Annotated in this window: 51 protein-coding genes and 1 pseudogene (1 of these 52 running past the window's edge); 16 read left to right on the top strand and 36 right to left on the bottom strand. The window is 38.0% G+C overall.

All coding sequences use genetic code 11. The annotated features are described in order from the left end of the window. Positions 1-344 precede the first annotated feature (344 nt). The 3 genes from J8281_RS06735 to J8281_RS06725 form a co-directional block, all read right to left on the bottom strand. Positions 345-677, bottom strand: a complete 333-nt coding sequence (locus J8281_RS06735) for a response regulator transcription factor (protein WP_210196829.1) — start codon at positions 675-677, stop codon at positions 345-347. A 47-nt stretch (positions 678-724) separates the two neighbouring features. Continuing rightward, a complete protein-coding gene (locus tag J8281_RS06730) occupies positions 725-2,218 on the bottom strand; it encodes a DJ-1/PfpI family protein (protein ID WP_210196828.1) in 1,494 nt (497 codons plus the stop codon). Between the two features lie 94 nt (positions 2,219-2,312). Then, on the bottom strand, positions 2,313-2,684 hold the full coding sequence (locus J8281_RS06725; protein WP_210196827.1) for a hypothetical protein: 372 nt from the start codon (positions 2,682-2,684) through the stop codon (positions 2,313-2,315). A gap of 181 nt (positions 2,685-2,865) precedes the next feature. On the opposite strand from J8281_RS06725, the gene J8281_RS06720 reads away from it, so the two are divergent. Beyond that, entirely contained in the window at positions 2,866-3,159 is a 294-nt protein-coding gene (locus tag J8281_RS06720; protein WP_210196826.1) for a hypothetical protein, read from the top strand. 193 nt (positions 3,160-3,352) lie between these two features. Here J8281_RS06720 and J8281_RS06715 read toward each other — a convergent pair whose 3' ends face one another. Next, positions 3,353-3,841 carry an XdhC family protein gene (locus J8281_RS06715; protein ID WP_210196825.1) on the bottom strand — a complete coding sequence of 163 codons (489 nt, stop codon included), beginning with the start codon at positions 3,839-3,841 and terminating at the stop codon, positions 3,353-3,355. Positions 3,842-3,851: 10 nt separating this feature from the next. Between J8281_RS06715 and J8281_RS06710 the strand changes: the two genes are divergently transcribed. Beyond that, positions 3,852-4,082 carry a hypothetical protein gene (locus tag J8281_RS06710; protein WP_210196824.1) on the top strand — a complete coding sequence of 77 codons (231 nt, stop codon included), beginning with the start codon at positions 3,852-3,854 and terminating at the stop codon, positions 4,080-4,082. A 330-nt stretch (positions 4,083-4,412) separates the two neighbouring features. Here J8281_RS06710 and J8281_RS06705 read toward each other — a convergent pair whose 3' ends face one another. After that, positions 4,413-5,249, bottom strand: coding sequence for a DUF932 domain-containing protein (locus J8281_RS06705; protein WP_210196823.1), 837 nt, complete (start codon positions 5,247-5,249; stop codon positions 4,413-4,415). Positions 5,250-5,663: 414 nt separating this feature from the next. Between J8281_RS06705 and J8281_RS06700 the strand changes: the two genes are divergently transcribed. From J8281_RS06700 to J8281_RS06690, 3 genes are all read left to right on the top strand, one after another. Further along, positions 5,664-6,260, top strand: a complete 597-nt coding sequence (locus tag J8281_RS06700) for a Crp/Fnr family transcriptional regulator (protein ID WP_210196822.1) — start codon at positions 5,664-5,666, stop codon at positions 6,258-6,260. Between the two features lie 71 nt (positions 6,261-6,331). Next, the gene (locus J8281_RS06695) at positions 6,332-6,868 is read left to right on the top strand and encodes an SRPBCC domain-containing protein (RefSeq protein WP_210196821.1); all 537 of its coding nucleotides are present in this window, start codon (positions 6,332-6,334) and stop codon (positions 6,866-6,868) included. Continuing rightward, a complete protein-coding gene (locus J8281_RS06690) occupies positions 6,865-7,332 on the top strand; it encodes a YdeI/OmpD-associated family protein (RefSeq protein WP_210196820.1) in 468 nt (155 codons plus the stop codon). The genes J8281_RS06695 and J8281_RS06690 overlap by 4 nt, the downstream gene beginning before the upstream one ends. 96 nt (positions 7,333-7,428) lie before the next feature. On the opposite strand, the gene J8281_RS06685 is transcribed toward J8281_RS06690, so the two are convergent. Continuing rightward, entirely contained in the window at positions 7,429-9,213 is a 1,785-nt protein-coding gene (locus J8281_RS06685; RefSeq protein ID WP_210196819.1) for a ParB/RepB/Spo0J family partition protein, read from the bottom strand. Positions 9,214-9,880: 667 nt separating this feature from the next. On the opposite strand from J8281_RS06685, the gene J8281_RS06680 reads away from it, so the two are divergent. After that, positions 9,881-11,095: a site-specific integrase gene (locus J8281_RS06680; RefSeq protein WP_210196818.1), complete on the top strand. Its 1,215-nt coding sequence runs from the start codon at positions 9,881-9,883 to the stop codon at positions 11,093-11,095. Between the two features lie 48 nt (positions 11,096-11,143). On the opposite strand, the gene J8281_RS06675 is transcribed toward J8281_RS06680, so the two are convergent. From J8281_RS06675 to J8281_RS06575, 21 genes and pseudogenes are all read right to left on the bottom strand, one after another. Further along, positions 11,144-11,656: a nucleoside-triphosphatase gene (locus tag J8281_RS06675; protein ID WP_210196817.1), complete on the bottom strand. Its 513-nt coding sequence runs from the start codon at positions 11,654-11,656 to the stop codon at positions 11,144-11,146. Further along, the gene (locus J8281_RS06670) at positions 11,649-12,680 is read right to left on the bottom strand and encodes a hypothetical protein (RefSeq protein WP_210196816.1); all 1,032 of its coding nucleotides are present in this window, start codon (positions 12,678-12,680) and stop codon (positions 11,649-11,651) included. The genes J8281_RS06675 and J8281_RS06670 overlap by 8 nt, the downstream gene beginning before the upstream one ends. Next, positions 12,680-14,662 carry a TonB-dependent siderophore receptor gene (locus J8281_RS06665; protein WP_210196815.1) on the bottom strand — a complete coding sequence of 661 codons (1,983 nt, stop codon included), beginning with the start codon at positions 14,660-14,662 and terminating at the stop codon, positions 12,680-12,682. Before J8281_RS06665 ends, J8281_RS06670 begins: the two co-directional genes overlap by 1 nt. 18 nt (positions 14,663-14,680) lie before the next feature. Beyond that, the gene (locus J8281_RS06660; RefSeq protein WP_210196814.1) at positions 14,681-15,295 is read right to left on the bottom strand and encodes an NTP transferase domain-containing protein; all 615 of its coding nucleotides are present in this window, start codon (positions 15,293-15,295) and stop codon (positions 14,681-14,683) included. Further along, positions 15,288-16,511 (bottom strand): XdhC family protein, encoded by a 1,224-nt coding sequence (locus tag J8281_RS19635; protein ID WP_246849014.1) that lies wholly within the window; start codon positions 16,509-16,511, stop codon positions 15,288-15,290. Before J8281_RS19635 ends, J8281_RS06660 begins: the two co-directional genes overlap by 8 nt. Continuing rightward, a complete protein-coding gene (locus J8281_RS06650; protein WP_246849004.1) occupies positions 16,471-16,884 on the bottom strand; it encodes a (2Fe-2S)-binding protein in 414 nt (137 codons plus the stop codon). The genes J8281_RS19635 and J8281_RS06650 overlap by 41 nt, the downstream gene beginning before the upstream one ends. 12 nt (positions 16,885-16,896) lie before the next feature. Further along, a pseudogene (locus J8281_RS19950) lies at positions 16,897-16,983 on the bottom strand (twin-arginine translocation signal domain-containing protein); the annotation flags it as partial. 321 nt (positions 16,984-17,304) lie between these two features. Then, positions 17,305-18,039, bottom strand: a complete 735-nt coding sequence (locus J8281_RS19815; RefSeq protein WP_210196813.1) for an NAD(P)/FAD-dependent oxidoreductase — start codon at positions 18,037-18,039, stop codon at positions 17,305-17,307. Then, entirely contained in the window at positions 17,987-18,919 is a 933-nt protein-coding gene (locus tag J8281_RS19810) for a cyclic nucleotide-binding domain-containing protein (RefSeq protein WP_210196812.1), read from the bottom strand. The genes J8281_RS19815 and J8281_RS19810 overlap by 53 nt, the downstream gene beginning before the upstream one ends. Positions 18,920-19,211: 292 nt before the next feature. Continuing rightward, positions 19,212-19,841, bottom strand: a complete 630-nt coding sequence (locus tag J8281_RS06630; protein WP_210196811.1) for an NADPH-dependent F420 reductase — start codon at positions 19,839-19,841, stop codon at positions 19,212-19,214. A gap of 86 nt (positions 19,842-19,927) precedes the next feature. Next, entirely contained in the window at positions 19,928-20,605 is a 678-nt protein-coding gene (locus J8281_RS06625) for a hypothetical protein (protein WP_210196810.1), read from the bottom strand. Positions 20,606-20,670: 65 nt separating this feature from the next. Continuing rightward, the gene (locus tag J8281_RS06620; protein WP_210196809.1) at positions 20,671-21,399 is read right to left on the bottom strand and encodes a nuclear transport factor 2 family protein; all 729 of its coding nucleotides are present in this window, start codon (positions 21,397-21,399) and stop codon (positions 20,671-20,673) included. 75 nt (positions 21,400-21,474) lie between these two features. Further along, positions 21,475-22,260 (bottom strand): SDR family NAD(P)-dependent oxidoreductase, encoded by a 786-nt coding sequence (locus tag J8281_RS06615; RefSeq protein WP_210196808.1) that lies wholly within the window; start codon positions 22,258-22,260, stop codon positions 21,475-21,477. A 185-nt stretch (positions 22,261-22,445) separates the two neighbouring features. Further along, positions 22,446-22,904, bottom strand: a complete 459-nt coding sequence (locus J8281_RS06610) for a (2Fe-2S)-binding protein (protein ID WP_210196807.1) — start codon at positions 22,902-22,904, stop codon at positions 22,446-22,448. An 11-nt stretch (positions 22,905-22,915) separates the two neighbouring features. Continuing rightward, positions 22,916-25,153, bottom strand: coding sequence for a xanthine dehydrogenase family protein molybdopterin-binding subunit (locus tag J8281_RS06605; RefSeq protein ID WP_210196806.1), 2,238 nt, complete (start codon positions 25,151-25,153; stop codon positions 22,916-22,918). Between the two features lie 5 nt (positions 25,154-25,158). Further along, positions 25,159-25,839, bottom strand: coding sequence for a hypothetical protein (locus J8281_RS06600; protein WP_210196805.1), 681 nt, complete (start codon positions 25,837-25,839; stop codon positions 25,159-25,161). A gap of 4 nt (positions 25,840-25,843) precedes the next feature. Beyond that, complete coding sequence (locus tag J8281_RS06595) at positions 25,844-26,638, bottom strand: DUF481 domain-containing protein (RefSeq protein WP_210196804.1); 795 nt, start codon at positions 26,636-26,638, stop codon at positions 25,844-25,846. A gap of 28 nt (positions 26,639-26,666) precedes the next feature. After that, positions 26,667-27,911: an epoxide hydrolase family protein gene (locus tag J8281_RS06590; protein WP_210196803.1), complete on the bottom strand. Its 1,245-nt coding sequence runs from the start codon at positions 27,909-27,911 to the stop codon at positions 26,667-26,669. Between the two features lie 18 nt (positions 27,912-27,929). After that, positions 27,930-28,568, bottom strand: coding sequence for an NADPH-dependent F420 reductase (locus tag J8281_RS06585; RefSeq protein ID WP_210196802.1), 639 nt, complete (start codon positions 28,566-28,568; stop codon positions 27,930-27,932). A 10-nt stretch (positions 28,569-28,578) separates the two neighbouring features. After that, entirely contained in the window at positions 28,579-29,418 is an 840-nt protein-coding gene (locus J8281_RS06580) for a nuclear transport factor 2 family protein (RefSeq protein WP_210196801.1), read from the bottom strand. Positions 29,419-29,714: 296 nt separating this feature from the next. Further along, positions 29,715-30,701: a sigma-54-dependent Fis family transcriptional regulator gene (locus tag J8281_RS06575; RefSeq protein WP_210196800.1), complete on the bottom strand. Its 987-nt coding sequence runs from the start codon at positions 30,699-30,701 to the stop codon at positions 29,715-29,717. A gap of 275 nt (positions 30,702-30,976) precedes the next feature. On the opposite strand from J8281_RS06575, the gene J8281_RS06570 reads away from it, so the two are divergent. From J8281_RS06570 to J8281_RS06560, 3 genes are all read left to right on the top strand, one after another. Then, positions 30,977-31,939, top strand: a complete 963-nt coding sequence (locus J8281_RS06570) for an AraC family transcriptional regulator (RefSeq protein WP_210196799.1) — start codon at positions 30,977-30,979, stop codon at positions 31,937-31,939. Between the two features lie 182 nt (positions 31,940-32,121). Further along, positions 32,122-32,289 (top strand): hypothetical protein, encoded by a 168-nt coding sequence (locus J8281_RS06565; RefSeq protein WP_210196798.1) that lies wholly within the window; start codon positions 32,122-32,124, stop codon positions 32,287-32,289. Beyond that, positions 32,290-32,511 (top strand): hypothetical protein, encoded by a 222-nt coding sequence (locus J8281_RS06560; protein WP_210196797.1) that lies wholly within the window; start codon positions 32,290-32,292, stop codon positions 32,509-32,511. It begins immediately after the preceding gene. 286 nt (positions 32,512-32,797) lie between these two features. Here J8281_RS06560 and J8281_RS06555 read toward each other — a convergent pair whose 3' ends face one another. From J8281_RS06555 to J8281_RS06525, 7 genes are all read right to left on the bottom strand, one after another. Continuing rightward, positions 32,798-33,784, bottom strand: coding sequence for an MBL fold metallo-hydrolase (locus J8281_RS06555; protein ID WP_210196796.1), 987 nt, complete (start codon positions 33,782-33,784; stop codon positions 32,798-32,800). A 9-nt stretch (positions 33,785-33,793) separates the two neighbouring features. After that, entirely contained in the window at positions 33,794-34,171 is a 378-nt protein-coding gene (locus tag J8281_RS06550; protein ID WP_210196795.1) for a putative quinol monooxygenase, read from the bottom strand. A 143-nt stretch (positions 34,172-34,314) separates the two neighbouring features. After that, positions 34,315-35,127 carry a helix-turn-helix domain-containing protein gene (locus J8281_RS06545; protein WP_210196794.1) on the bottom strand — a complete coding sequence of 271 codons (813 nt, stop codon included), beginning with the start codon at positions 35,125-35,127 and terminating at the stop codon, positions 34,315-34,317. Positions 35,128-35,148: 21 nt separating this feature from the next. Further along, positions 35,149-37,866 carry a sigma 54-interacting transcriptional regulator gene (locus J8281_RS06540; RefSeq protein ID WP_210196793.1) on the bottom strand — a complete coding sequence of 906 codons (2,718 nt, stop codon included), beginning with the start codon at positions 37,864-37,866 and terminating at the stop codon, positions 35,149-35,151. A gap of 377 nt (positions 37,867-38,243) precedes the next feature. Beyond that, on the bottom strand, positions 38,244-38,507 hold the full coding sequence (locus J8281_RS06535; protein ID WP_210196792.1) for a glutaredoxin domain-containing protein: 264 nt from the start codon (positions 38,505-38,507) through the stop codon (positions 38,244-38,246). After that, complete coding sequence (locus tag J8281_RS06530; protein ID WP_210196791.1) at positions 38,488-39,690, bottom strand: cation:proton antiporter; 1,203 nt, start codon at positions 39,688-39,690, stop codon at positions 38,488-38,490. The genes J8281_RS06535 and J8281_RS06530 overlap by 20 nt, the downstream gene beginning before the upstream one ends. A gap of 62 nt (positions 39,691-39,752) precedes the next feature. Then, a complete protein-coding gene (locus J8281_RS06525; RefSeq protein ID WP_210196790.1) occupies positions 39,753-40,229 on the bottom strand; it encodes a Dps family protein in 477 nt (158 codons plus the stop codon). A gap of 466 nt (positions 40,230-40,695) precedes the next feature. Between J8281_RS06525 and J8281_RS06520 the strand changes: the two genes are divergently transcribed. Next, positions 40,696-41,271 (top strand): Crp/Fnr family transcriptional regulator, encoded by a 576-nt coding sequence (locus J8281_RS06520; protein WP_210196789.1) that lies wholly within the window; start codon positions 40,696-40,698, stop codon positions 41,269-41,271. 76 nt (positions 41,272-41,347) lie between these two features. Next, complete coding sequence (locus tag J8281_RS06515) at positions 41,348-42,049, top strand: hypothetical protein (RefSeq protein ID WP_210196788.1); 702 nt, start codon at positions 41,348-41,350, stop codon at positions 42,047-42,049. A 135-nt stretch (positions 42,050-42,184) separates the two neighbouring features. On the opposite strand, the gene J8281_RS06510 is transcribed toward J8281_RS06515, so the two are convergent. Next, positions 42,185-43,774, bottom strand: a complete 1,590-nt coding sequence (locus J8281_RS06510) for a LuxR C-terminal-related transcriptional regulator (RefSeq protein ID WP_210196787.1) — start codon at positions 43,772-43,774, stop codon at positions 42,185-42,187. Positions 43,775-44,078: 304 nt separating this feature from the next. Between J8281_RS06510 and J8281_RS06505 the strand changes: the two genes are divergently transcribed. The 5 genes from J8281_RS06505 (at position 44,079) to J8281_RS06485 (ending at position 51,493) form a co-directional block, all read left to right on the top strand. Further along, positions 44,079-45,113: a type IX secretion system membrane protein PorP/SprF gene (locus J8281_RS06505; RefSeq protein WP_210196786.1), complete on the top strand. Its 1,035-nt coding sequence runs from the start codon at positions 44,079-44,081 to the stop codon at positions 45,111-45,113. 11 nt (positions 45,114-45,124) lie between these two features. Further along, positions 45,125-48,466 (top strand): gliding motility-associated C-terminal domain-containing protein, encoded by a 3,342-nt coding sequence (locus tag J8281_RS06500; protein ID WP_210196785.1) that lies wholly within the window; start codon positions 45,125-45,127, stop codon positions 48,464-48,466. 546 nt (positions 48,467-49,012) lie between these two features. Then, positions 49,013-49,504 carry an asparaginase domain-containing protein gene (locus J8281_RS06495; RefSeq protein ID WP_210196784.1) on the top strand — a complete coding sequence of 164 codons (492 nt, stop codon included), beginning with the start codon at positions 49,013-49,015 and terminating at the stop codon, positions 49,502-49,504. Between the two features lie 174 nt (positions 49,505-49,678). Then, on the top strand, positions 49,679-50,428 hold the full coding sequence (locus J8281_RS06490) for a helix-turn-helix transcriptional regulator (protein ID WP_246849001.1): 750 nt from the start codon (positions 49,679-49,681) through the stop codon (positions 50,426-50,428). A gap of 240 nt (positions 50,429-50,668) precedes the next feature. Then, positions 50,669-51,493 (top strand): RteC domain-containing protein, encoded by an 825-nt coding sequence (locus tag J8281_RS06485; protein WP_210196782.1) that lies wholly within the window; start codon positions 50,669-50,671, stop codon positions 51,491-51,493. Positions 51,494-51,775: 282 nt separating this feature from the next. Here J8281_RS06485 and J8281_RS06480 read toward each other — a convergent pair whose 3' ends face one another. Beyond that, on the bottom strand, positions 51,776-52,552 hold the 3' portion of the coding sequence (locus J8281_RS06480; protein ID WP_246849000.1) for an alginate export family protein. 555 nt of this gene lie beyond the right edge of the window; 777 of the gene's 1,332 nt are visible here — the last part of the coding sequence; its start codon lies off the right edge, out of view; its stop codon occupies positions 51,776-51,778.

Raw genomic sequence — 52,552 nt, 5'->3', positions numbered from 1 at the left:
CAACCTTACTTGCAATCTTAATAATATATTTGATGAACGTTATTTTGTGGGCGGTCTTGATGCCGGACGTGTATTTCCTGGCATACCCAGAAATGTTTTATTAACCATAGGTTATTCTTTTTAAAGATCAGTAAGTAAAAACAGGCCAAATGACTTTAAAAAATAAGCGAAACTCTTTTTATCTCACTGCTTTTTATAATGAGGATTATAATTTTGATAGCATTTATTTATTTTTTGAATGAATTATTGGCACTAGATAGAGATCTTCAAAATTATAGAATGATAGATTGAATCTACCAAGGAAAAAAGAACTAAAAAGATCGTAGAACCCTTTGTGAAATTGTCTATTTTTTTGATACAAAGTCAACTAGTTCCTTCTTATTTTTTACGTCATACGACTTATAAATTTTATTTACGTGAGATTTTACAGTTGATATTTCAATATTTAACTCGTCTGCAATTTCCTTTTGTGATTTCTTCTGCAGGATTTGTTCGAGTACTTCTTTTTCTCTGTCCGACAACAAGCCAGTTGGTTTAGTAGTATCTTGATGCAAACTTTTTGCTTTGTTAAGCTCTATTTTGTACCAAATTGTTAGCGCTACTATTACTAAAACAGCAATGATGATTACAGCAATGATTAAGGTTAGCGGGTATATTTCTTCAACTTCTACTTCCATTTTATGTTGTAATGATTTTTTCTTGTAGTAACGGTTCGATATGGTCGTTAATTGCTTTTTGGGAGGTACAAAATACTTCCTTTAGGAATTACAACGGCATCCACGTGTCCCGATGTTCTTTTATCCTTCGTCATAAAATGTAGATGCGTTCGTTTACCAGAATGCGTAAGTTTTCCTACTCTTGCTTCATCTACCCAGAAGCCTATTATTTTTACGGGTTCGTTTTCCAACGTAAATTTTTGCTTTGCTTTTTGATGTTCCTTTTTGTTATGGGGTTTATTATCTGTTTTAAAAATTATATGGTACTCCATTGAAGGAACTGTTGTTTCGATCCTAAACGGATAGGCTTTTGAAACTTCCATTCCGTTTTCAATCAAAGAATTTTCGATATAACTTTCTATATCATTAAGACCGTTAAGTTGCTTAGTAGTTGCAATTTCATTCCAGTCTTTTTGATTTGCTTGTAATAAGAATATCGCTTCAGTACGGGTATCTTCTGAAACAGATGGCTTGCCACTAACCACAGTTGAGATTGAAATTGTATCATTGTAGACCGTAATCTCGCCTTGTAGTCCTTTCACAGGGCCAATGGCGTAGTTATACTTTCGCGAAAGCGTTGTGTCTAGTTTTAAAATACCGCTTAAATCATTACCGTTAATTATGGCTTGCCTATTCCCATAGCTTTTAACCTTGTTGTTTGGGATACTGTCTTGCTCGGCTTCCATTTCCTTAAAAACTGGGTCAGCCATTGAAGCATACATTGTTTGCATAAAATGTAAAACTTCTGGTTTGGTTTTTTCTACACTTCCACCTTCAATAGGTGGTTCTGGGTCGTATTCCATATCTAGCATTACAGCCTGTGTATAATCTTCACCTGTTAATTCGGTCATAATAGCCAAAGACATATCCGTACCGGCGGTAACGCCTGCAGATGTCCAGTATTTTCCATCTTGCGTATAACGTTCGCCTGTAAAAATAGCACCATTCTCAGCAAGGATTTCTTCTGCTCTAAACCAATTACCAGTAGCTTTTTTGCCGTTCAGCAACCCTGTTTTTCCTAAAATCCAACCGCCTGTACACACACTTGTAGTATATTGGGTTGTTTTGTCGATGTCTCGTATCCATTGCAATAATTCTTCATTATACACATTCTTGATCGTTTCTTTAAAACCACCAGGTATAACAAGAATATCTAAATTATTTACGTTATCAATCGTAGTATCGGGTACAAATTCTAAACCCATCACAGTTTTTACATTTCCGGGTTTTAGGGCTATAGTCATCACATTGGTCCCCATTATGTTTTTAAAAACATAGCGTGGGCCAAGGGCGTCGAGATCATTAACACCATCATAAACTAGTACACCAACTTTTTTTACATTGTGCTCTTTGATTTTTACGAGCTTCATTGCTTCGTCGTGGGTCATATTTTCTGTTTCAGGTGCAGAAACTTCGTTTATTGGGTTCACTTTTTCTTCATTTTTGGTTTGGCAAGTACTCAAACCTATGAGCGCAACCCATACTATTATCAATTGTTTCATTTATAATTTTTATTCAAGAAAATCCATATTAGTTAATACAATACCTCGGTAGCTCTATCTAATTAAAACTGCCTATTTAAATTAGTATGAAGTATCATGCGCATGGTGGGTGAAAGATTTCCCAATACTTTAAGTGAGAATAGTGACTTAAAATCAAAGGGAACGACTTCTTAGAGCGTAGAATACGCTTTGAATTGATTTCGATTTCACGAAAACTAAAGAATGCAAACTCAAATTTACTATGAATGAGTTGCGGCAGTTCCTGTTCCTGTTCTGACTGCTGTTCTTGCAATTGATGCATTAAGTAGCACTTACCATTACAACTTAATTTAGGCTTTTCTTTATTGACACAAAGTATCTCTTTGATATATTCATTATTTACTAAAAAGTCTACCCATACCGAAATGTTTACAGCAGTTTGAAGGTGTAATGTCATTAATAATAGTATGGTAATAAATCGTTGCAAATTAAAATTTTTACAAAGTTAAAAATGTTACATCGGTAAAACTAAAATTCAGTACAAAGGTTAGCGATTTTTTATAAGACAAATCAATTAAAATTAGTTGTTATGGTTACGCTCTGGGATAGTTCTTTCAGCACTTTCATTTGATTGAAATACAGTTATATGTGCATTTATTAAGAATAGAATGATTGAAGAATATAGTACATCAGTATGTAAAGAGAAGTGTACCGATAGATCTGTAAACAAGGCTAACTTATTCCGTAATGGATACGAAGACTTTTTTTGTTTGCTCATCGAAGATGTTTCTGCGTACGCAACCATTCCTGCGCCACCTTCAAAAGAAAAAGGTCACCCCATCATGTATGTAACTAATGGCACGTTTTATGTCGACCATGAAATATTGAAAGCTATTTATAATGAGAAACTGGCAATAAAGACTAAATTTTATTTGTTCAAAACAAGTGTTTCCCAACACTAGGATGTTTATGAACTGTCCCTATATTTGAATGGGTATTGTCAAGAATGGTAAATGGCACTTTGATCTGGAAGATAGTGATACTGTACTTTGTTTATATGGTTTACCAGAAGAACACAAATATCATGTATTAAATATCACGCCGTTACCCGATCAGTAGCTCCACAACTATATTATATTCTTTTATAATAAAGGTTTATTCATTGCTTAACACCGGAGTCTTTAAATTCTTAGTAATTGACATTCCTTTCTTTGAATTAAAAAATGCTTGAATCTCTGAAATAATGGATAGCGCAACCTCAGCGGGTAATTTGCCACCTATATCTAAACCTACTGGCCCAAATACGACCTCATCAAACCAAAGTGGTGGTTCCAAATTGAGCTCCAATAAATCGTTGATGAGACTGTTTCTCCGGTTAGCAGGACCCAAAAGCCCCACATCCCTTAAGTCTTTTAGTTTTATAAGCTGAACTAAAAATGCCAGATCCCGACTGTAACTATGACTCATTAGCAACACAGCTGCATTTTTATCAATCTGTATGGTTTGCAGTAATTGTGCTGGAATACAATTGATGACTCTGATACCTTCAAGAGCTAAACCGATGATAGGATTTTGTAGATGCGATACCATAGTTACATCATAACCTACCATCAATGCCATTTCAGCTAGTCGATAAGCGTCCATTTCAGCACATTTGGATAAAGAAGTCAATTTTATCAGTTTGAAACCTGATGATTTTGAGAAGCAGCTAATTTCCGCTTTTGGTAAATTGAGTGCCAAAGAGATTTCCAATTTGTATCGATACGTAGAAAGAGAAAACGAAAATTTGGTGAGTAAACCTTTTTCAAAAACACAAGAATTACTTAATGTTAAACCGTCAACAGTACAAGAATGGGTTAAATCTGTTACTTGGTCGGTTTCTTGAAATAATAGCTAGCTTGTTGTATCCGAAATAAATATGACCTTGTTCCTTTTTCTAACATGTTAGAAAGTAACTTTCTTAGTAAATTATAAAGTGGACTTAATTTCCAATTTCAGCTTAGGAGTGTAGTGTTACTTTTCAGTTTAGCGGGAAGAGTTAACTGAATGAAAAGCTAAAATTCGGGATGATGTCTAAGACCTTTGTAGTGAAGCTTTTTTCCTCGAATGTAGCTTTACACGAAATGTAGCGAAATGTGCTGAGCGGTATTAGGGACCGAAAGTTCCTATCGCAGCAAAAAATCCAGTTTAAGGTACTGGATAAACCCTTTTTAATCTATGCCAAGGCATAGACTTCATTGAACAGTTTTTTATCCAACCGTTCCTGTTGGCCAAAACTCTTTTTCAAGACATTGTGCAATACTGAATTAAAAGCGTTGTAGCCCAACCATAGGTTCGGTTCCTCATCGAGCAATAGGGCTTCGTAATTAAGGATTTCCAGAACTTCCCGGGACTTCTTTGATGGGTTACTGTTCTTATCGCTACATTCATAACGGAACAATTCTGTTCTGTCCAGAATAGCTTTCACGAACTCTTTGGTGTCGATGATTTTAAATTCCTTCATCTTGTCGAATTTCCTTGTGATAGTGTAGAACTCATTGTCCAAGAACTTGTCGAACAGATTGTTCAACCTCGGCATTATCAGGTCTGTATTGTTCTTACTGTGTTTGATGGAAAACTCAATTTCAGCTTGCGAAACGTGCAAGCCATTGGAACATACTTTTCTGTAAAACCCAAAGTGGCCTGAGGTCTTTTCACTACCGTCATACGAGTTCTTGAACCGTAGCATCGGTAATATCAAGTCCTTATTGTTCTTAACCGTAAACTGGCTTGTATCATCGATGATAAAGTCGGTTATGAACGACCTATCATTCTTGTTGATGGTTCGTTTATGGAAGTTCAGTTGTGCATCGGTCAGCATTTCTTCAGCCTTTTTGAAGAACAGTTGATTCGGAATATGGCCGTAGCTGTTCGAGACCACATTTACGATTTTGCCATTTGAGATTACGGCATTTTCAAGCCCTCGTCGGGATTCCATCTGAGTCAGACTTTTTAAGGATTTCATTTCTGATGGAACAAAGATTTCATCCTGTTGCAAATTTTGTAAATACATAGCTTTTGAATTTTAGATTAAATATTTTGTAATAACAGAGCGTAATATTCTGGATGCTTTTCTCTGTAATAAGCCAAGTGGCTTTCAGCGCTTTCGATGTCGTAATTTTCACGGCTCGATTGGTAGTGGTCTTCCACTTCTTGTAATGTGATTGTGGAATTACTGGATACTCGTTTCATTATGTTAAAATTTTAGTTAAACAATATTTGAGCATTCCCCAAACGGAAGCTAAAATCACAGCTCAAAAGGAAACGGAATAAATGAGAAGAGGAACGAGCGCAACGGCTTTATGCCGTAGTCTTTTGATGGGTGTATTTTACGGGTTTACCTTTGCGCCAACTATTGATTGATATATACTTTACTCTTGGACCCAACTTCACCTTCCAAATTGTTAATGAGCCAATTTTAACTATATTGAGCAACGAAACCACGCATTCCAAAAGCACTTTGAGCAAACTAAAAACAGAAATAAAAAGACTATCCAATGGCACAGATACTGAGGTAGAAGAGATTCTTGATGCCCTGACTTTGACCGTTCTTGACAAAGGCGATTTTATCTTGAAACAAGGGCACATTTGTAACCAATATTTTTTTGTTGAAAGTGGCTCGGTAAGGTTGTATTACTGGAAAAACGACAAGGATTATACGGTTTGGTTGGGTACGGAAGGCCAGATTTTTACCGAGCTGGACAGCTACTTGAATCAGACGCCGGCCTTGGTGTCAATCGAAAGTATGGAAGCTTCGCTCGTTTACCGAATCACAAAGGAAAAAAGTGATGAACTGGCCAAGAAATCGGTTGCTTACAATACATTGCTCAGAAGAACTGTGGAAGAGGCTTTTGCCAATATGTCCAGGAACATCATTTCATTTCAGAGTGATGATGCCACCGAGCGTTATCGCCGAATCGAAAAGGAAAAGAACTGGCTGTCAAAATACCCTCTTAAATACATCTCAAGTTTTATTGGCGTTACGCAGAGTTCCCTTAGTAGGGTCAGGGCCAGAAAAGACTGATTTTTTGCCCTATGGCAAAAAATTAAAAATTACTTCCATCTAATTTTGTCAAAAATTAAATTGACGAAATTATGGTGACAACACTATTAATTGGAATAGGAACTGGTCTACTTACTGCACTTCTCGTTCTTTTCTTCAAATTGCCTAAGAAGATTCAATACATCGAAGAAACTCTCATTGACGCTCAAATCAGTAAGGTTTACGATGCTATTCGATATCAAGAACAGCTGATGAAATGGTCTGCTTGGCCAAGCGAGACCAATTCGCAATGTGCCGTAAAAAATGTCGATGGACAAGTAGGTGCACAAACGGTCTATCTAAACAAGGGCAAACAATTCGGATACCAAGAAGTAACCGAGCTCATTAAAAATGAAAAGGTAAGTTTCTATCTTGAGAGCAAGGCACCATTTGAGCAGGATACCCGACTACATTTCTATTTGAAAGAAATTAATAGTAACAAAACCAACGTTTTGTTATATTTCGATAACACGCTAAAAAGACCAAGTCACTTGTTTCCTCATCTATTCGGAATTATAGATTGGACACATAGAATGCACTTGAAAGATTTAGCAGGCCTAAAAGCATTTGCAGAGCAAAAACAGGAATGAAAGTATATAAAGGACGACAAACCATTAAACAATTAGAAAAGCGGAAAGGTGGGTACTACTATCTAAAGATTGATTCAGAGCTTGTTGAGAAGCTGACCAATAAACGTTCGACGCGATTGGTCTGTCATTTAGAAGATGAGATTTCCTATCGCTGTGGTCTCAACCATTTGGGCGATGGTAACTTTTTTATCATCGTGTCAGGCAAGTATCTGGAAAAATTAAATAAAGAACTAGGGGATAGTATCAAGTATTTCATTGAAGAAGACCCCGACCAATTAGGCGTTGAGATGCCCGAGGTGCTCTCGGTTTTCCTTAACCAAGAACCAGAATACAAAGCGATATTCGATTCCATAACTGACGGAAAAAAGCGAAGTTTGATTTACAAGATTATCAAGGTCAAGGATATTGACCTTCAGGTGCGTCACATAATTGTTTTTTTGGATGAACAACGTATTAAAAAGTGAAAATTCCTTTGTTGTTGAAAGCTAATTGATTTCGTGTTTGAATTAAAAAAAAGAAGAGCCAGCACGAATGCTGACCCTTCCTTCCAACAACAAAAGCTACTCGTTGAGTTCCTGAATTTTCTTTTCAAGAACTGTGATGCGCTCTTTCAAACGTGCTTCACGTTTAGCGCTTTTTTCTTCGTATTTTTTCTCAATGCTGGCGATTTCGGATTTGTAGTATCCCTGCATCGCATTGTAGAATGAAATGTTCGTAAGATTATTGACGTGATTGCTTTCGCCAAAATGGACTTGTCTCGTAAGTATGTAGCGAATCAGTCTATGGAAGATTTCCTTTTTGAAATGCTTCCTAAAATGTTCAACAACTTCCACATCTGTCATCTTTGAAGTCCCTACCAAAAATTTGAAAAAGTGCTTTTGCCTACCTACATAATCAACGTTGTTCTCAAATAGTGATATCGAGAACGCTACCATTTCATCTGTTGAAAGCGTTTTCTTCGTATTGATGTATTCAGTCTCACGTATCATCTGAACAACTTCTTCGAACTGTTTGTTGTTCTCGATGTGCTTCTTACGGATTTCTCGTTCGTTGATTTTGAGAATCTGTTCTTGCGGTGTACAGTCTGCCATTTTTCTGTTGGTCAATGGCTCTGAATATTCACTAAATTTACTTTGTGATTCTTCAATTATCTTGACAAAGACTTCTTTGTTTTGATAAGTCTCGGGATGAAATACGATACCTCTCACAAATCCATTTTGCTCTGCAGAATTAAACTTTTCCAGCTCTTCATTGAAGCTCTGTATTGCTTTTTCTAATTCTGCCTTCAGTTCATCCTCGGAATAATCGTAATGTTGGTACTCTTTCTTGATGGCTTCAATTGTCGGGTTAATCGGATTTTCGATGATTTCGATATCATCCAGCAGATAGACCTTCAAGCCGTTATTTTTCAACTGTGAAATGATGAGCTGATTGTTTTCGTCATCTGCCCAATATTGTCGTATTTCAGGAATAAGTAGAACATTCTCTTTCTTGGCTTTTTCAATCAAGTTCAAAAACGACTTGTTTTTCTTAGTTTCATAACAAGTTGATTTTGTGCAGACCATTTTACCCTCACCAAACAGATTACCTTGATTGGCGGCATTAGACGGACATTCTATACAAGACCCGGCTTTCGGTACCAATTTCTTATCGGTCACATCAAAAGATGCTTTTGCCAAGTCGTAGGTCTGGTCCTTAATCATCCTGTTAATTTGATGAGCGTTGAAATCCTCGCCCATCGTTTCCAACATCATTTGCTGTTCCTCTGGTGTAAAAAGTGCAACACCAACACCCAGCGAAATTGTCATTTCTCCACTGCGAACAAAGTGCTTAAAGCCATCTATTAAACCTGCCAACTTCAGGCGTTGTCTGATAAAATTATCAGTTCTGCCCAGTCGCTTTGCAATTTCAGCCGGTGCATAGCTCTCGCTTAGGTAAGCTATTGATTCAGCTTCCTCGGTTGGCTCAACATCCTGTCGTTGCAGGTTTTCGATAATCTGAACTTCCAAAATTTCATTGTTCTCATAATCCCTTACAATGCACGGGATAGTTGTTTTATTCGCCATTTTGCTTGCGCGAAATCTTCTTTCGCCCATAACGATGATGAAACCTTTTCCAGATTTCCGTACTGTTATCGGTTGCAGTACACCGTGTTGCTCGATACTTTCGGAAAGTTGTTCCAAATGTTTTTCGTCAAAGGTCTTTCGAGGCTGTTCTGGGTCCGCCTTAATTTTGCCGATGGGAAGGTTCTGTATTTCCAGCTTTGCCGGATTCCCGTTTACTTTAGAAGTTCCAGCAGCCTTCGCTTTACTTCTTCTCTTTGTGGTACTTACTTTTGTTGTCATAACACTCAAATTTTTGATTAAACAATATTTGAGCAGGAACCAAACGGAAGATAAAATCTTCGCTCAAAAGGAAACGGAATAAGTGAGTAGGGGCAGAAGCGATGGCTTTATGCCGTAGTCTTTTGATGGAAGTATTTTACGAGTTTAACTTGCGGGAATATTGTATGATAAAACTCTTAATTATTACTTCAGCTCTTCAAAAATTATGATATGAAAAAATAAATAATAAAGCTTGAAGCTAAATGACATCAAATTACGAGGAATTAAATTTCAAGACAGAAAAGTCCAAAATGTTGTACCTATGTTGTACCCAAACAAAAAAACCTCTCATTTCTGAGAGGTTTTATGACTGCAATTTTGCAGTTGAAAAAGTGCGGGCGGAGAGACTCGAACTCTCACACCTCGCGGCACCAGATCCTAAGTCTTGCATATCTTGCACCAATAAAACACAAATTAATTTAAAATCAATTAGTTAAGTGTTTTGTCATTTTTTATAAAGTCGTTTAATATCAGTTGATTTCAACATTTGTTGTACCTATGTTGTACCCAAAAAGCCTAGTAAATTTGTATCTTTAGGGTTAGCTTAAGGTAGATAACATCTCTAAAAACCGGATGTTGTACCTATGTTGTTCCTGATTTGACTTTCGCAATTAAAATCAGGTAAATTATGTCCGCAAGTGCGCAAATTGTTCTACGAAAAAAGAGAAATTCCAAAGGTTTATATCCGTTAGCAATTCGGATAACCAAAAACCGTCGCTCCACCTTTAAGCATATAGGTCATACCATTGACCTTGAAGATTGGGACGATAAAAACCTAAAGGTCAAAAAATCAAATCCGGATGCTGACAATCTAAACAATCTTCTGGCTTCAAAATTATCAGAAGTACGAAAGGGTCTGATGAATCTTCAAAGTGAAAACACCGATTTTTCTGCTGGCCAAATAAAAAGGAATATCTATAAACCAGCTTCAAGTTTGACTTTATCCGATTACACTAGTGAACATTTAGAAAACCTAAAAGCTGAAAAAAAGATAAATCGTCTCACAACGGATACTGCTCTTACAACTTATATATGGGCATTTCATAAGACTAAAAACATACGGTTTCAGGATATTACTGAGCGCTGGCTCAAAAAATTCAAGACATATCTTCAGGGAAAAAGAGAATTATCGGAAACATCCGCACTTAACGTGATGGTCTTAATTCGATTACTATATAACCGTGCTATTTCAGATAAAGTAGTAAGTAAAGATTTATATCCTTTTGGCAAAGGTGGTTTTCAAATCAAATTTCCTGAGACCCATAAGATTGGTCTGAACAAAAAAGAGATAATCTTATATGAAACTATCGAGAAAATCACGGAAGTAGAAAGGCACTCTCTCAACGTTTGGCTCTACAGTTTTTACTTCGCCGGTATGCGTGTTTCTGATGTGCTCTTTACAAGATGGTCAATGATATATGACAGTAGGTTACACTATAGAATGAGCAAGAACGGCAAATTAGTTTCAATTAAAATACCTGTCAAAGTACTTGCGATTTTAAAACAGTATGAGAATGACAAAAAAAATAAAGATGACTTTGTATTTCCTGAAATGAAAAAGGCAGACTTTGCAAATCCGAAGGATGTGTATAATAAGATAAAAGTAGCTACTAGTAAATTCAACAAACACCTTAAAAGCCTAACCAAAAAAGCTGGAATACATAAAAAAGTGACGATGCACATCGCCCGTCATTCATTCGGGAACATCGCGGGCGACAGCATACATCCATTGATGCTTCAAAAACTATATCGGCATAGTGACTTAAAAACCACCATTAATTATCAAGCTAATTTTATTCACAAGGAAGCTGATGATGCTTTAGAAACAGTAATAAACTTCTAATTCTAAGTGAATTTTTTCTGTATCAGATATACTTTATTTATGAGTGTATCAGTACATCAGGCTTTTCACAATACAAAAATTTGTAAGAGCGTATTTATAAATGACCAAATCCAATAATTCTTGACGCACGACCAACAACAGATTTCCACTTAATTCTCTTCTCTTGTATTTTGAAATCAATTCACAAACTTCAGGGGCAAAGCCCTTATCATTGAGTTCCAACTTTCCTATTTCGTCGACGACAAACCATTGGTGTGCAACATACTCAGCTTCTTTAATACGATTCTTTGCCTGGTCGAACGCATCTTGATAAAACTCAAATTTACCTACCGAAAGCGTGCTCTTTCTTGAAACTCGGTTAATCGCTTTTACTCCTACTTCAAACGGAATTAGGCGGTTGTCATCTAAAAAACGTAGATGCCTTAATCCGTTGATATCAGGCGTCGCAAAACCACCTATTTCGCTTCTGTTTTTTGACCACTCCAGCAATTCCGTAGTTTTTCCGGTCCGAATCGGGCGTGAAAAAATCACGATATTGTTTTTGCTTCCGACCTTATCCATTTTTGTGAAATAAAGCATAGCCTACCGTTCGCACTACGATTTCATTTAATCTACTAAAACCTTTCATTTCCTTAGTTTCGTGAAAGGCCGTTTTCGCGTAAGCGGAAAAATAAGGTAACAAGACCAGTGCTTCATTGATTTCGTTTTGAAATCTTGACGTACCCTTGGCCGACCATCTTTTGATTTTCGACATAAGGAAGGGTGCAATGATGTAAAACCAAATTAGAAATACCACAAATATCCTCACCGCTAAGCCAACTGACCGTTCAACAATTTTATCTCCAGATTCATACATCAAAACAAAGGTTATCAGGCCGACCGCAATCAGTAAGACCATGATAAGGGGTCGCTTATACCACGCTTTTCTTTTTTTGGCCCGGTTGCCTAGAATAGTTTCTTGCTTTACCATAGGTACATCACTATGTCGTATTGCGCGTAATTTTGCTGGAAGATGAGCAGAGATAAGGCCATACACCAGTCCGAAAACCAGATGTACCAATACATACATCCCGACAAGCCAATAGGAAAAATTGTTTGATGCTGTGGTGAAACCCAGTTGTAGTAAAACGAAGTCGTAAAAGCCGTCAAGTGCTTCCCAAATGGTATTCCCGAAAAGAATGGTGAGGACAAAAATCTTTTGGACTGCAGAGGTGAGCAGTGCCAACACACTCAATAAGAAGGCGGCAATTTTGAAATTCTTAAGGAAGAAAAACAAAAAAATGCCCATAAAACCCTGTAAGGCAACCGCAAAATAGGCAGGCAATGGGCTTTGAGGACTTACCAATCCTTTCAACGCCAATACAATTAACAAAGCCTTAAATATATCTTTTTGGGGTTTGCTGCTGGTCTTGGCTATTAAAGCAATGACAATACTTGCAAAACCCGCAAGTAAGAGACCTGAAAAAGGAAGTTTGAACAAATGAATAATTCCGCCGAGTACAACTTCATTTAATGCCCAAAGGGTTGTTAGGCGCAAAAAAATGACATTTCTGTCTAATCCCGTTATGTCCACTATTTTCGTCATTATAAAAGGTGATAAGATAGATTTACAAAAAAGTTTCTTCCTTGTTCTGGAAAGCCTTCAAAAAGGGCATAATCAGTATCAAAAACATTGTTACAACCCAGTTGAAACGACCAATTCTTACTTGGTTGGACATTTGTTACCAAGTTTACCACGGAAAATTCATCAGTTGCATTACCATCACTGGTGCTAAAACGAGATGAATTGTATTCATAAAATCCCGAAATTTCCAACCACTTCAGTATTTGACTTTGTGCAATCGCTGTGACTTGGTGTTCAGGAACGTTAACAAATCGGATGTCAGGATTGCTGATGTTTTTTTGGTCGATGTATGCATAATTTGCTGAAATACCAAACTTCTCGTTTTTCGTGAAAGTGATACCCATTTCGCCACCAAGGTACCTGGCTTCCCCCACGTTTTGAAGCTGAAATAAATCATCCTGAACATTGTCTACCTGCTGAATGATATCGTCAATGCTCGTGTAGTATAGATTTAATTGTACATCGATGTACTTTTTGATTTCCCTTGCTTGAAGGCCGATTTCATAATGCGTTGCGGTCTCAGCTTCCAGTTCCAGATTGGGCAATGCCCGTCCCAATCGATAGGAATAGCGGTCTTTCAAAGTAGCAAAGCGGGTCTTTCTGGCGATAGAAGCTGTGGAAGCCACTTTATCGTTGAAGTTATATCGAAATGCAGTTTGCACGTTCCACGCATTATTATCATTATCTGGGAATCGGGAAATAGCATTGGTACTGGCATCAAAATCCTCTGCAATTATGCTATTTCTAAAATTATAGGATACCCCAGGAATTAGAAGCATCTTATTTGAAATAGCGATTTCATCTTCCAAGGCAAAGGAAAGAGTATAGTCAGTCATTTCCCGTTGCGGTTCACCCAGATTATTTTCGCGATGTGTGTCTCTTTTATAATAGGCAGCAGCTTGTAATGTATGGTTTTTTAGCTTTGAGCCAAACACGGCATTACCACCGAAGGTATTGTCATCAAAAAAACTTTGAAAAGCAAATGGTAGGGTTTGTTCATCATAGTTTTCATCATCATAACTAAAAAGTGCGTTTTCAAATGTATCGTAGTATGCCCGGAAATTAATTTCGGTTTTTGGACTCAATCGTGTTTTTGCCACGACAAACAAACTTTCTTTATCCCAGTAAGGCCATTGCCAATAACGCACCCTGATGTGGGGGTCTTCACCTGTGTAGGGTGGATTTCCTTTTTCGCCATCCTGTCTTACGTAGCCAACGGCTATTTCAGTATTATCATTAGGCACATAACCAACTTTTGCACTTATTTTAAGGTCTTGACTGAAGGCATTTTCGCGTTGTTCACCATCTTCTGTATCTACAGCATCAAAATCTTCTGAAAGTGGAAAATCATTGCGCTCTAAATAATTGAAGCCTGCCTGATAGTACCATTTATCAAATTTACTACCAAGATTTACAGACAAACGGCGGCCTTCACCACTGAACCATCCTGTTTTTACAGAAGCTTCCAATTTCTCCACTGGTTTACGAGAAACCAAATTAATCGCGCCACCAAGTGTATTCGGTCCATATAGTATAGAGGAATATCCTTTTTCTACCGTAATCTGGGATAAGTCAGCCGTAGTGAATCGAGCGAGGTCAACTTGACCATCAAATGGGACATAAACAGGAACACCATCAATAAATACAGGTACTTGTCTTAGGTCAAAACCCCTCACGTATACTACCGCTTCATTTCGCGGACCAATATTTGCCAAGTTGACACCTGGTACCAGACCAATAGCTCTTGAACTTTCAGTGATGTTGAACCGCTCTATTTTTTCAATGGAAACGGTATTTACACTGCTATCTCTTTTTTTAGCTTGAACGACTACTTCACCCAATTCAAATACTTTGACCTTGGAAGGTTTGGGAATGGTATCCTCCTGTGCGATAAGATGTAGTTGAATGGATAGAAAAAAAATAAAGAATATAGTAGTTCTCATAATTTAAGTTGGGTTGATTTATTTGTTTAAAAGGTTTAGGTAATCTTCTTTAGTATCTATATCAATTGTATCGAAATCTGGTACAATCGTATGACAATCCAATGTATTCTTGGATAATAAGCTTTTAGCACCAATATCATCATTTAGCTTTCTGAGTTCCGGAAATAAACGGTGACTGAATGCCGCAGGCACACCACGGCCAAACCGATGAGAAGTTGCTACCGCGTCAGGATGGTCGTTGTGCAGATCTTCAAAAGGTTGAATTAATTTTTTTAAATGCCCAACAGTTAGGAGCGGCTGGTCAGACAGTACAACGAGCAACGTTTTTATTTCTTTGAAATGCCTGTTCATGAAATGTGTACCGCAGGCGATGGAACTTCCCATACCGTTGCGCCATTTTCTATTATGAATCGGAATGAGAACTTCACTCTTTGACTTACATTCCATATAAATCTCAGGGTAAGCACCTGTAACAACAACCAACTTGCCAACTTGCAACGCACAAACTTTGTCCAAAATGGTGCCTATAACGGTAGAATTTCCAAAAGGCAATAGTTGCTTGACACTAACCATACGCGAGGAAGCACCAGCTGCCAATACCAAAACCCCTATATGTGACAAGGGGTTATTCATTGTTTAATACAGCACTCTTCGAAATTTTCATGAAGGACATTCCCTCACGGGAATTAAACACAGCCTGAATTTCTGAAATGATGGATAGTGCAACCTCTGCTGGCAATTCGCCACCTATATCCAAACCGGCAGGTCCAAAAACTATATCTTCAAACCAAAAAGGTGGTTCAAAAGAAAGTTCCAATAAATCGTTGATGAGACTGTTCCTGCGATTGGCAGGACCCAATAGCCCCAAATACCTCAAGCCCTTAAGTTTTATAAGTTGAACCAAAAAAGCCAAGTCTCGACTATAACTGTGGCTCATTAATACTACGGCTGCGTTCTCATCAATGTTTGTGGTTTTCAACAGCTGTTCTGGAATACAGTTGATGACCCTTATACCTTCAAGAGCTAAACCAATGATAGGATTTTGAATATGGGAAACCATGGTTACATCATATCCTACCATTAATGCCATTTCAGCCAGTCGATGAGCGTCTACTTCACCTCCAAAAACAAAAAGTTGTTTTCTTGGTTTTACTTGGCGTAAAAATTTGTTTATATCCTCATTGAGGTTTGATTGGGAATTAAGGAAAGAAGAAACACAAGTTTCTGTTTCTTTTGACAAACCCACCCAATGTTGGTCGTTAAAATTGAATACGGAACCTTTTGCGTTCTCAGCATACATGGAAAATATCTTGAAAGATTCACGCTTTTGAAAGGCTTGAAAGTAATACTCCCAAAAAACTGCATCATTGGAAATTGTAAACGGTTCTAATAATATATAGATTGTACCATTACAGCCCAATTGATAGCGGCCGTCGTATTCTATTAATACAGGTTTCTTATCCTTAAATACATTAAAGGATTGACGCCTGACCTCTTTCTCTATACAACCACCACTTACACCGCCTTCAGTCTTGCCACCTTCTGATATAAGCATAGCGGCACCAGCTTTACGATACGACGAACCTTCTGTTCTAATAATAGTGGCCAGTACTTTAGGTTCTTTCCACATATAAGCTTTATGTAATACACGGTCTATTTCTCTCATAGGCTTTTTTTTAAATCTGAAATAAGTGATGAAAGCCATATTATGCTGGTTCTCATCGGCATTTGCAAAATGATTTCCTTTGATGAGTCCTGAATCACAACGGCAGATATTCCCACTCATATATTCCTTGATTTCTTCGGTACTACCCATATGCCCCTCTTTGATGCAAGCGACTGCAGACATGATTTGTCCCGAAGTACAGTAAGCCACATTGAAAGGCATCGTTCTCTACAAAGACCTGTTGTACGGGATGCAATTCGTCGCCATTGGCAAGCCCTTCGATAGTGGTGATTTTGTCATTTTGGTGCCGCATGGCCAAGGTTAGGCATGATAATCGCCGCTCTCCGTTAATGTGAATGGTACAGGCTCCGCAATGACCGGCATCACAACCTCTCTTGGTACCCGTCATATTCAGTCGGTAGCGAAGTGTATCTAGCAAACTGGCACGTGGGTCGATTTTAAGTTTGACCAACTTATCATTGATATTCAGTTGCACATCGACCGCATTCGGAATTTCAAATCCTTTTTCAGTTTTTGCTTTAGTCTCGTCTGACATTCCCAAAAGGGGCAACGCAGCTACGGAGGCACCCGCCGTACCGGTTAATTGAATGAAATTTCTGCGGGTAAACCCTTTCTTTTTGTGGTTATCACTCATAAGCGTCGTGTTTTTGAAGGAAGGCGCCAGCCCGTTTTGGAGTACACCTTTTTTGATACCCTAAAACTATAAGGAGTCTACAAACTTCACATAACACTTATTGGAACATGAGTGATACTTTTTCGCTTCTAATGTTTATTAATTAGTGTAATGATTTAACACGAATCAGGTATGAGAGATTTTAGTTTTTGTGCTGGCACATTAAATTCAACCCCATCTCCTTCAACCAGAGATAAACCAACTATAAAGTGAATCTACTTTAGATTCATAGCTTACAAATGAAGCAAATGCAACATGACTTTTTTAGGAGGTCAAATAGAATTAAGCTCGTTGTGCGAAATACTGATGGATGTAGCTCACCACCACCGAACCTTCACCTACTGCAGAGGCTACCCTTTTTATGGAATTACATCGAATATCACCCACGGCATATACGCCCGGCAACCAAGTTTCATAAGGTGATGCTTTATCAATCTGCAATCCTGTTTTAATGAAGCCTTTTTCATCCAGCTCTAAAGTACCTTGAAGCCATTTGGAGTTGGGAACTGCACCGATCATGATAAAAAGAGCAGTAGTGTCGATGGTTAGTTTTTCCTCCTTCTTATTGTTGCGCAATACCAGCTTCTCAAGGGTATTGGTACCGTGCACACTTTCGATTTCAGTATCGGTAATCAGGGTGATGCGCTTATCGTTGATGATCCTAGTGGATAAATAGGAAGACATGGTTTCGCTTAATCCTGATTTTCTGACCACAATATAGGTGTGATGACCGTGTCTGGACAAGAACATTGCCGCCTGCCCGGCGGAATTGCCTCCCCCCATAATGACGACATTCTGCCCGGCACAATACCGGGCTTCCAATCGGGTGACGGAATAGTAAATGCCGTTACCTTCAAATTGCTCAATGCCCTCGACAGGTAATCTCCGGTAGGTGATACCGTTGGCCAAGACTATAGTCGATGCACATACTTTGGCATCATCATCTAAATAAGCCTCATAGTGGTTATTTTGTCTGGTAATGCGTAACCCTTCTGGGAACGGCGAGCTTTGCCCCAAATTTTAGGGCTTGTATCTCGCCATTATAGGCTAAATCTGCACCGGATATGCCTTTTGGAAAACCGAAATAATTTTCAATTTTAGAGGAAGAGCCAGCCTGGCCGCCATTGGCCGTATCTTCAACAGTAAGCACCGAAAGGCCTTCGGAAGCGGCATAAATTGCAGCAGCAAGTCCGGCAGGGCCTGCACCGACCACCATGATATCAAAAACCGCATTACTGTCTATCGACAGGTCAAAGTTCAAGGCCTTGGCGATATCAGATTTAGTCGGATTGCACAGAATTTGGGTCTTGCCCACGACCGCAACGACCGCCGCATCTGGAATATCACACTTCGTACGCAGCGCAGCTTCTTCTTTTGGATCCGTAAGAAAGTTATGTGGAATGTGGTTTCGGTCTAAAAAAGAAACGATCTGACGCATTTTTTTGGTGTTCTCATCGCCTAAAAGTACAATGCCTCCCTCTCCCCATTCCAACAGCAGTTTTCGTCTTGCCGCAAAAGCAGTAACCACTAGTTCGCCAAATTCCGGCACATTTTGAAAAAGGTCTAAAAACGTGTTACGGTTTACGGTAAGCAGCTCTGTTTCTTCGCCTGCGACTGCAGCTAAGAAAGCGCCTTGACCCATCAGCATGCTTATTTCGCCAACGAACCTATGCTGTTTAAGGGAAATAACCACCTTGTCATCCATTCTATCAACGACATTGATACACCCCTTTTTTATGAAAACAAAATCATAAAGATGTGAACCTATCTCAAACAAGACTTCTCCCGGCTTCAAGGTTTTGGTTGTACCGTTTGCTTCCAACAAAGGCAAAAAGAAATTTGGCAGGTCTGGCCAGGCCTCTTGGTGTAAATCTACTTTATCTTCTGAGGTTCTCATGATAAGTAAAACGTATAATAATCAGTCATAAGACCGTTTGCTGCGCATAATTTTTTACTAAGGACGATGAATCCACTGGTAGAGATACCGATTGATTGCCGGAATAGCTACAAACACCATAATACCTACAATGCCCATTGAGGTAATCACGGCATGACAGGGCGCATCCATTTGTGGCAAAAAGTAAGTAGAGTAACCAGTTAACGGATAATATCAAAGGAAAGACACAGCACGAGATAGCAATAAACATTTTCCATTTGATGGGTTTTTTTTGAAGGTACCGGTAGCCATATTAATGCTGCTTATATTTTTTGACATCGCCTTTAGTGAGCAGGCCACCGTACAGTGCTTGGTCAGGTTCCACCAATTTGGTATCGGCAAGGCTACCCACTAAAAAAGGGACAAAACCAATTTGCTCAATGAGATGACGGGTTACCTGTCTAGACTCCTCACCATCGGCAGCGAACGGGATTATTTTGTCGCCATTTTCCGGTGTAAAAGCATCATTTTTTAACTGGTGGGCCGGTATAGTGTTGAACGCTTTGCTGACCATGGCACCGGCAAAGTATTTGGCTACCCATTGCGTTTCTCGATAGCCCTCGACCTGCATTTGCTTTTTCATTTGCAGGCCATCGCGCTGCACGTAATAGTTGGTAGCATCGATAAGTATTTTGTTATGAAGTTCACCTACGACTTGGTGCACATCCAAAAGCATACCATAGGGAGTTGCCAATAAGATGACCTCCCCGAAATCAGCTGCTTCTTCTACCGTGCTAGCAGATAATTTATCCGGCTGATGAGCTACTAGGGACTGAAGATTTTCTGGATGTCGAGAACTAAACTTGACCTCATGACCTACTTTGGCCCAATGTTGACCCAAAGTGCCGCCAATATTTCCTGAACCGATGATTCCTATTTTCATGATTACTTATTTTGTGTTTATAAACAAAGGATATGATGAGCTAAAATCCTATTCGATAATTCATAGCTATTTGGTTTTATAATTTCTCAACCAACAAGCCCCGACACAGTTCCCTTATCGTGTTCCATAAGCCTTGACGACACCAGCCACCACCATAGCGTATGACCATTCGTAAACCAGGAGCCATTCGTTCCATTTTTATCCCAAGCCACTTCTTTTGGGTGTTTTGGTAACGGTAAATGATACAACCTATCTGTATTTACTTTTGATATTATCTCCAACGTTTCAGGAAATACCAACCCTTCTTGTTCTAATGCTTGCTTGGGGTTATCAATCAACAGTTTTCTGTAACCTTCATCATTCCAGCTTCTTCCTATCAATTGGATGGTAAGGCCTTCCCGAAGTGCTCTTGCTTTTTCAAGGTCAAGTGTCTGCGCCATCCAATACCATAACTGATGTGCAAACATCCACCAGCCAGAGATTTGCTCATAACGGTAATAAAATTCTTCTTTTGGTGGTATGGCCGGCACTACAAATACAAATTCGTTCTCTGTTTCTTGCAGCACAATTACTTTCAAGCTTTCCGGTAAAAAAACATCTTCATTTTCTAATACTTGATTTGGATTTTCAATCAATTCGGTTTTAAAATCGGCATCGGTCCAGGCCAAATCTAAAATTCGTGCCATTTTAGTTTCCTTAGTCGGCCCAAAGTCAGCGACCGGTATACCTGACCATGTATTTGAAATTTTCTTTAGCTTTTGCATTTCTATGTTTTTAATTTTGTTCTTTTAGACCTTTATCAAATCACTGTTTTAATCAAAACGATGATTTATTTTTTATTTCTTTCTTTTGCTGTTTTTGCAAATCTTTGGCGGTACACCAGGTCTGGCGAAAACTCTGAAGCGATGGCCATTTGGTCATACACACGTGAGGTGAAGCGCCATTTGCCATTTTCTTTCCTCAGCCTGTCAACCACCACACCGTGACCGGCAATGAATGGGGACTGATTGGCATCCTCACCATCCATAGGGAACAGTTTAAGGGATATTAAATAATGTACCGATTCCGCTTCATTATCACCGATTGCCCGCGTCGTTACGTTAAAAGCATGATGGCGATAACCATCGAATACTTGCGGATTCTTTTTAAAAAAATCAATCATTCCTTCGGCACCTACCATCACCTGAAAGGGATGGTCTTGCACAAAATCATCGGCCAATAATTGACGGAATGCCTCAAAATCACGGGAATCTTCAGCCAGATAAAGTCTGTTCACTATCTCTCTAATCATAACGATATCCTCGGCCGGTAACATGGTAACCCCTTTGGTCTGTACCATTTTTTTGGGGAGAACGGTTTCCTTGTTGTTTAGAAACGGTGCTGATTTTTGTTGCTGTGCCTGAATATTGCCCAAGCTAGACGTTACTATGATACACAAGGAAATTTTGATTGCTTGTGCAAAGGCAATGGTTGACCTAAACGTACCTTTGTTTTTAGATGATATAGTGCAGCCGAATTTTGTATTTCTTGTTAATATGTTGTGTGATATATGTTTCATGATGTATGATTTAAATTTAAAAATGGATAAAATGTTTATGTACCTAGTTTTTCTATGCTTTTATCAAGAACTGTTTTAAACAGGCAAGGCTGCATTTGACATTTTGCTGGTGATACCACCATCTACCGCCAAAACCTGTCCTGAAATGTATGCAGCTTCATCTGATGATATGAATACCATGACCCGGGCGACTTCATCCGCATTTCCGCCTTCTCCCAGAGGCACATTTGCTTTGTAGTAACCAGACATATCTTTACCCTGGGTATAACGTTGCAACATTTCAGTGTCGATGACTCCAGGAGCGATGCAGTTTACCCTTATACCATGCTGACCCTGTTCAACCGCCAGTGATTTGGTGAACATAATAATACCGCCTTTTGTCAAAGAATAGATTGACACTCCGCCATTGCCCAACAAACCGTACATGGAAGAAACGGTACAAATACTTGCTCCTGGTTTTTTGAGGTGGGGCAGCGCATATTTAATGCTATAAATGGTGCCTAAGAGATTCGTTTCAATTATCATGTCTATCTCCTCATCGGGCAAGCCATCCAATTCAGCTGTTGTGGGCTGTTCTGCCCCGGCATTTGCCAACAGCACATCTATTTTTCCGTATTTTTCTACAGTTGATTCGATAGTCTCTTTAATCGAATCTTTTTTTCTCAAGTCCATCTGAAAAAAGGTAGCTTCGCCGCCTGATTTTTTAATTTGCTCCACTACTTTTTCTCCTTTTTCCTTTCTTCTGCCCGTCACAACTACTTTTGCCCCTTGCTTTGCAAATAATAAGGCGGCAGATTTTCCCATGCCGCTTGTTGAGCCGGTGACTAACACTGTTTTTTCTTCGAATGTCTTTTTGTCCATTTTACCTATTTTGTGTGTTTCTTTGCTTTACAATTTCTGAAACTTTATGACCAAAGTGATATCGTTTTTTGGACATTGTGTGTCACTTTTTGGGCAGTGGTAGCTTAACCGCTGCCGATTTGATTACTATTGCCCGTTAATATTTGCCACGAAGTATCAAAATGTTGAGCAGCTATAATTATCGGTCAAGATTTTTTCAGCTTTGCTGCTAGATGGATAGCTTTTCTTACCCTGTAATAAGTACCGCAACGGCATAGATTTGTAATGGATTTATTAATATCCTCATCAGTTGGGTCGGGATTGTGTTCAAGCAATTTTACCGTAGACATAATAAAGCCAGACTGACAGTAACCACACTGGGGCACTTGTTCTTCTATCCACGCTTTTTGAACGGGATGCAATTCATCTTCAGTACCAACACCCTCAATCGTCGTGATGTTTTTCCCTTCGGCATATTTAACGGGAAAGGAACATGAACGGACTACGGTATCGTTTACATGTACCGAGCAGGCACCGCAAAACGCTTTTCCGCAGCCAAACTTAGTACCTTTTAAGCCCACGGTGTCCCTGAGCACCCATAAAAGGGGAGTATCCGGGTCGTCATTGACGCTCACTTTTTTTTTGTTTACTTTGAATGTTATCATTTTTGATTGCTTTAAATTGTATGGGTTGATACTGGAAGAAGATCCGCTGAATATTGCGTATAAACGCCGTGTTTACCTAAGGGTAAGGTTCGATACCTTTTTCTCGTTGCATCAAAGATGGCGTTGCAAAGGGCAGGAGCAATAGGTATTGGTCCTGATTCTGCAATACCGCCAATTTTTTCGCCGCTGTTTATGAATAGCGTTTCAATCTCTATATCAAATTCAGGCATTGTCAGCATTTTAAACTCATTAAAATTGCTTTCTACTGTTCTGCCTTCTTTAAAATTGATTTCAGAGTTAAGTGCTGCGCTCAAGCCCCAGACCAAACCACTTTCGATACTTGCCCGGGCGATACCAGGGTCAAGCACAGTGCCACAATCTACTACGGTCGTGATTTTATTGATTGTCAAGATGCCCGATAAACCTATGGATACATCCACCACTTGTGCCACAAAACTTTCAAAAGAATGGGTCAGCGCTACTCCCAAACCTTGGTTTTTTTTGCGTGGCTTGTTCCAATTTGAAGCTTTTGCCGCTAGGTCAAGTACTGCGGTAGACCTAGCGTCTGCAACTAATTTTTTTCTGTAGGCGATAGGGTCTTCGCCAGCTTTTGCTGCCAGTTCATCCAAGAAACTTTCCAGCGCAAACACATTGGGGCCAAAACCCGTGGTGCGCCACACCGATGTTGGTGGTGGCAGTCTTAGCATATTTGTTTCTAACAATCGATTTTTAATGTGATAAGGAATTTCTTTTATCCCTTCAGGGAATGACGGGTCTTCACCTTCAAAAACATAATCCACACTGGTCACTGCCTGTAATATGGTAGGCGAGACTAGCTTTGTTCGCATAGCGATGGGCATACCAGTATCATCTACCGAAGCTTCAAACTCCTGCATGGTTCCAGGTCTGTAAAAATCGTGCTGCATATCTTGCTCTCTGGTCCAAATCAGCTTGACCGGCTTACCTGTTTTTTTTGAAAGGAAGACAGCCTGAAAAACGTAATCTGCCAGGAGCCTGCGACCAAAACCTCCACCAAGATAGGTTCTGTGTACAGTAATATTTTCTTTGGGAATATTGAACTCCTTTGAAATTAGGATTTGCGCCATTTCTTGTCCTTGGGTAGGCGCCCAAATTTCAACTTTATCGCCTTTGACCTTGGCTGTAGCATTCATGGGTTCCATGGTGGCATGGCTTTGCCAAGCGCTGTAATATTGTGCTTTATGAGTTTTTTCAACCTTTTCAAGCTGTTCAATTGGAGTGCCTTCTTTTACGGACTCGTGCCATTTTTTTCCTTTTAAGGTTTTTTCATAAATAGCATACAATGACTTACTATCCATCTTTTGGTTCACACCTTTATCGTAGACAATTTTTAGGGTATCTAAAGCGCGCCTTGATTGCCAATAACTCTTCGCGACCACTGCAACAGCCTCTTGCTTATTAAATCCGGGCGGATACGCTACAACAGGATTGGCTACAGGAATTTTAAAGAATTCAACAAAACCAGACTGCTTCCGCACACCATTCTCATGTATTTCTTTAATACGCCCACCAAAATAGGGGCATATTTCTATGGAAGCGTAAAGCATATCCGGCAACTCGACATCGATACCAAAAACGGCTTTTCCATTGACTTTTTCGGGTATATCTACTCTTGGTAATGATTTATTTCCGGTCAATTTCCACTCTGTTTGAGGTTTTAGCTTAACATTCTTGGGTGCTGGCAACTTACTAGCCGGTACAGCGAATTCGCCAAAAGTGGCTTTCTCTCCGTTTTTGCCGATGATGTAACTGTTCTCAGTTCTCAGCGAAGCTTTGGGGACATTCCATTGCGTTGCGGCTGCTTGCTTCAACATCTCACGTGCCGTGGCTGCCGTTTTTCGTAATATATCATGAAAGCCACGGATACTTTCTGCATTGCCCGTAAATTGCAAATCGTATTTCGGGTTTTTAAATGCAGGGTCGGTAAGGCTATTTTCAAGTAGTACGTTTGACCAATCCGCACCTAACTCATCTGCCAGTATTGCCGGTAAAGTGGTACTGGCACCCTGACCCATTTCTGCCTGGTGTACTATTAAAGTCACTTTATTGTCCATGTCGATTTTTATAAAAGCGTTCAAGCTTGCCAATTCACTTTCCTTTGAATTGTTAGAAAACTTCATACACCCCTGTAATAGAAGTCCGCCGGCTGCTAAGCCAGTTGTTTTTATAAAGTTTCTTCTTGAAACTGCATGTATTATTATTTTGGCCATCAGTATTATTTTTTTGGTTCCTTATCCTCAGTAGGTACCTGAGCCCCGGTAGCCACCCATTCTTTTAATATTTCTACAAATTCGTCGTGTGGTATGGGTATGGGTTCTCTACCTTCACCGGGATCCCAGCCCCATAAGACCAAGGGGTCTTCTTCCATATGCTCTACCAAATCCTGTGGTGACATATTACCGTTTTGCTCTTTATCTAATAATCGCTTACCAAGTTGGGCATCGTTTAACCCGATCCAGCCCATGCTCAACGGTGCTAAATGCCATCTTGATTTTAAAGGGTCATCCGGTTCTGGAGCACCCGGCACACCAGAAGCCAAATTATTGGAAGCACCATGGCAGCTGATACATTTCATACCGATAACCCCTTTACCGTGATTTCCTCTTTGCACATTGAACATGTGCCTTCGCATTTCATCACCTTGTCTGGGGTAATCGTCACTAGGGTGGCAATTGATACAGCGTGGATGCCGCAGTACGGCCGCTACTTCGCCAAATAATTTTAAAGAGCGTTCCCTATCCGTGCTATCTTGTACGGTAATGGGAACGTAGCCTGACTTATTAGAATTCGCCAAACTTGCAGAATAAGCGACTGAAGCTAGAATTAAAAGTGGAAAAAACAGGAAATACCATCTCTTTTTAAGCATCTTCAATAACGGATCATTTTTTCTTCTCATATCTTTAGTTTTTTTTATAGGTTATGCCCAGCGTGATGATGGAGTCCCATTGATTTCGGCCTTGCAGCACGTAGGATTCATAAGTAGCCAGCCATCCGATTTTAAAATAAAGTTTCTTGACCATTTGTATCAAAAATGAAGAATTGACGAAGCTGCGATAATCCTCAAAATCATCAATAGTAGGCTGTATCCACCCTTCAAATTCAAAAATCAACTGATTTTCGTTCAGCTTGACATCGCCTCTTACCCTTGGAGACATTCGCCAAACTGAGCGAATTGAACTACCATCTATTTCATCTCTATTGAAATCCGTATCTCCATAGTTGGTTCTTTCATACCAGCCCGCCAAGGTAAACTCTGCGAATACAGTCTTTTTATCAATGACTTCTATACCCCCACCTAAACCAATGAAAAACCGAAAGTCAATATCCCGTGTTCTGCTCGTTTCGATTCCGCCCACAGCAATCGGAAACGTCTTTTTTTCGGGTCGCAACCTGAATGCATTGTAGGCCAAAAAGTCGTTTTCTTGCCACCTCTCACCCACTTTCCCAAATTGATAATTGAGCACCAAGCGGTTTTGAAAATTAGAGGATGCCGTTTTCAACAAGCCGTTGTTGTTGACCAGCAATCGCGTGGCACCATCATCGCTAAAAAAACCACTGGTAGAAATATCATACGACCATTTTATCGTATCGTTTTTTACCGTATTTTGTGCAAATGTGTTTTTTATGCCCATGCTGTAGTACATTATTACGATTGAAATTATTGAGACTGCAGTTTTGTAAGTCTGGTTGTTCATAAACCCACCTTTTACAAGGTCAATGCCACTATTTTTTCATTAGAATTTCATTAAAATAGGCCAATACGTCTTTGGTGAACTCTTCTGGCTCTTCTAAACAAGCGAAATGCCCTCCGCTACTCATCGCTGTATATCTTACCAAATTGTAATCGCCTTCAATCCAGGTTTTGGGCGGTCTTCCGTTTACCATGTCCGCCGGAAATAGTGCTACGGCTGTAGGGACTTTTATTTTTTCCCCTGGATGCATTTTTCCTTTCGTTTCAGTAGCAAAACCTCTGTAGAACCAGATGGAAGAATCGATATTGTCATTTACAATGTAAATCATAGCGTTTGTAAGTAGTTGGTCTTTGGTGAATGCACTTTCAATATCATCTCCCGAATCGCTCCAAGCTTTAAACTTGCTAATGATCCAAGCCGCTGTGCCTAAAGGACTGTCAATCAATGCAAAACTGGGTGTCTGTGGTTTATTTGCCTGTAATGCAAAATAATCCAGTTCCCTGCTTATAAATGCCTGCGCTTCTTTTGCCCATTCCTTTTCTTGTTGGGTCATTTTATTTTCGGGTTTCGGGCTAGAGGGCACCAGGTTAAGATGAATGGCTTTTACATGGTCTGCATGATTATATGCCAAATAGGTGGTTACAATGCATCCTAAATCGCCTCCCTGTGCTCCATAAGATTCGTATCCTAAAACTTTGGTCATCAGGGTATTCCACAATCTGGCTGTAGTTACAGGTCCAACTGGCGATTTTGTTGGTTTTGACGAAAAGCCAAATCCCGGTAAAGAAGGGACGATTACGTCTAAACCATCTTCTGCGTTGCCCCCATATTTTTCAGGATGTGCCAATCTATCGATAGCGTGTACAAACTCAAAGACAGAACCCGGCCATCCATGGGTAAAAATGACCGGTTGTGGGTTGGTACCACTTCCTTTTTCATAATAATAATGAATGTCAAAACCTTCAATCTGAACTTTGAACTGTGGAAATTCATTCAGTTTCTTTTCTTCTTTTTTCCAATCATAATCCTGTACCCAGTAATCTTTCAGTTCTTTCAAATAATCATAGCTCATGCCATAACCCCAACCGCCATCACCAATACGCCCCGCCCAATTGGCATTTTCGACCCTATTTTTTATGTAATCTATTTTGGATTTAGGTATATCTATTTTAAAAGGAACAGGTCTGCTGTAGTCCGTGCTTTGTGCAGTTACACTTAAAACTGTGCAGAATACGATTAAAATTCCTGCGGAAATTTGAATGCTTAACTTTTTCATGATGTTCTCTAAATGTGTTTACTTTCTTTCTTTAAAATCAGCTTCAAACAATTGGGTTGCTTCCTTTTCATCCATAACCTTGTCAGAATATTTTCCGAACAGTTCTATAGGCTTAGAATATTTAAGTTTGCCATAGTAAATCGGCAAGAAACCTGCATCAGTAATCAGTTGTTCGGCTATTTTTTTTAATTCTTCGTAATCTGTTGTGTAAGGGATCACCAATAGGGGTTGCTTGTGGTGTTTTTCAGCCATAATAGTGGCCATCATACTACTGAATACTTTGATGATTTTACTATCGGGAAGTTTTTCCTGAAGTAGTGTTCCCCCGGAAATATCATTGGGTATTGCTCGCACTACCTTGCCGGCGTCATTGTATTGATAAGGGTTTGTAGCGTCTAGGATGGTTTTCCCAGAAACATCCCCCATGTTTTGTAGTGCTTCGTCCAGCGTCCAATAATTAGTGGCCAAAAAAAGTATGTCTGCAAATGCCACGGCATCTTGTACCGTACCGCTAGTTGTACTACTACCTGCCTCTGCCACTAAACCAGACAATTTTTCCGGATTACGTGAACTAAATAAAACTTCGTGGCCCGCTTGTGACCAGAGTTTCCCGATGGTGCTTCCTATGCTTCCTGAACCTATAATTCCTATTTTCATGATTTTGACTTTATTGTGAAATTTTCATTTTTGCTGGATCCCAATAGCCAATATGGCTTATGATTTCTCCCTTTTCATTATAGGTGGTAACATTGACACCCTCAAAGGTGGCTTTCTTGCCGTCATGCATCAGGCCCCTTCCGGTCCATTTTGAGGTGGCTATCAATCCGTTTACAAAAATATAATCGGGGTAAAGCCCTGCTGATTTGAAAGCCGACATAAAATTAGTGCCAATCGCTTCAATTTCTGCTCTACTGTTTGGTGCCGGGCTGCCATAAGGGTCGTTTATATAGGCATTGCCCGCAAAAGAATCTGCCCACACTTTGGCATCTCCGCTTTGGGTGGCCTTAAAATAATCTTCGGTCCATTTTTTTACCAGTTCTTCTGTAATTTCAGGTTGGTCGCCTAGATAAATCTCACCTTTTCCATCATCGAAGAAGCCGTTGACCGAAGTTACCGTAAGCCAGCCTCTTGCCCCTTTGTATTTTCCCGTACCTCCGGTAAATTCACCGGAAACCTTGATAACGACATTGCTGGGTTCTGCCGTGAACTTTGTGGATGTGTATGACAGAAAGAGTAAATCGCTCTCTGGATTTGAGCCTTCAAATTCGAACATATTAATTTTCATGGTACCCATCAGTTGGTTTTCGCCATTAAAAAGTACTCTGTTCGCGGTAGCACCATTGATATGCGTATTTCCTTTTTTTCCATTTTCAAACTCCCAATGCCAAGAACCGGTAAGCTGTCCGGATTGTGCATAAACAAAAGGGTCATTGTTTTGAATGGCATAGCCTTCTGCAAATTGATAGCCTCCGATGACCTTGAATTTTATAGTTTCTTGTGCGCTCATATTATTAATTATGATTGATATAAAAATGAATGGTAAGATTAACTTTTTCATGTATTTCTGGATTTGATTATAGAAACCATTTGAGCTTTTTAATTGACTATAAACAAGCATAAATTGCTAATTTGCACAATTAAGGAAAAACTGTTTAAGCGTTTATGATTCAAATATCATGAATAGTGGTGAAGAAGACGTATCCTTTTTTGGAAGAATACTGATACTTTTTGGTATATGCCTTGTGGGCATTATACCATAGTAGATTTTAAAAATTAAACCAACTAGAAGTAAACGAGACGTAACTACTTGGTACTAATCCCAAGCTTTTTCAATCTAGAATCTAGCGTACTGGCATTTACTTTTAGAATTTTTGCCGCGCCTTTAGGGCCGCTCACTCGCCAACGAGTATGCTGTAATACTGCTTCAATACAAGCTTTTTCAATATTCTCTTTATATTCTTTTATTCTTGACATCGTCAGTTTTTCAGGTCGATTTAGGTCTAAAAATTGAGATACATCACCTTTAGCAGCGGGAACCTGTAAATTTTGAAAGCGTTTAGGATTGATATGCAAAACTGTTTCTGATGAAGTGACCAGTTGTTGTTGTATTCGATTTTTGAGTTCACGTACATTACCAGGCCAATCATATTTTCTAAAATGAGTAATGGTATTACTAGTAAATCCTGAAAAATCCGTATCCAAAGAATTTGAGAGTTTTCGTCCGAAATATTCGGCAAGTAACGCAATATCAGCACCACGCGCTCTTAACGGTGGAATGTAAATGGTTAGTTGTTGTAAACGAAAAAGCAAATCAGCTCTGAAAGTACCCATTCTAACCATTTCAGAAAGGTTTTTATTGGTTGCGGCGACCACCCTAAAATTAATTTTTCTGGTCTCATTACTTCCTAAACGCACCACTTCTTTCTCTTGCAGTACCCGTAAAAGTTTGGCTTGTATAGTTAATGAAAGTTCAGAAATCTCATCTAAAAAAATAGTGCCATTTTCGGCATATTCAAATTTTCCCTTGTGATCGTTAACCGCACCACTAAAAGCCCCTTTTATGTGACCAAACAATTCTGATTCAACGATTTCTGGGGAAAGTGCCGCACAATTTATTTTTACCAATGGAAAATTTCTTCGAATTGACTCCCTGTGAATTGCATTAACAACTAATTCTTTGCCCGTACCTGTTTCGCCTTCTATCAAAATTGCAGCGTCTAAGGTTGAGAATGCCTTTATTTTCTGTTTTACCGTTTGCATTTCGGCACTATTTCCTATGATTTGTTCCATAATATGGATAAGATTTTAAATCAAAAGTTTCTTATGTTACGTATGAAGGAGTAATTAGTAATCAAAATCTACTTGCGACTACAATGTGAAAAGTTAAACAAAAAGGTTGTCTCTTTGGATATTTTTTACCATTTTTTAGCAAAAATCATAAAAATAAAATTTAATAATTTTTGATTAAAACCTTTTTATAAGCAGAATAAGTATTTTAAATAACTGATAAACAAATGATTATGTTTTAAAAACTTCTTGGTATAATAGTAGGTTACATTGTAAGCATGACTAATACAACTAATCAATATTGTTCAAGCCTTACCCTTGATGATTTTGTACAAAAATTAAAAGGAGACCATTTTTTTAATCACAAATACCGATTTGCAGGAGGTCTCAATGGTATTTATATCGATGAAATAAAGGAATTTTCTAAAACGATAGCCCAATTACCTCAAACGTATGTTCAAGACTTTTATGTCATCTACGTTCTAAACAGTGGAAGGCTTTCAAAAATCACACAGAATAAACGTGTTCATTTTGAAACCAATACAGTAGGGATATCGCTCCCCGGGCAGATGAAAAGCTGGAAAACTATTGATAATCCCCACGGTTATCTCATTGCTTTCTCCAAAGCATATTTGTCATCATTGAAGTATCGGAAAAATATGTTACTTGAGTTTCCTTTTCTTCTCCAAGGTCAGTACGTAGATAGCAGATTGAGTATGGATAGCGATATCTCTTTTTTTCAACTGATGCAAAAAGCCAATGCTAATTTCGAAACGAAAGATAGTATTTCTTACGAACTTATACGGGTAGAGGTGCTTGAAATCTTGTTACATCTTAAACGTCATATTTCTAAGCAAACTTCAATGCTTTCCTTTATATCTGCTCACAATTCTACCCTTACACATCAATTTTTTGAACATCTTGAAGACCATTTTGTATCAGGCATTAAAGCGAATTATGTAACCAATAAAAGTGTGCATGATTTTGCCAATGCGCTTAATGTACACCAAAAAGTACTGTGCAACCAAGTAAAAAAATCAACCGGTAAAAGCCCAAAAACCATCATACTAGACCGTTATATACTGGCAGCGCAATGTAAATTGGTACATACCTCAATGCCCATTTCAGAAATAGGTTATGTGTTGGGCTACAGTAATCCGTCTTATTTTAGTCGGTTTTTCAAAAAAAATACTGGGGTATCTCCCCAAGAGTATCGAGAGGACTTTTATGCTATTACCTAAAAATACATAGTAAGCATCTAAGTCACGCTTTTGATGATAAATAATAAGAGAAAATAGGGTTCGATTGGATATTACTTTGGTTTTAAATGTATATTGTTTACAACAGATTATTTTTGAGTTAAAACGGAAACTATGCATAAAAAACTAATTGGATTACTATTTCTTTTGATAACCATGTTAGGTTGTACTGGAAAAAAAGTCAGAAGGAAGAGAACGATTTGCAATCCCTGGAAGCATCTAAATACACTATAGACTTTCCACTGGATAGCTTGTTGTCTTTTGATTCTGAAACCGAATTGAAAGCAATATTTGGTAAAAATGTGGAAAGGGGAATAGGTAGATATCCATAAATGGAAGAGACGTACAACAATAGTTTATTATTTCCTGGAACTAAAAATCAAGTTGAGTTTATCTGGGAAGAAGATTCACTACATTTTAATACTCTGCTTTCTTTCAAAATAGCTGGGCATCAGACAGAATGGAAAACAAAAGAAGGGATTACCCTTGGCAATACAATCGAAGAGCTTGAGGTTTTCAATAAAAAACCATTTACATTTTATGGTCTTGAGTGAGATTACTCCGGGGACATACAATGGGAAGGAGGTTACTTGGACGACCTTCAGATTTATGGAAGTCTGAATTATCCAGGAAATTCACCATTACCCAAAAAGTTTCATAGCTTGATTGGCGACCATACCATTAAGAGCTCTTCAAAAGTAGCTAAGGAAGCCGGACAAGTTCTTAGTGAACTGGTGATATTTAAAAAGCGGTAGTATATAGCACACCTGTAAAATAGCATGCTTGTGTAATCAAAGTCGGTTTGTTTATTCTAATAGTATACCGCACAAATCTAAAATATTATATTAACCAAGTTGAAGGAATCCACTGGTATCCATTAGCTAGTTTTTGAATATTTCCAAATGCGGGAAAGGGTGTATGATACGATAATACGGTGATTCTTTCAGCAACTGCCATATCTACTACTTTAATTCTCTTTTTATACGCTTGCTTCGCATCTTGGTCAAAAGCAGTTGCCCATTCAGGATGTTTTAAATCAAAGGCTGGATGGTGAAAAATATCACCGGTATGCAATAGCGAGTCTGCTCCAGATTTTATCCAAAAACAGGTGTGGCCCGGCGAATGCCCGCTTGCGTCAATAGCCTGTATACCACTCAACACCTCTTCGCCATAGCGAAATGTTTTGATATTGTTTTTAAAGGGAACAAGGTTTACACCAACTGCATTTTTAAAATTATCCCTAAACCCTTGTTCAATGGGCATGCTCGATAAATCTACGGATGAAGTAGACCAAAAATTCCATTCCTTTTCACAGATATGTACTACGGCATTCGGAAATACTTGTTCTTCATTCATGGTCAATCCACCAATATGGTCTAAATGACAGTGGGTCAACAGCACAGCTGTTATTTCTTCACCGGTAACTCCCAATTTCTTCAGGTTATCATTTAGCATCCCAAATCCATCACCTAAACTTTTTCCTGCGCCAGTATCTATTAAGATTTTTTCGTTTTCGCGTTCCAGTAGCAAACAATTACACTGCAATAAGTAATCCTTTTCAGGTAAAAAATAAGATGTAAGACTCTTAGCAACCTCTTCTTCTTTAACATTTACCGCATACAATGGATAAGCTGGAAAAAGCGATTGGCCATCTGAAATAACAGTGGCATCAAAATCACCTACCTCGAAATGATAAAATGGAGTATTTTGTTTACGCTTACTCATGATTTTATTTGGTTTGTTATATGTTTTTGAAAATAACGGTAGTGGTAAAGAAAATCCTATACCAGCCGTTATCATGGTTTTAATGCTATTTCTTCTGTTCATGGGAGCTACCTATTTTTGTAAGTCTCGCTCCATAAACACCCTAATTGTGGGTATTCTAGCAATCATCGGAAAATATTTAGACCAGAATTGGCTCATGTGAGGGGTCGTCATATGTGCCTTTAAAACTTCTACGTTTTTCCATCGCTCATATAAAAAGTATACATTGGGTTCTTCAGGATGACGACTTAACTGAAACTCAATATTTCCTTTTTCTTTTCTAACCTTTGCAATTACTGGAGCAAATTGTTTTTCAAATTCAATCTCCATACCGGGTATTAATGTAATATCGATCAATACGCTAAAGGGCTTATCGGGGTCTGATACTTTTTTCACTATCGGGTCTGATAGTAAATTAGGGTCAATTTCTTGTGCTTCTGTATGCATCATTGTAAAAATTAAGAGAGGAAAAATTAGAGACTTAAAAAAATTAATCTTGACAGTTGACTTCATAACATTTTGGTTCTAAATGATATACAAATATCATAAAGATTAAAACTGACTTGACTATACAAATTACTGGAGTAACTGGATTATTTGCCGGAATTACGAAAGTGGGTAGCTGTGCACCCTACATTTTTCTTGAAAAAACGATAAAAATAATCTACGTCTTCATAACCTAATTGATACGCAATTTGAGAAACAGATAAAGAAGTAAACAGCAATCTTCGTTTGGCCTCAAGAATGATTCTTTCATGCAAAAGTTGGGTAACTGTTTTACCTATACCAGATGTAGCGATTTCATTTAACCTTTTTAATGAAAGATATTGTTTTTCAGCATAGAATGAAGCCTTTTTGTACGCAATATAATGCTGCTCGATGTTACTTCTAAGAATTATTATCGTATTGGTAGTGTTTTCTTGATAGTTTTTTGAATTGGGTTTGATTCCTCTTTGGTAATTGATCAATACTATTTTGAGATAAGACTGTAACAAAATTCTGGATGAATTATTGCGGTTGTATTCTTGTTGCATTTCATTAAAAAGATGTTGAAATTGTGCGAGTTCTTGTTCACCTGGTTCAAAGAAGGGGGAATGACAGAAATAGTGGTATAATATACTCCTGAATGATTCTTTATTCTCATTAGCATTCAAATCTAAAAATGTATCGGAAAAACGTACAACACAGCCTTCAAACTCCGTAACATTTACCTGTATTGCTCTTCCTCGAGCAATAAACCAGATGATATTATGGGTTACTTGATGCTCAAAAAAATCTACGGCAATACTCCCTTTACCTTTCCGAAACAAGAACAAGTAGTATTGGTTTATTCTTTTTGTTCCGTTAGCATAATCTTTAAAAAAATCTTCTAAGGATAGTATTTGAAAGTCAGACAGTTTCTTCATTTTTTAGTTTGATACGCTTTATCATTTTCTTCCCAACCCCAACTTCTTTATCCTATATTCCAAGGTGACTGCTTTAACATCCAATAAGGCTGCTGCGCCGTGGCGACCACTCACGCGCCACTTTGTTCTTTCCAGCACTTGTTCCAGCAGGTGCTTTTCCAGCTCTTGTTTGCTTTGGTCTATGTCGCTGAGCGTAAAATCTTCTGGTAAGTTGAACAGCTCGTTTAACTTATTTTTATATTTTCCCATTTGAAGCATCTCTGTATTGACAACAAGTGAAAGCATCTCCAACTCACTCTTTCTATTTTTAACCAATTCTTGTTGCAGGATATTTTCAAGCTCCCGTACATTGCCAGGCCATTCATGGGAGCGCATACGCTCTTTTGCCGCTTCACTAAAACCGAAGAAATTCAGCCCTGATTTATTGGCAAATTTATGGGCGTAATGTTGGGCAATCGTTATCACATCACCATCTCTTTCACGTAAAGCCGGTAAATAGATAGGATAGATAAAGATGCGATAGAACAAGTCTGAGCGAAATGTACCCTCAACTACGGCCTGTTGTAAATTTCGGTTTGTTGCTGTTATCAATCTAAAATTAAGCTGTTGGGTCTGGTTACTGCCCAATCGTTCTATTTCCTTTTCTTGCAAAACCCTTAGCAGCTTGGCTTGTAAATCTAACGGCAATTCACCTATCTCATCCAGAAAGATGGTGCCATTATTTGCAAGCTCAAACTTACCTACTCGGGTTTTAAGCGCACCGGTAAAAGCACCACGTTCATGACCAAAGAGTTCGCTTTCTACCAAATCTTTAGGTATGGCGGCACAATTTACTTTAACCAGAATGTTGTCTTTCCTTTTGGAATTTTTATGGATGGCACGGGCAATCAATTCTTTACCTGTACCAGTTTCACCTTGAATAAATACAGAGGAATCAAGCGGAGCCACGTGCGCAATTTGTTCATATACTTTTTTCATGGTGTCGCTTTCGCCAATAATTTCACCGAAATTGAATGTTTTTTCTACCTCTTCTTCCAAGTATTGTTTTTCTAATTGTAGTTTGGCGTTGAGCTTTTCGATTTGTTCAAATGCCAATAGTTTATCAAGTGATAATTGCAGAGTGAGTATAATTTCTTCCAAAAGACGTTGGTCTTGATTGCTATATCCAGCTGTTTCCCTACTTAGAAAACTGATACGATAATGACCGGGCAGTGATAACTGTAATGAAGTACTTAGCCGACTTCTTGCCTGAAATTTTTCAGATGTTTTTTTAAAAAACCTATTTTTCTTCTTGGTCTTTTGAAATGATGCATCATTCTCTAAAAAAGTTTTTTCATTTTCTTCATATTGCAAGAGGTATTCATCTTCCGTTAGTGCTACAAAATCTAAAAATTCCTGATAATCAAATTGACGATACTCTTCTGCACCGATACGTTCAAACGCATAACAAAAGTCAATGCGGTTATCCGGCTGAAAAGCAAACACAATTATACTGCAATCAATGTAAGCTTGCAGATGTTGTACCAAATGCAATAGTTTTGTGTTCCAACCGCTTGGTCGATTCAAAGCATTGACGAGGTTTACCTGCAGAGATTTCTCTTCTTCTCGTTTTCGCAGACTATTATTGGTCAAAATATTACTTAAAGAAACTGATAGCTGTTCGGTTATATTCTTGAAAAGTGAAAACTGCGCTTCCTTAAAAAACTCTTTTTCTAGAGAATTGATGCAAAAAAGACCAAATTGCTTTCCGCCAATTTTTAAATCATGGACTAAACAGTCTTGGTATCGGGTTTCTTTAAAGTCGTTCAACTGAAACTGATCATAATAAGGAAATTGTTCTATAAGGTTCTGAAAATTTTGCTGCAAAGGTCCCTCTATGGTTTGAAGTTGTTTCATGGTGTACGCCACCGGCGAACCTGCATGCAGCATCAACTTTTGAGATGACTTGAGAATGGCATCATTCCATCGAGATTTTGAAAAATCAGAATGAACACCTGCTAAATTGTAATGGTGTTGTTCATCTTCAGTCAACAGAAAAATACCCACGTCGTAAAAACCAAAGATGGGTTTGATGTCCTGCATTATAAAACGTAAAAAATCTGCCAAACCATGTATTTTAGATACTTCTTGACTGATACTCAATAAAAGGGCTTTGTCTCTCTCCCGTTTTTTTACTTGTTCGAAAGCGAGAATATTACTTACCGATGCTGCTATGACCGATGCGATTTGCTCAAAAACTGGAATATTGGCAGAAGAAAAAAAATTATTGTTTTTACTGGTAAAACACAATAATCCAACCCGTTTCCCTTGAAACATTAAGGGTCCGGCAATCATTTTAGTAAGACCAGCATCGAGAATAAATTTCCACTGCGGATTGGGATAAATTCTTGCCTGCTCCTCCATGTCAAAAAAAGTAACCTTATCCGTGTAAATCCATGCCTTTTTATGCCGACCACGGTAAGGCCATGGCCCCAATAGTTCTTTTTTTGCGAGTTCATCTTGTAATTTGCTGGTCACATTTACCTCCAATAGTTCCCAAAAAATATCTTGATCTTCGTCTATAACAAAAAGTCCCATTTCATCAAATCCCAAAAGGGGCTTAATCTTGGCATAGATATTTTTGTATAGTTGCCCACGGTCTTTACTATTAGCAAGAGACAGCGAAATATCTAAAAGGGCATCATCAAACGTATTGTTTTTCTTTTTTGAGGAAGTTGAATTCTGCTGGTTGGCACTCATAGATTTATTATAAAATTCACAAACAATTTAGGAAATTCCTAAGAATTATCATAGTCTTCCAGATGGATAAAGAATATTTGCGTATTCTCCAAACTTCACTCCTAAAAACTTAATCGGTTTTTACTTTTACTACAATACTAATTTGTCAACTTTGAATACAACTTAGAAGATTTATTTAAAGAGTCTTTAGAACTTCTTTTCTGTATTTGAACCTACTTGCCAATATTTATAAATTACGAACGGTATAGAGATATATCTTTAATAAATCAGATATATATTCATTAACCCGTTTTCAGCAAGATTGAGCAAACAAAAACAGAAACTTTACCATTAAAATAGACATAGCTAATTGACCACTTTTTAAAATTAGAAGAAGACTAATTATCATCTCGAAGATTATACATATCCAAAAAATCATTCAATTCTGGGATAGATGGATTTTTTAGAAAATACTTACCATAAGTGACCGTGGGAAATTTGAGTTCTCCATCATACAAAGAACGTACCTTAGCTTCTGCTTGTTTATCGGTCTCTACATTAAAATCGTCAAATGCAACCCAAATAGATTGCAGGTAATTTCTAATTCTTGTCGATTTAAGGCACCAATCGGTACCGTAAAGTCTAAGCCCTTTTTCTTCCATAGCGTCTATTTTTTATCAATCGTGCGAAGGCGGGATGAAAGTTTTCAGCCTTTAATACAATGACTGGAGTGACCGACATGAGCAAGATAGATACTGCAAGGAATATCTGATAATTCTGTACATTCATTAGGTTGTATTTCAGCCCGCTTTGGGCCAACACAAATGAGAATTCTCCAATCTGAGCAATTGAAAAGCCTACGGCCAAGGCAGTCTTCCAGTCTAATCTCAATATTTGAACAGCCAAAATGCCAGCGGCTACTTTTACCATGAGGGTAAAGAAAAACCAAAAGACGATAGACTCTAAGTCGGTTAAGAAAATCTGAAAATCTAAAAGCATACCCATTGAGATGAAAAAGAAGCTCATAAATACATAACGAAAGGGTAAAAAACACGAAATAGCCATGTGGTTATAATCCGTCTCAGAGATGATGAGCCCTGCAATAAAGGCACCTAAAGCAAGGGACAACCCCAATTGTTCTGTCAATAACGCTATGCCGGTTACCATAAAAACTAAGGCAATCAAAAAGACTTCCTGGCTTTGTACACGCATCACAGTTCTGAGAAAAAATGGGATAACATATCGTGCTAACAGATAAGCCAAAAGGGCCATCATGGTCATCTTGCCCAATAGCCACAATAAGGCTTCCGCAGGGCTCGCCTCACCTACACCCGCGAGAATAGGCGTCAATAAAATAAACGGCACGATTATGATATCCTGAAAAAGCAAAACTGCTAAAATAAACCTACCGTGCGGCGTATTGATTTTATTGCTGTCTTGTAGTACCTTGATGACAATGGCCGTACTACTAAGGGCATATAAGAATCCCCAAAAGATGCTTTCTTCAAATGTGGGTTTGTTGACCAGCCAGATTAAGCTTGCTGTGATTGCTATGGTCAAAAAAACCTGCGAAGCTCCACCTACCAAAACATATTTTTTGATTTTTTTGAGGTTGGTAAACGAAAATTCAAGACCTACCGTAAAAAGTAACAGAATAATTCCTATTTCGGCATAGACCTCTACTTCTTCCATATCGGCAAAATAAGAGCTCGTATTTGGACTCAATAGTACACCCGTGATTAAATAACCGATGATATACCGTATTTTTAAAAACTTGCAAATGATTATGACCAGGGTTGCCACACCGAATATGGCAAAAATATTGAAGAGTATATGATGTTGCATAAATATTTAATTATGAATAGTTAATTCATTGGCACGTCTTTTATACATTCGGAACGCTTTGATTATTCTAAATATGCCCTTAGCATCCAAGCAGTCTTTTCATGTGTGGTCATCAAAGAAGTCATAAAGTCGGCCGTTCCGGCATCGCCATACTCCTGTTCTGCTTTTTCCAAGTCCTTCCGAAGGTGGGAAACAATGGTTTCATGGTCTGTAATCAAACTGAGCAGCATCGCCTTGGCATTATCGTCTTCGGTCTCGTGCTCCTCCAAACGGGATAATTTGGTAAATTGTTTTAGTGTACCAATACTCTGAAACCCAAGAGAACGAACACGCTCTGCCACTTCATCTATCTGCTCCTCAAGTGCGCGATATTGCTCCTCAAAAAGTTCATGTAGGGATTTAAACTGCATACCGGTAACATTCCAGTGATATTTTCTGGTTTTGGTATATAATATGAACTCGTCTGACAATAAATGGTTCAGTAATTGTGCTGAACCAAGCCGCTGTTTTTCTGATAGCCCTAGGTTTACTTTTTCCATAATGATGTATTTGAAGTTGTTTTAAGTTTGATGAAAAAAAAATTGTTCATTCGATCATTAAGAATCCACTTGTACGAATTTTCAGTAAAATCTCGATTGACCAGACAAACGCTTGGCTTCGATTCCCAAATATTTAGAGTGAATTGGTAAAACCAAAAAACTATGGTAGTTAAAATTAGTCGCAGTACTTTACATTCCTTTTGAGAACGAAGAGAACATTCTTTTTACCTGCAATATCGTGTTTGTAGTATATTATTAATTGTCACAAATAGGACAATCAATGACACTTTTTAAACCTGGGCTCATCTGTAATCGAGAGGGCTTATGCAAATAGAAGGACTACACGCTAAAGCTAAGGTTCTAAATGAAATTCATTTTCAGAACTTTAAAAAGTTGTAGCTATTCAAACTCTTTTAGAAAGATAAAAGTATATTTAAGGTGTTTAATCCTTTGCATATAAGACGCATTGAAAGATAAAATAAGACAATATTTCGACTCTCTGGTAGTTTTGCCCGATAAGCAATGGCTTGAAATGGAGCATTGTTTTGAGCTAGTAAGTTTTAAAAAGGGAGAGATTCTGTTAGATGAGCATACTACTTGTAATTTTATAGGATTTATGAATAGCGGGATAGTTCGATTTTTTGAAATCAAAAATGCCAACGAGAAAGTTACAGCATTTTGGTTTCCAGGCGAATTTTTAAGCAACTACAGAAGTTTTATATCTGGACGAAAATCATCCCATTATATTGAGGCGCTAAGTGATGGGAGTTTTTGGAAATTAAGAAAAGATGACCTTTTTAAACTTTATGATGAATTCCCCCTGATTGACCGATTGGGGAGAAAAATGGCAGAACAACTTTATTTAATGGTCGCGCAAAGGCTTGACAATTTACTTAAAGAAACACCTGAAGAGCGATATAAAATTCTTGTGGATAAAAACTCGAGACTACTTCAAGAAGTACCACAATATATGATTGCATCCTATCTTGGTGTGAGTGCTGAAACATTAAGCAGAATAAGAAAAAGAATATATACGAAATGATTTCTTGACGATCGTCAAGAATATTGGTTATTACTTATTGTTTATTTATAGCCTGTAAATTTTAACAAAGCATGCTATGAAAACTAAAGCACCTAATAACTATTACAAAAGCGCATATTCTTTTCTTATAATTAATTCCTTATTTCTACTAAAAATATCAGGACAAACTTCAGATTCTAGCCTCGCCTCATTAAACACCGATTTACAGGCAGATAGTTTCATTAAAGTTGTTTCAAATACTCCCCAAAACAACTCGTTGTTTGACGAGGAGATCAATATTTTCGATTTTAAAAATTCAGTAGAGGGAAGTATTCTACTACCCATTGCGCCAGGAAACGAAATATCTTTCAAATACACACGCAGAATTTGGAAAAAAGAAAAAAATAGCGGCGAATTCGTTACAGGAATTCATTTCCATCTAAACTCGGAAAGAGACGGAGGAACGTATGACGACTATCAAATTATATTAGGATACCGACATTTTTTCTGGAAAGGCTTGAATTTCGAGGCAGGTTTACAACCTAAAATTTATTACCGGTTAGAAAATGCCACTTTTAGCGATAGAACACATGAGGGCTACGGCTTATTTGTGTATTCAATGGCTGGCTATCAATTAAGCCTTCTTAAAAAGCAAAAATATAGTTTAATTGTCAACGTACAACCTGTTGGTTTGGCATACAGCGCATATCATAGTGATAATTGGGCCAAAGACGCAGAGGGTAATGAAGCAGATGACCTTCTGTATTTTGGAAATATATCCGTGGGAATACGATTTTAAAGAAACATGTGTTGATAGAAAGACAAACACGAATAATGCTAACTTTTATCTATTTCATTGTTCAAATAGAAATAGGCTTTTAAATACTAGCTAGATGTAATTTTACCACTTAAATACATCTCGGGCACTCATTATTTATTCTGTGAAAACAAAACCTTGAACAACCTTGTATAAACTTTCTTTTTTCAGGTTCATTTTTTTTCGAATACGATAACGAGACTTTTCAACGCCTTGAACTGTAATATTCAACAACGAAGCAATTTCCTTATTACTCAAACGTAAGGCTACAAGGGATAACATATTCATTTCGCCACTTGTCAAACTAGGATACGTAGCCAAAAGGTTCTTGTAGAAGTTAGGGTGTATCTGGGTAAATTGATTTCTAAAGTCCATCCATGTTTCTGCAGAATTATACACTTTTTTAATCTCCTTTTGCAGTTCCGGATGTTTTCTTACCAGTTCATTGGCCAATACCATTTCTTTCTTTTTTAACAACCCAAGAAGGTTCTCGGTGATTTCCAGGTTTTTTATATCCAGTTCTTCTTTTAGCTCTTTTTTTTCCAGAATTGAAGAATTAAGTTTTTTGGTTGTTCGGCGAATTTTATTCCGTTGAAGTTTGAATAGTATATAAATCGTCAATATCAAAGCCAATGTTGCAAAAACCAATAACCCATTCCATAGACGTCTATTTTTACTCTCTTTTTTTGCCAGTACAAGTTCATAATTTTTAATGTTTAGACTGTCTTTTACTTGACTGAACTTCAGCTGAGTCTCCAATTCAGAGATAGCGAGTGCTCTATTCTCTTTTTGCATCGAGTCTTTATGGATATTGCTTTTTTTTAAAGATGAAAAAGCTCCGTCGGTATTCCCCAGAGATTTATAGATTTCGGATAATAGTTGATAATACCGAAATTTTGAATAGCTATTACTATGGGTAATTTTTGTAGAATTGATTTTTTTGAAGGCTTCATTTGGTTTTCCTTCTAACCATAGCATTTCTGCCATATTTGTCAAAAGGGATGATTCCTGATATTCAAGATAACCAATCTTACTTTGTTGTAGTTTATCAACCAAAATACGCGATGAATCCAAATTGCCCATGGCATTGAATAGCTCTATTTTATTGATTAAAACCGAGTTGTAATTTACACTATCTTTTAGTAGTAAAAGAGCCCGTTGCGACTCGTTAAATTTTGATAAAGAGCTATCTAGCAATCCGATCTTTTTATAAATCATTCCCAAATTTGACTTTAATATGACCAAGGAATGTTTCTTATTCAATTTTTCAGCAATAATCTGTGATTCTTGATTGTACTGCTGTGCTTTTCCAAGATTGTTTGCGCGTTCGTGAAGTACTGATAAAAACCAAACACTATTGAGCTCTTGTGCTAAATCACCTCTATCAACAGCAATTTTCAGACCCTCTAGGAAATTATTGGAAGCTAATCTTAGATTTCCCTTTCCAAAATGAGCATAACCTACATAATTGTATCCTGCGTAGGCTAATGAATCATTTTTAAGTTTTAATGCATACTGTAGACCTTTTTGTGCAAGAGGTAGTGCTTTCTTAAAGTCATTTTTATATTCTAAGCTATCTGTTATTCTAAATATATTCTCTACCCTACTTTTAAGGTCTGATTGTCCTTGGCTGTAGCAGGTCAAGCTTGCACCAAAAATAGAAAAGAGTGTAAAAGAAAAAATACGCAGGTTAAGTTTTGAAATCATAAAAATTTTGGTCCGGTTTAAATTGTGTTACCCTTCAATCAAGGATTAACCTTTTCCTTGCGTCTCAGAATAAATCTGATGATAATATAGAAATTATGACTGAACTATCCGGATTAGAAAACACTTTATTAAAGATGATATTTAATCACCAATAAGTTGCTTTGATATCATATAAACAAGCATTTAAGGATAGAAGTTTAAGTTCTGTCCAGTTTTTGTCCGATCATTGAAACAAATAAATTTCTTATACTGCGTTTCGATTTGGACTTAACATACTTTTAACATCTTAAAAAACTTTTATAATTTGCCCCATACAATCAATGATTTTAACAAGCGTTATACGAAGCAGAATATCTTTTATCAATCTTTACAGCAAAAGTTGATTAATTTTGGACTGCATCTCACAGTATTTTTAATACCCCTCTTTAACAACGCTCAACAAAATCCGCAATTTTCTCAGTATTTGCAAAACCCATACGTTATAAACCCTGCCATGACAGGTGTCGAAGACTATGCAGAACTGACCGCAGCTTATCGCAACCAATGGACGGGATTTGATGGTGCCCCTAGAACAGCTACATTTAGTTTTAATAGTTCGTTGCACTTACTTCAGGGTCGTTTGCAGCGAAGAGGAGGAGAGTCTCATCAAGGGGTGGGAGCCTTTTTGTACACTGACAATACAGGGCCTATAAATCAAAATGGTTTTTACGGCAGTTATGCTTATCACCTAAAAATTTCAAGGGATTGGTTTTTGTCAGTGGGAGCGTTTGCAGGAGTTAATCAGTTCAGCTACGATGCGTCGGAGGCTGTACTCATCCAAAATCCAAATGACATTCTGGTCAACAGTTTTTCTGACTTGAATTTTGATATGAGCCTAGGCCTCTACGTCTATTCCAATTATCTTTTTGCAGGTGTTGCAGCTAATCAACTTTTTGATAATGAAATTCCTTATGATATTGAAAATGGCGTATTGACCAATGATGGACGTCTAAACAGAAACTTTAATTTCTTGGTAGGCAGCCGTATTGACTTAAATCAAAATTTTGAGATCGTACCGTCCATTTTGGTAAAGACGGTTGTAGGCGCTCCTATTCAATGGGACATCAATGGAAAATTGGTTTATCAAGATAAATTGTGGGGTGGTCTTGCCTATCGAAATCAGGATGCATTAATTGGATTTTTCGGGATGAAGGTCTTACAGAATTTTCTGGTTAGTTATTCTTATGACTGGTCCCTTACTGAGTTTAGTGGCCAGCAATCCGGCACACATGAAGTTATATTAAGCTACCGTTTTGACTTTGGAAATCAAAAATGTGCCTGTCCCCAATATTCAATGTAACGCTGCTTCATATGAAACTAAACATACAACTTTTAACAATAATTCTACTGTTTGCAAATACTGCTATAAATGCACAAAACGTACTGGTAATACATGAACCTACTGCCGGAGGGACAGGCAGGTTCGAATGTGTACAAAATCAGGCTGGAATGGCGGTCAATTTTGACTTCTGCCAAATAACAGGTAGTAATCCTGCCAATCCTACAACTTGTTTGAATAACGTGAGCAATTATGATTTGATTATGGTACAGGGCGTATTCAGAGTTTTTGAAACCTCATTTATGAATGAGCTCGCTATATATCTTCAAAATGGGGGTAATGTTTATTTTCAAAACGATATTACTTCCAGCGGTTTTAACCTTACGGAGGCACAGGCAAACATGAATGTCTTAACAAACACTATAGGTGTAGGTAACGTTTCACTTAATGCCAGTACACAGAATGATTCAGGTATACCTGTAATCAATGGAACGCCCAACAGCTGTACCACACAAGAAGTACGTTTCAATACAGGTGGGGTACTTTCTGGTGGTGCACTTTCTACTGCAGAGACAGCATCATTAAGTGGGGAGACCTTTTTTGCCACTTGGCCTTCAGGTTTCGGAGGGCGATTAGGTATAGGGTCTGAATTTTATAGTAGTGGCTCAAGAGACCAAGGTATTAATTGTCTCCCAGGTTCAGGTGAGTTGGTCTGGGGTTATATGGATCCCGTTTCGCCTAGTTGTACTTCAATCACGTCTTCTTGCAGCTTGAATTTAGTGCCAAACCCGAGTTTTGAGGAAATTCAGGGAAATAGTAATACTTGTCTTAACCAAGGTTGCGGATTTGGTGGAGAAGCCCTGCGGAGAGCCGATAATTGGGATAGCTACCACTACTCCCCAGACCTATATATGCCTGCTTCCAGTGGATGTAATCCAAGTCATACGACAGCGGCAGATGCACCACAAGACGGGAACAATTATGCTGGTTTCCAGGCTTTTTATCCCTATGGAAGCCCGCCAAATTCAAATTTTTCAGGTTACGAGACCCGAGAATTTTCTGGTGTGGAATTATGTTGTCCCTTAGTTGTTGATGTACCTTATCGTGTTTCCGGCTATTTCAGGCAAGGATTTGTACAACGATTTCAGATCAACCGTCTTGGTTTTAGGTTTGTTAATAATCCGGGTCTGGCCAACAGCGGTCAATGTGGCCCCGGTAACTTAACGAGATCTGCTGCACATGTAGAAACAATGGATTTGGTGGGGAGCGATTGGACTCTCGTCGAGGGTATTTATGTTGCCGACCAAACATTCACACACTTGATTACGGGAGTTTTTGCTGAACATAATACAATCAACTTTGTAGATGCCGACAACAATCCAGCAGACAGTGATCCGGCATATTACAATGTCGATAACATTGCCGTGACGCCTATTGTTGGATGGGTTTCCACTACCAATTATGAGACAGAGATTAGCATCAATTTAGGGCAGTCAATACAGCTCGAGGCTTTTGGTTCAGGACCGTATAACTGGAATGCATCTACCGGCGAGATAGTTCAAAGTATTCAGTCGCCTACGGTAACTCCAACACAAACTACTATCTATAGTATATCGGTCGATTTAGGATGTACTGTTGTCAATACTCAAATCAGGGTAATCGTTAATCAAAACTGCACCGAGAACGTTGACGCTGGCTCTAACCAAACTATCAATAATGGGGATTCTACTGTACTTTCTGCGACACCAAGCAATGGTACACCATCTTATACTTGGACCGCTAACCCCATAGACCCTTCACTTGTAGGTCAAGAAAACAATCAAAGCCCAACAGTTACTCCTGCGATAACCACAATCTATAGCGTGACAGCGGATTTTGGTGGAGGCTGTACGGATGCGGATACCGTGACCGTCGTAATAAACGGTTCTTCGTGTAGAAGAGAGATTTTCAATGTTATACCCAATCCTTCTTTTGAAGATTTTTTCCAATGCCCAGATGCACAGTTTCAAATGGATAGGGTAAATAATTGGATTGCTCCCTCATTTGGTTCAACTGATTATCTCAATACTTGTGGTTTTATTGGGGAAGCATTTCAACCAACCGCACCGCTGCCGATACCTGACGGTAATGGATTTGTAGGATTATATATAGGGGGTGATGTTAATCCGGAGTATAAAGAATTGGTCGGAGTTTGCCTTTCGAACCCACTGATAGCTGATACGAATTACGAACTAGAGTTTAATGTGGGCTTTGGCTCTGCTCCGGCCAGTGGAGGAAGTGCGCAATCGCAATCGCCAAATACGTTTGTGCTCTATGGAACAATAGATTGTTCTAACATACCCTATCTGGAAAATACGTTCGTACCTTGTCCTTTCGGAACAAATCCAGAGTTCGAGGAAATGGGAAGGGTAACCGTAAGCAGTTCACCTGGAAATTGGGAATTGGTGACTATTAATTTCACACCATCTGCGGATGTTGAAGCCATAGTGCTAGGAGGTGTTTGTGAACCCGTACCTGCTGCATTTGAAAGGTATTATTTTTTGGATGATTTTAGACTTTTTGATACTTCGGCTTCTACTGAGAGCGTTGATGCTGGTCCCGACCAAACCATCAATAACGGCGAATCAGCAGTACTTCTTGCGACTCCAAGTAATGGTACTCCAACGTATACTTGGATAGCGAGTCCAGCAGACCCTTCTTTATTAGGACAAGAAAACCAACAAAGCCCAACTGTCACCCCTACAGTAACCACCACATATACAGTCACAGCAGATTTTGGTAGTGGTTGTGTTGCTTTGGATACTGTTATCGTCAATGTAAATGAGGAGTGTTTGTTAATGCTAGATACTTCTCAACTAGACATTTCGATGCCAGACTGCAACCTAACCGATGGTAATATTACAGGAATACAAATCAGTGGAAATTCGGGCGATGAGACCTATGAATGGACCGATGCCAATGCTATGGTCGTAGGAACGGATTTAGAATTACAGGCTGTTGCACCGGGTAACTATTCGCTTATGGTGAATGATGGGGTGGATTGTGAAGCACTTGCTGGACCATTTGAACTACAACGACCTCAGGATTGTAATATACCAATAGGCAGTACGTTACGATTTGCTAATACTATGACACCAAATGGTGATGGGGCAAACGATATGTTTATGATTGAAGGTATCGAAAACTATCCTGATAACCAATTAACCGTGTATAATCGATGGGGCAGTAAAGTGTTCGAAGCAACTGGTTACCAGAACGATTGGTTTGGCACATATAAAGGGGAAATATTACCAGTTGGCAACTATTATTACATTATGGATATTCAAGGTGATATAAATGAAACGTACAAGGGATATATCACAATTTTAAGGTAAGTTCATTAAGATGATAAAAATTCTTCGAATCCCGTTATAATGAATGCACTAGCTTTACACTAAAAATCCATCCCAAAAGTATTCATAACAATCATCTTTGGCTATACTTTGAAAAATTTTACAATTGCTTTACCTATTCTAGAATTCACACTTGCCTTAAAACCGGCTTTTCTATTGTTAATTTTTTGATCTAGATAATTTTCTAAATATATGCTATTGAACCAATTAATAAACTTAGCAATTTTGACATGGTTTTTAAGATTTTACGGTTTAAGATGTCCTTTAGTCAAAAAAGTATCATCGAAATGGTAAAAAGTGTACAGTCAAAAGCAGAGTCTTCAAGTACCTTACAAAAAAATAAATTGGGAAACAACGTTATGGTTTTAGAGCATAGGTATATGGTAATATCTCTACGAATAACTAATGCAAATAGTATTTTATGTTTAACAAAAATGAGATATTTTAATTTGGGCTACTTTATCCTTTATGCAATCCATTAATAATGTTTCCTGAGAAGGGCTTAGTGAACTGGAGATAAATACAATTATGATAGCAATTTTGACAACAGGAGGTACTATTGAAGGAATGGATTATAAAACCTATCAAACTCCTGCCGAATCTCATGTGCATATTGAAGATCATCTTAATGACATTGGAAATTTGCCAGACTATTCAATAGTGCCGGTATTTTCAAAAGATAGCAGATTTATTACAGAACAAGACCGTGAGCAACTTTTTGAAGAGATCTTGAAGGCAAATACAGATAACATTTTAATCACTCATGGGACATATTCAATGGTTCAGACGGCTCAATATTTAGCACAAAAAAAGCTGAACAAAACTATAATTCTTACTGGCGCATTCATTTTGGGTGATAGACCCGATACGGATGCCAAATCCAACATAGAATATGCCATTAGTCAGTTTAAAAAAGTGACAAGGGGCATTTTTATTGCCATTCATAATGAAACCTTTCATTGGGACAATGTAGTGAAGAACGAAGCAATAGGAAAATTTGAAAGAATCACTAAATGGTAAAATATGTTTGGTACATCAATACATTGGACAACTTTTTTCTACCTCTTGGTTGATATGTTCATTGTATTGTTTACGCTGTATTTGGTATTTAACTCAAAAAGAAACGGTCTGTTTAGATTCCTTTGTTTAGGATGTTTGTTCGTCGCTTACAATGCCTCAGGCGGTTTTCTACCAATGAAAAATTTTCCCGGTCCTGAAATAATTCAATATATAATTACCTACGGGGTGGCTATAACACTTTGCGTTTATATCGTTTACTACCTCTACAAAGAATATGATATCATTGTTTTGAAGTTCCATTCATCGGTTAGAAATCTTGCATTGGTAACGGCAAGTGGTTTTATTACACTTTACTTAATACCCTATTTTTTAACATCCTCGCTGCATACTTCAAAGCTGCTCTTTACAATTCCTTTTTCTATTTTAGCATTCATTTTTCTGATTCTCTTTTATAAAAGAATTTCAAATCCAACTAATCCAAATCAATTTATTATTCGTCGCAACAGACTTTCCATCATTAGTGTAAGTGCGATAGCATTACTTCCTGTTTGCACTGCGATTGGTGATTATCAATGGATAACTTTTACGATAATGAACTGTGCATTTTTCTCAATTACAAGTATAGAAATTGATAGGCATTTATATTTCTTAGAAAACAAGAACAAGATGTTTGAGGTAATTTCTTTTTATAGGGAAAACAGAGAAAAACCACTGGAACCCAAGCTCATATACCAAAGTCTTACAAGAAGGGAAATTGAAATAGCTATTTCCATTTTAAATCGGAATACTTACAAAGAAATTGGGCAGAGTTTTTTCATTGCTGAACGAACAGTATCTAAGCACGCATCTAATATCTTCAAAAAAACAGGTGTGAAAAACAGAGTCGAATTCTTACAGCGTTTCGGAAAGAAAAGCAAAGGATAAAACACCCACTACGTACGAAAATACGTTATAAACGTATTCTTTTACGTCATAATGTTTGATATCATTTGCCTTCATATAAATACATTTACTATTCAACCCCTAGCTAATGAAATTAAATAGGAAAACTAACGGGAAACAAATATTGGTGAATTTACAACTAAATGTGGTCTTCTTAATAGTCTCTTGACGCATTGAGTGCTTGCCCTTGTGATTTCATCACATAAAATCACAGGGAGAACAATGAAACTGAATGCTTTATTGGAAGAATTCAACACTTCAATTGCACAACTGCAGCAAAAGGAGAATAGGACTATTCCACTTTCTAAAAAAATAATAACACTTTCACACGAAATACTATGGAAGATGAATACCATTATGAAGAAGAATGATTTCAATTCAGTACAATCAGAAATTAACTTCTTCAAACAGATAAAACCAGTGCCCTTATCCTCTTTAATATACCGAAAAGAACTGATTGGTTTTGAGAGTTTCTTTCCGAAAATTTGTCCAAAGCAACAAGACAAATACTTTAATCATCATCTTACCAGATTACAACGTTTCTTTAGCAGTAACATTGATTTTGGACAATATATAGAAATGGATTGTACGCACTTAGACGAGCATTATTTTACCAGAAATTCCAATGAAAAATTTACGGATACTGGAAACATCATCAATTTACAAAATCCAGAATTTAGCTCTCCCAAAGGCACATTGCTGGCGCAGTTTAAGGCGTATTGCAAACTTGTTCTTTATATTAGGAAGAAGAAACTCTCACCTTATGAATCTGCTAATGAACAAACAGAAACACATCGGTTAAAATGGGTAGGTAGCAAAGTAGATTTAATTGAGCTTATTTATGCCGTTCACTCTTCAGGTTCATTAAAAAAGGAAACAGGTTTAAAGGAAGTTGCAGGTGCTTGTGAAAAGCTTTTTGAAGTTGATTTAGGGAATTACTACAGAAAATTCATAGAACTGAAAAATCGAAAAATGGTCGAGCGTACTCAATACATTGATAGGTTAAAATCAAGCCTTATCGACCGAATGAACCAAGCAGATGATTGACTAAAATGTCTTCACAAGTTGTGTTCGTATTGTGAAAAGTAAATTATTTCTAAAATCTAGTGTGATTTGGCACTTCATTCGCTTTCGCGAAAGCGTAAATAGGCACAATTCTATCCAAAATTAATGACACAAAAATCTTTCACAACTTGTGTTGGACTTGTGAACAAATCTCCATATAGAGTACTTGATAATTTGCCAACAGCTCATTAAGCATATTTGCCACTTCTTCTGACTTTTCTTTAGGTAAACCAATTTGATTGTTGTTTTTCATAATACCGTGCTTTAAAATTTGAATTCTGCGGTTAAAACCGCGTGGAATAATGTGTCGTTAAGATTGGACTCTATTAAAAAATCACCTGGAAAAATAAGATTGGTCTCAAATTCCAGATTGATAAATTCGTTGAGCTCGTATCCCGTAATCGTTCCTATTTGATGACCTATAAATCGCTGGTCATTGGTGTCAGGATATTCTAAAAGCAATGGTGCATTATACACTCCATCGTCTACCGAAAATCGCCAGAAGGCCACATAATCCAATTCAATATTGACTTTACCAATACGGGTATCAAAATACGGGTGGATGTCTATAAGGTTTGATGGCCCTATACGCGCCACACGACCAAAATAGGCTCCTCGAGGATATAGTGCATCGAAGGTGTTCAGTGAATTACTGTCGTTGTCATTTCCGCTGATAAGTTCGGTTTTTAAGCCGATGCTCCCAAAATCAAGCTCCTTTTCAATATTAAAGGAAGCTGTCCATGCGCTGATATCTCGGTCCCCAAATTTGCCAAACTGGTATACAAACTCATTGTTGAAGTTAAATCCCTTCCATTCACCAAAATGGCGCAATCCTACAGAAGCCCTTTCATCATTGTCAGTTCCTGCATCGAAAGTTTTACCATCTTCTGTTTTATAAAGAAAGTATATATCAGTGTTTGTACTTTTAGACCAATTCTGAGTCCAGTAAAGCGCACTTAAAGTCTCGTCATTTTCTAGATAATCGTTATCAAAAATTCCTGGTCGCTCCTTAACCCGTAATGCATGAAATGCTGTGATTGA

Source organism: Aquimarina sp. U1-2 (genome assembly GCF_017897595.1).
Lineage (GTDB): Bacteria > Bacteroidota > Bacteroidia > Flavobacteriales > Flavobacteriaceae > Aquimarina.
The sequence above is the reverse complement of the archived record's forward strand: the minus strand, read 5'-3'. Positions and strand labels throughout refer to the sequence as shown.

Bases quoted from the DNA above. Each gene is read 5' to 3' on its own strand.
- J8281_RS06670 (WP_210196816.1), bottom strand. From the start codon at position 12,680: ATGACGAAAATAGTGGACATAACGGGATTAGACAGAAATGTCATTTTT.
- J8281_RS06600 (WP_210196805.1), bottom strand. From the start codon at position 25,839: ATGAGAAGAAAAAATGATCCGTTATTGAAGATGCTTAAAAAGAGATGG.
- J8281_RS06715 (WP_210196825.1), bottom strand. From the start codon at position 3,841: ATGGACGCTTATCGACTAGCTGAAATGGCATTGATGGTAGGTTATGAT.
- J8281_RS06495 (WP_210196784.1), top strand. From the start codon at position 49,013: ATGATAGCAATTTTGACAACAGGAGGTACTATTGAAGGAATGGATTAT.
- J8281_RS06525 (WP_210196790.1), bottom strand. From the start codon at position 40,229: ATGGAAAAAGTAAACCTAGGGCTATCAGAAAAACAGCGGCTTGGTTCA.
- J8281_RS06545 (WP_210196794.1), bottom strand. From the start codon at position 35,127: ATGAAGAAACTGTCTGACTTTCAAATACTATCCTTAGAAGATTTTTTT.
- J8281_RS06650 (WP_246849004.1), bottom strand. From the start codon at position 16,884: ATGTCAGACGAGACTAAAGCAAAAACTGAAAAAGGATTTGAAATTCCG.
- J8281_RS19810 (WP_210196812.1), bottom strand. From the start codon at position 18,919: ATGAGAACCTCAGAAGATAAAGTAGATTTACACCAAGAGGCCTGGCCA.
- J8281_RS06535 (WP_210196792.1), bottom strand. From the start codon at position 38,507: ATGGAAGAAAAAGGGCTTAGACTTTACGGTACCGATTGGTGCCTTAAA.
- J8281_RS06555 (WP_210196796.1), bottom strand. From the start codon at position 33,784: ATGAACAGAAGAAATAGCATTAAAACCATGATAACGGCTGGTATAGGA.
- J8281_RS06665 (WP_210196815.1), bottom strand. From the start codon at position 14,662: ATGAGAACTACTATATTCTTTATTTTTTTTCTATCCATTCAACTACAT.
- J8281_RS06515 (WP_210196788.1), top strand. From the start codon at position 41,348: ATGAAAACTAAAGCACCTAATAACTATTACAAAAGCGCATATTCTTTT.
- J8281_RS06595 (WP_210196804.1), bottom strand. From the start codon at position 26,638: ATGAACAACCAGACTTACAAAACTGCAGTCTCAATAATTTCAATCGTA.
- J8281_RS19635 (WP_246849014.1), bottom strand. From the start codon at position 16,511: ATGTCTGCAGTCGCTTGCATCAAAGAGGGGCATATGGGTAGTACCGAA.
- J8281_RS06695 (WP_210196821.1), top strand. From the start codon at position 6,332: ATGGTGACAACACTATTAATTGGAATAGGAACTGGTCTACTTACTGCA.
- J8281_RS06630 (WP_210196811.1), bottom strand. From the start codon at position 19,841: ATGAAAATAGGAATCATCGGTTCAGGAAATATTGGCGGCACTTTGGGT.
- J8281_RS06485 (WP_210196782.1), top strand. From the start codon at position 50,669: ATGAAACTGAATGCTTTATTGGAAGAATTCAACACTTCAATTGCACAA.
- J8281_RS06530 (WP_210196791.1), bottom strand. From the start codon at position 39,690: ATGCAACATCATATACTCTTCAATATTTTTGCCATATTCGGTGTGGCA.
- J8281_RS06720 (WP_210196826.1), top strand. From the start codon at position 2,866: ATGATTGAAGAATATAGTACATCAGTATGTAAAGAGAAGTGTACCGAT.
- J8281_RS06615 (WP_210196808.1), bottom strand. From the start codon at position 22,260: ATGGACAAAAAGACATTCGAAGAAAAAACAGTGTTAGTCACCGGCTCA.
- J8281_RS06585 (WP_210196802.1), bottom strand. From the start codon at position 28,568: ATGAAAATAGGAATTATAGGTTCAGGAAGCATAGGAAGCACCATCGGG.
- J8281_RS06550 (WP_210196795.1), bottom strand. From the start codon at position 34,171: ATGATGCATACAGAAGCACAAGAAATTGACCCTAATTTACTATCAGAC.
- J8281_RS06590 (WP_210196803.1), bottom strand. From the start codon at position 27,911: ATGAAAAAGTTAAGCATTCAAATTTCCGCAGGAATTTTAATCGTATTC.
- J8281_RS06580 (WP_210196801.1), bottom strand. From the start codon at position 29,418: ATGAGCGCACAAGAAACTATAAAATTCAAGGTCATCGGAGGCTATCAA.
- J8281_RS06570 (WP_210196799.1), top strand. From the start codon at position 30,977: ATGACTAATACAACTAATCAATATTGTTCAAGCCTTACCCTTGATGAT.
- J8281_RS06540 (WP_210196793.1), bottom strand. From the start codon at position 37,866: ATGAGTGCCAACCAGCAGAATTCAACTTCCTCAAAAAAGAAAAACAAT.
- J8281_RS06675 (WP_210196817.1), bottom strand. From the start codon at position 11,656: ATGGATAAGGTCGGAAGCAAAAACAATATCGTGATTTTTTCACGCCCG.
- J8281_RS06510 (WP_210196787.1), bottom strand. From the start codon at position 43,774: ATGATTTCAAAACTTAACCTGCGTATTTTTTCTTTTACACTCTTTTCT.
- J8281_RS06735 (WP_210196829.1), bottom strand. From the start codon at position 677: ATGGAAGTAGAAGTTGAAGAAATATACCCGCTAACCTTAATCATTGCT.
- J8281_RS06605 (WP_210196806.1), bottom strand. From the start codon at position 25,153: ATGGCCAAAATAATAATACATGCAGTTTCAAGAAGAAACTTTATAAAA.
- J8281_RS06610 (WP_210196807.1), bottom strand. From the start codon at position 22,904: ATGATAACATTCAAAGTAAACAAAAAAAAAGTGAGCGTCAATGACGAC.
- J8281_RS06560 (WP_210196797.1), top strand. From the start codon at position 32,290: ATGGAAGAGACGTACAACAATAGTTTATTATTTCCTGGAACTAAAAAT.
- J8281_RS06730 (WP_210196828.1), bottom strand. From the start codon at position 2,218: ATGAAACAATTGATAATAGTATGGGTTGCGCTCATAGGTTTGAGTACT.
- J8281_RS06490 (WP_246849001.1), top strand. From the start codon at position 49,679: ATGAAAAATTTTCCCGGTCCTGAAATAATTCAATATATAATTACCTAC.
- J8281_RS06705 (WP_210196823.1), bottom strand. From the start codon at position 5,249: ATGTATTTACAAAATTTGCAACAGGATGAAATCTTTGTTCCATCAGAA.
- J8281_RS06685 (WP_210196819.1), bottom strand. From the start codon at position 9,213: ATGACAACAAAAGTAAGTACCACAAAGAGAAGAAGTAAAGCGAAGGCT.
- J8281_RS06500 (WP_210196785.1), top strand. From the start codon at position 45,125: ATGAAACTAAACATACAACTTTTAACAATAATTCTACTGTTTGCAAAT.
- J8281_RS06680 (WP_210196818.1), top strand. From the start codon at position 9,881: ATGTCCGCAAGTGCGCAAATTGTTCTACGAAAAAAGAGAAATTCCAAA.
- J8281_RS06625 (WP_210196810.1), bottom strand. From the start codon at position 20,605: ATGCAAAAGCTAAAGAAAATTTCAAATACATGGTCAGGTATACCGGTC.
- J8281_RS06575 (WP_210196800.1), bottom strand. From the start codon at position 30,701: ATGGAACAAATCATAGGAAATAGTGCCGAAATGCAAACGGTAAAACAG.
- J8281_RS06690 (WP_210196820.1), top strand. From the start codon at position 6,865: ATGAAAGTATATAAAGGACGACAAACCATTAAACAATTAGAAAAGCGG.
- J8281_RS06620 (WP_210196809.1), bottom strand. From the start codon at position 21,399: ATGAAACATATATCACACAACATATTAACAAGAAATACAAAATTCGGC.
- J8281_RS06660 (WP_210196814.1), bottom strand. From the start codon at position 15,295: ATGAATAACCCCTTGTCACATATAGGGGTTTTGGTATTGGCAGCTGGT.